General features: G+C 70.5%; 69 protein-coding genes (2 of these 69 running past the window's edge). 10 read left to right on the top strand and 59 right to left on the bottom strand.

Annotation, left to right across the window (positions count from 1 at the left end; genetic code table 11):
• The 47 genes from PD653B2_RS14320 to PD653B2_RS14125 all read right to left on the bottom strand — a co-directional run.
• On the bottom strand, nt 1-478 hold the 5' portion of the coding sequence (locus tag PD653B2_RS14320) for a hypothetical protein (protein WP_085873061.1). The gene continues 1,112 nt to the left of window position 1, outside the view; only the first 478 of its 1,590 coding nucleotides appear in the window; the start codon lies at nt 476-478; its stop codon lies off the left edge, out of view.
• On the bottom strand, nt 478-876 hold the full coding sequence (locus PD653B2_RS14315) for a hypothetical protein (protein WP_085873060.1): 399 nt from the start codon (nt 874-876) through the stop codon (nt 478-480). Before PD653B2_RS14315 ends, PD653B2_RS14320 begins: the two co-directional genes overlap by 1 nt.
• Nucleotides 877-879: 3 nt before the next feature.
• Nucleotides 880-4,536: a phage tail tape measure protein gene (locus PD653B2_RS25025; RefSeq protein ID WP_085873059.1), complete on the bottom strand. Its 3,657-nt coding sequence runs from the start codon at nt 4,534-4,536 to the stop codon at nt 880-882.
• Nucleotides 4,537-4,710: a hypothetical protein gene (locus tag PD653B2_RS25020; RefSeq protein WP_165763472.1), complete on the bottom strand. Its 174-nt coding sequence runs from the start codon at nt 4,708-4,710 to the stop codon at nt 4,537-4,539.
• A 119-nt stretch (nt 4,711-4,829) separates the two neighbouring features.
• Nucleotides 4,830-5,267, bottom strand: a complete 438-nt coding sequence (locus PD653B2_RS24445; RefSeq protein WP_123061242.1) for a DUF7426 family protein — start codon at nt 5,265-5,267, stop codon at nt 4,830-4,832.
• Between the two features lie 101 nt (nt 5,268-5,368).
• Complete coding sequence (locus PD653B2_RS14300; protein WP_085873057.1) at nt 5,369-6,124, bottom strand: phage tail tube protein; 756 nt, start codon at nt 6,122-6,124, stop codon at nt 5,369-5,371.
• Nucleotides 6,121-6,333 carry a hypothetical protein gene (locus PD653B2_RS14295; protein WP_085873056.1) on the bottom strand — a complete coding sequence of 71 codons (213 nt, stop codon included), beginning with the start codon at nt 6,331-6,333 and terminating at the stop codon, nt 6,121-6,123. Before PD653B2_RS14295 ends, PD653B2_RS14300 begins: the two co-directional genes overlap by 4 nt.
• Nucleotides 6,334-6,343: 10 nt before the next feature.
• On the bottom strand, nt 6,344-6,802 hold the full coding sequence (locus PD653B2_RS14290; protein WP_085873055.1) for a phage tail terminator protein: 459 nt from the start codon (nt 6,800-6,802) through the stop codon (nt 6,344-6,346).
• Nucleotides 6,803-6,804: 2 nt separating this feature from the next.
• Entirely contained in the window at nt 6,805-7,152 is a 348-nt protein-coding gene (locus PD653B2_RS14285; protein WP_085873054.1) for a hypothetical protein, read from the bottom strand.
• Entirely contained in the window at nt 7,149-7,505 is a 357-nt protein-coding gene (locus PD653B2_RS14280; protein ID WP_085873053.1) for a hypothetical protein, read from the bottom strand. Before PD653B2_RS14280 ends, PD653B2_RS14285 begins: the two co-directional genes overlap by 4 nt.
• Nucleotides 7,502-7,906 (bottom strand): hypothetical protein, encoded by a 405-nt coding sequence (locus PD653B2_RS14275; protein WP_207559403.1) that lies wholly within the window; start codon nt 7,904-7,906, stop codon nt 7,502-7,504. Before PD653B2_RS14275 ends, PD653B2_RS14280 begins: the two co-directional genes overlap by 4 nt.
• 3 nt (nt 7,907-7,909) lie before the next feature.
• On the bottom strand, nt 7,910-8,584 hold the full coding sequence (locus PD653B2_RS14270) for a hypothetical protein (RefSeq protein WP_085873052.1): 675 nt from the start codon (nt 8,582-8,584) through the stop codon (nt 7,910-7,912).
• 82 nt (nt 8,585-8,666) lie between these two features.
• Entirely contained in the window at nt 8,667-9,671 is a 1,005-nt protein-coding gene (locus PD653B2_RS14265) for a major capsid protein (RefSeq protein WP_085873051.1), read from the bottom strand.
• A 34-nt stretch (nt 9,672-9,705) separates the two neighbouring features.
• Nucleotides 9,706-10,488, bottom strand: a complete 783-nt coding sequence (locus PD653B2_RS14260; RefSeq protein ID WP_085873050.1) for a hypothetical protein — start codon at nt 10,486-10,488, stop codon at nt 9,706-9,708.
• 204 nt (nt 10,489-10,692) lie between these two features.
• A complete protein-coding gene (locus tag PD653B2_RS14255; protein WP_165763484.1) occupies nt 10,693-11,778 on the bottom strand; it encodes a phage minor capsid protein in 1,086 nt (361 codons plus the stop codon).
• Nucleotides 11,762-13,342, bottom strand: a complete 1,581-nt coding sequence (locus PD653B2_RS14250) for a hypothetical protein (protein ID WP_085873048.1) — start codon at nt 13,340-13,342, stop codon at nt 11,762-11,764. The genes PD653B2_RS14255 and PD653B2_RS14250 overlap by 17 nt, the downstream gene beginning before the upstream one ends.
• A 1-nt stretch (nt 13,343) precedes the next feature.
• Nucleotides 13,344-13,520 (bottom strand): hypothetical protein, encoded by a 177-nt coding sequence (locus tag PD653B2_RS25015; protein ID WP_165763483.1) that lies wholly within the window; start codon nt 13,518-13,520, stop codon nt 13,344-13,346.
• Nucleotides 13,517-14,833: a PBSX family phage terminase large subunit gene (locus PD653B2_RS14245; RefSeq protein ID WP_085873047.1), complete on the bottom strand. Its 1,317-nt coding sequence runs from the start codon at nt 14,831-14,833 to the stop codon at nt 13,517-13,519. The genes PD653B2_RS25015 and PD653B2_RS14245 overlap by 4 nt, the downstream gene beginning before the upstream one ends.
• Nucleotides 14,830-15,006 (bottom strand): hypothetical protein, encoded by a 177-nt coding sequence (locus tag PD653B2_RS25010; RefSeq protein WP_165763482.1) that lies wholly within the window; start codon nt 15,004-15,006, stop codon nt 14,830-14,832. The genes PD653B2_RS14245 and PD653B2_RS25010 overlap by 4 nt, the downstream gene beginning before the upstream one ends.
• A complete protein-coding gene (locus PD653B2_RS14240; RefSeq protein ID WP_085873046.1) occupies nt 15,003-15,518 on the bottom strand; it encodes a hypothetical protein in 516 nt (171 codons plus the stop codon). Before PD653B2_RS14240 ends, PD653B2_RS25010 begins: the two co-directional genes overlap by 4 nt.
• Nucleotides 15,519-15,677: 159 nt before the next feature.
• A complete protein-coding gene (locus tag PD653B2_RS14235) occupies nt 15,678-15,893 on the bottom strand; it encodes a hypothetical protein (RefSeq protein WP_085873045.1) in 216 nt (71 codons plus the stop codon).
• Nucleotides 15,890-16,741, bottom strand: a complete 852-nt coding sequence (locus PD653B2_RS14230) for a DUF7341 domain-containing protein (protein ID WP_085873044.1) — start codon at nt 16,739-16,741, stop codon at nt 15,890-15,892. The genes PD653B2_RS14235 and PD653B2_RS14230 overlap by 4 nt, the downstream gene beginning before the upstream one ends.
• The gene (locus PD653B2_RS14225) at nt 16,738-17,115 is read right to left on the bottom strand and encodes a hypothetical protein (RefSeq protein WP_085873043.1); all 378 of its coding nucleotides are present in this window, start codon (nt 17,113-17,115) and stop codon (nt 16,738-16,740) included. The genes PD653B2_RS14230 and PD653B2_RS14225 overlap by 4 nt, the downstream gene beginning before the upstream one ends.
• A 222-nt stretch (nt 17,116-17,337) precedes the next feature.
• On the bottom strand, nt 17,338-18,927 hold the full coding sequence (locus PD653B2_RS24440) for a DnaB-like helicase N-terminal domain-containing protein (RefSeq protein ID WP_085873042.1): 1,590 nt from the start codon (nt 18,925-18,927) through the stop codon (nt 17,338-17,340).
• A 116-nt stretch (nt 18,928-19,043) separates the two neighbouring features.
• Nucleotides 19,044-19,796 (bottom strand): hypothetical protein, encoded by a 753-nt coding sequence (locus PD653B2_RS14215; RefSeq protein ID WP_085873041.1) that lies wholly within the window; start codon nt 19,794-19,796, stop codon nt 19,044-19,046.
• Nucleotides 19,793-20,137, bottom strand: a complete 345-nt coding sequence (locus tag PD653B2_RS14210) for a MerR family transcriptional regulator (protein ID WP_085873040.1) — start codon at nt 20,135-20,137, stop codon at nt 19,793-19,795. Before PD653B2_RS14210 ends, PD653B2_RS14215 begins: the two co-directional genes overlap by 4 nt.
• Nucleotides 20,134-20,856, bottom strand: a complete 723-nt coding sequence (locus PD653B2_RS14205) for a hypothetical protein (protein WP_085873039.1) — start codon at nt 20,854-20,856, stop codon at nt 20,134-20,136. Before PD653B2_RS14205 ends, PD653B2_RS14210 begins: the two co-directional genes overlap by 4 nt.
• Nucleotides 20,856-21,359, bottom strand: coding sequence for a RusA family crossover junction endodeoxyribonuclease (locus tag PD653B2_RS14200; RefSeq protein WP_085873038.1), 504 nt, complete (start codon nt 21,357-21,359; stop codon nt 20,856-20,858). Before PD653B2_RS14200 ends, PD653B2_RS14205 begins: the two co-directional genes overlap by 1 nt.
• Entirely contained in the window at nt 21,356-21,481 is a 126-nt protein-coding gene (locus PD653B2_RS25890; RefSeq protein ID WP_278247520.1) for a hypothetical protein, read from the bottom strand. The genes PD653B2_RS14200 and PD653B2_RS25890 overlap by 4 nt, the downstream gene beginning before the upstream one ends.
• Before the next feature lie 399 nt (nt 21,482-21,880).
• Entirely contained in the window at nt 21,881-22,309 is a 429-nt protein-coding gene (locus PD653B2_RS14195; protein ID WP_085894353.1) for a hypothetical protein, read from the bottom strand.
• Nucleotides 22,302-22,862 carry a hypothetical protein gene (locus PD653B2_RS14190; protein WP_085873036.1) on the bottom strand — a complete coding sequence of 187 codons (561 nt, stop codon included), beginning with the start codon at nt 22,860-22,862 and terminating at the stop codon, nt 22,302-22,304. The genes PD653B2_RS14195 and PD653B2_RS14190 overlap by 8 nt, the downstream gene beginning before the upstream one ends.
• A gap of 146 nt (nt 22,863-23,008) precedes the next feature.
• Nucleotides 23,009-23,455 (bottom strand): hypothetical protein, encoded by a 447-nt coding sequence (locus PD653B2_RS14185; RefSeq protein ID WP_165763481.1) that lies wholly within the window; start codon nt 23,453-23,455, stop codon nt 23,009-23,011.
• 285 nt (nt 23,456-23,740) lie between these two features.
• Nucleotides 23,741-24,034, bottom strand: coding sequence for a hypothetical protein (locus PD653B2_RS14180; RefSeq protein ID WP_085873034.1), 294 nt, complete (start codon nt 24,032-24,034; stop codon nt 23,741-23,743).
• On the bottom strand, nt 24,031-24,216 hold the full coding sequence (locus tag PD653B2_RS14175; RefSeq protein WP_133059108.1) for a hypothetical protein: 186 nt from the start codon (nt 24,214-24,216) through the stop codon (nt 24,031-24,033). Before PD653B2_RS14175 ends, PD653B2_RS14180 begins: the two co-directional genes overlap by 4 nt.
• Nucleotides 24,213-24,404, bottom strand: a complete 192-nt coding sequence (locus PD653B2_RS14170) for a hypothetical protein (RefSeq protein WP_085873032.1) — start codon at nt 24,402-24,404, stop codon at nt 24,213-24,215. The genes PD653B2_RS14175 and PD653B2_RS14170 overlap by 4 nt, the downstream gene beginning before the upstream one ends.
• Nucleotides 24,401-25,165: an exonuclease domain-containing protein gene (locus tag PD653B2_RS25005; protein ID WP_165763480.1), complete on the bottom strand. Its 765-nt coding sequence runs from the start codon at nt 25,163-25,165 to the stop codon at nt 24,401-24,403. Before PD653B2_RS25005 ends, PD653B2_RS14170 begins: the two co-directional genes overlap by 4 nt.
• Entirely contained in the window at nt 25,162-25,461 is a 300-nt protein-coding gene (locus PD653B2_RS25000; RefSeq protein WP_165763479.1) for a hypothetical protein, read from the bottom strand. The genes PD653B2_RS25005 and PD653B2_RS25000 overlap by 4 nt, the downstream gene beginning before the upstream one ends.
• The gene (locus PD653B2_RS24995; protein ID WP_165763478.1) at nt 25,458-26,600 is read right to left on the bottom strand and encodes a hypothetical protein; all 1,143 of its coding nucleotides are present in this window, start codon (nt 26,598-26,600) and stop codon (nt 25,458-25,460) included. The genes PD653B2_RS25000 and PD653B2_RS24995 overlap by 4 nt, the downstream gene beginning before the upstream one ends.
• 2 nt (nt 26,601-26,602) lie before the next feature.
• The gene (locus tag PD653B2_RS14160) at nt 26,603-27,520 is read right to left on the bottom strand and encodes a hypothetical protein (RefSeq protein ID WP_085873030.1); all 918 of its coding nucleotides are present in this window, start codon (nt 27,518-27,520) and stop codon (nt 26,603-26,605) included.
• Nucleotides 27,517-27,864, bottom strand: a complete 348-nt coding sequence (locus tag PD653B2_RS14155; RefSeq protein WP_085873029.1) for a hypothetical protein — start codon at nt 27,862-27,864, stop codon at nt 27,517-27,519. The genes PD653B2_RS14160 and PD653B2_RS14155 overlap by 4 nt, the downstream gene beginning before the upstream one ends.
• On the bottom strand, nt 27,857-28,288 hold the full coding sequence (locus tag PD653B2_RS14150) for a hypothetical protein (RefSeq protein ID WP_085873028.1): 432 nt from the start codon (nt 28,286-28,288) through the stop codon (nt 27,857-27,859). The genes PD653B2_RS14155 and PD653B2_RS14150 overlap by 8 nt, the downstream gene beginning before the upstream one ends.
• On the bottom strand, nt 28,285-28,581 hold the full coding sequence (locus PD653B2_RS14145) for a hypothetical protein (protein WP_085873027.1): 297 nt from the start codon (nt 28,579-28,581) through the stop codon (nt 28,285-28,287). The genes PD653B2_RS14150 and PD653B2_RS14145 overlap by 4 nt, the downstream gene beginning before the upstream one ends.
• The gene (locus PD653B2_RS24990) at nt 28,578-28,724 is read right to left on the bottom strand and encodes a hypothetical protein (RefSeq protein ID WP_165763477.1); all 147 of its coding nucleotides are present in this window, start codon (nt 28,722-28,724) and stop codon (nt 28,578-28,580) included. The genes PD653B2_RS14145 and PD653B2_RS24990 overlap by 4 nt, the downstream gene beginning before the upstream one ends.
• On the bottom strand, nt 28,721-28,915 hold the full coding sequence (locus tag PD653B2_RS14140; RefSeq protein WP_085873026.1) for a hypothetical protein: 195 nt from the start codon (nt 28,913-28,915) through the stop codon (nt 28,721-28,723). The genes PD653B2_RS24990 and PD653B2_RS14140 overlap by 4 nt, the downstream gene beginning before the upstream one ends.
• Complete coding sequence (locus PD653B2_RS25885) at nt 28,912-29,034, bottom strand: hypothetical protein (protein WP_278247506.1); 123 nt, start codon at nt 29,032-29,034, stop codon at nt 28,912-28,914. The genes PD653B2_RS14140 and PD653B2_RS25885 overlap by 4 nt, the downstream gene beginning before the upstream one ends.
• A gap of 77 nt (nt 29,035-29,111) precedes the next feature.
• Nucleotides 29,112-29,339: a hypothetical protein gene (locus tag PD653B2_RS14135; protein ID WP_085873025.1), complete on the bottom strand. Its 228-nt coding sequence runs from the start codon at nt 29,337-29,339 to the stop codon at nt 29,112-29,114.
• Nucleotides 29,340-29,747: 408 nt separating this feature from the next.
• Nucleotides 29,748-30,599, bottom strand: a complete 852-nt coding sequence (locus PD653B2_RS14125; protein ID WP_085873023.1) for a DUF2785 domain-containing protein — start codon at nt 30,597-30,599, stop codon at nt 29,748-29,750.
• 86 nt (nt 30,600-30,685) lie between these two features.
• On the opposite strand from PD653B2_RS14125, the gene PD653B2_RS14120 reads away from it, so the two are divergent.
• Nucleotides 30,686-32,161 carry a sensor histidine kinase gene (locus PD653B2_RS14120; protein ID WP_085873103.1) on the top strand — a complete coding sequence of 492 codons (1,476 nt, stop codon included), beginning with the start codon at nt 30,686-30,688 and terminating at the stop codon, nt 32,159-32,161.
• 4 nt (nt 32,162-32,165) lie between these two features.
• Here PD653B2_RS14120 and PD653B2_RS14115 read toward each other — a convergent pair whose 3' ends face one another.
• Nucleotides 32,166-32,417: a WhiB family transcriptional regulator gene (locus PD653B2_RS14115; RefSeq protein WP_085873022.1), complete on the bottom strand. Its 252-nt coding sequence runs from the start codon at nt 32,415-32,417 to the stop codon at nt 32,166-32,168.
• A gap of 215 nt (nt 32,418-32,632) precedes the next feature.
• Here PD653B2_RS14115 and PD653B2_RS14110 point away from each other — a divergent pair, with 215 nt between their 5' ends.
• Complete coding sequence (locus PD653B2_RS14110) at nt 32,633-33,022, top strand: hypothetical protein (RefSeq protein WP_133059076.1); 390 nt, start codon at nt 32,633-32,635, stop codon at nt 33,020-33,022.
• Nucleotides 33,023-33,024: 2 nt separating this feature from the next.
• Here PD653B2_RS14110 and PD653B2_RS14105 read toward each other — a convergent pair whose 3' ends face one another.
• The 3 genes from PD653B2_RS14105 to sodN all read right to left on the bottom strand — a co-directional run bounded on the left by PD653B2_RS14105 (nt 33,025) and on the right by sodN (nt 34,975).
• Nucleotides 33,025-33,840, bottom strand: coding sequence for an RNA polymerase sigma factor SigF (locus PD653B2_RS14105; protein WP_085873020.1), 816 nt, complete (start codon nt 33,838-33,840; stop codon nt 33,025-33,027).
• 2 nt (nt 33,841-33,842) lie between these two features.
• Nucleotides 33,843-34,274 (bottom strand): anti-sigma factor, encoded by a 432-nt coding sequence (locus PD653B2_RS14100; protein ID WP_085873019.1) that lies wholly within the window; start codon nt 34,272-34,274, stop codon nt 33,843-33,845.
• 299 nt (nt 34,275-34,573) lie between these two features.
• Entirely contained in the window at nt 34,574-34,975 is a 402-nt protein-coding gene (gene sodN, locus PD653B2_RS14095) for a superoxide dismutase, Ni (protein ID WP_085873018.1), read from the bottom strand.
• A 133-nt stretch (nt 34,976-35,108) separates the two neighbouring features.
• Between sodN and PD653B2_RS14090 the strand changes: the two genes are divergently transcribed.
• From PD653B2_RS14090 to PD653B2_RS14075, 4 genes are all read left to right on the top strand, one after another.
• Entirely contained in the window at nt 35,109-35,384 is a 276-nt protein-coding gene (locus PD653B2_RS14090) for a S24/S26 family peptidase (protein ID WP_242665289.1), read from the top strand.
• 124 nt (nt 35,385-35,508) lie between these two features.
• Nucleotides 35,509-36,684: an NAD(P)-dependent malic enzyme gene (locus PD653B2_RS14085; protein ID WP_085873016.1), complete on the top strand. Its 1,176-nt coding sequence runs from the start codon at nt 35,509-35,511 to the stop codon at nt 36,682-36,684.
• A 96-nt stretch (nt 36,685-36,780) separates the two neighbouring features.
• Entirely contained in the window at nt 36,781-37,749 is a 969-nt protein-coding gene (locus tag PD653B2_RS14080; RefSeq protein ID WP_085873102.1) for a zinc-binding dehydrogenase, read from the top strand.
• Nucleotides 37,746-38,423: an SDR family oxidoreductase gene (locus PD653B2_RS14075; protein ID WP_085873015.1), complete on the top strand. Its 678-nt coding sequence runs from the start codon at nt 37,746-37,748 to the stop codon at nt 38,421-38,423. Before PD653B2_RS14080 ends, PD653B2_RS14075 begins: the two co-directional genes overlap by 4 nt.
• On the opposite strand, the gene PD653B2_RS14070 is transcribed toward PD653B2_RS14075, so the two are convergent.
• A complete protein-coding gene (locus tag PD653B2_RS14070) occupies nt 38,420-39,046 on the bottom strand; it encodes a TetR family transcriptional regulator (protein WP_242665288.1) in 627 nt (208 codons plus the stop codon). The genes PD653B2_RS14075 and PD653B2_RS14070 overlap by 4 nt on opposite strands.
• Nucleotides 39,047-39,113: 67 nt before the next feature.
• Between PD653B2_RS14070 and PD653B2_RS14065 the strand changes: the two genes are divergently transcribed.
• Complete coding sequence (locus PD653B2_RS14065; RefSeq protein ID WP_085873100.1) at nt 39,114-39,335, top strand: hypothetical protein; 222 nt, start codon at nt 39,114-39,116, stop codon at nt 39,333-39,335.
• 31 nt (nt 39,336-39,366) lie between these two features.
• On the opposite strand, the gene PD653B2_RS14060 is transcribed toward PD653B2_RS14065, so the two are convergent.
• Nucleotides 39,367-40,026, bottom strand: coding sequence for an acetoacetate decarboxylase family protein (locus PD653B2_RS14060; RefSeq protein WP_089503973.1), 660 nt, complete (start codon nt 40,024-40,026; stop codon nt 39,367-39,369).
• A gap of 64 nt (nt 40,027-40,090) precedes the next feature.
• Here PD653B2_RS14060 and PD653B2_RS14055 point away from each other — a divergent pair, with 64 nt between their 5' ends.
• The 3 genes from PD653B2_RS14055 (at nt 40,091) to PD653B2_RS14045 (ending at nt 44,180) form a co-directional block, all read left to right on the top strand.
• Nucleotides 40,091-42,364, top strand: a complete 2,274-nt coding sequence (locus PD653B2_RS14055; protein WP_242665287.1) for an arylsulfatase — start codon at nt 40,091-40,093, stop codon at nt 42,362-42,364.
• Nucleotides 42,357-42,959 (top strand): TetR family transcriptional regulator, encoded by a 603-nt coding sequence (locus PD653B2_RS14050; RefSeq protein ID WP_165763476.1) that lies wholly within the window; start codon nt 42,357-42,359, stop codon nt 42,957-42,959. Before PD653B2_RS14055 ends, PD653B2_RS14050 begins: the two co-directional genes overlap by 8 nt.
• 249 nt (nt 42,960-43,208) lie before the next feature.
• Nucleotides 43,209-44,180 (top strand): endonuclease/exonuclease/phosphatase family protein, encoded by a 972-nt coding sequence (locus PD653B2_RS14045; protein WP_085873012.1) that lies wholly within the window; start codon nt 43,209-43,211, stop codon nt 44,178-44,180.
• An 88-nt stretch (nt 44,181-44,268) separates the two neighbouring features.
• Here the strand turns inward: PD653B2_RS14045 and PD653B2_RS14040 are convergent, their stop codons facing one another.
• The 6 genes from PD653B2_RS14040 to PD653B2_RS14020 form a co-directional block, all read right to left on the bottom strand.
• Nucleotides 44,269-44,472 carry a cold-shock protein gene (locus tag PD653B2_RS14040; protein WP_085873011.1) on the bottom strand — a complete coding sequence of 68 codons (204 nt, stop codon included), beginning with the start codon at nt 44,470-44,472 and terminating at the stop codon, nt 44,269-44,271.
• 282 nt (nt 44,473-44,754) lie between these two features.
• Nucleotides 44,755-45,288 carry a glycine cleavage system protein R gene (locus PD653B2_RS14035; RefSeq protein ID WP_085873010.1) on the bottom strand — a complete coding sequence of 178 codons (534 nt, stop codon included), beginning with the start codon at nt 45,286-45,288 and terminating at the stop codon, nt 44,755-44,757.
• A gap of 35 nt (nt 45,289-45,323) precedes the next feature.
• Nucleotides 45,324-46,328 carry a nitronate monooxygenase gene (locus tag PD653B2_RS14030; protein WP_085873009.1) on the bottom strand — a complete coding sequence of 335 codons (1,005 nt, stop codon included), beginning with the start codon at nt 46,326-46,328 and terminating at the stop codon, nt 45,324-45,326.
• 11 nt (nt 46,329-46,339) lie between these two features.
• The gene (locus tag PD653B2_RS14025) at nt 46,340-48,538 is read right to left on the bottom strand and encodes a CocE/NonD family hydrolase (protein ID WP_089503972.1); all 2,199 of its coding nucleotides are present in this window, start codon (nt 48,536-48,538) and stop codon (nt 46,340-46,342) included.
• Between the two features lie 53 nt (nt 48,539-48,591).
• Nucleotides 48,592-48,768 (bottom strand): DUF6104 family protein, encoded by a 177-nt coding sequence (locus tag PD653B2_RS24985; RefSeq protein WP_089503971.1) that lies wholly within the window; start codon nt 48,766-48,768, stop codon nt 48,592-48,594.
• Nucleotides 48,769-48,924: 156 nt separating this feature from the next.
• On the bottom strand, nt 48,925-51,817 hold the 3' portion of the coding sequence (locus PD653B2_RS14020) for a multifunctional oxoglutarate decarboxylase/oxoglutarate dehydrogenase thiamine pyrophosphate-binding subunit/dihydrolipoyllysine-residue succinyltransferase subunit (protein WP_085873007.1). It continues 872 nt past the right edge of the window; only the last 2,893 of its 3,765 coding nucleotides appear in the window; its start codon lies off the right edge, out of view; its stop codon occupies nt 48,925-48,927.

Raw genomic sequence — 51,817 nt, 5'->3', positions numbered from 1 at the left:
AGGTGTCGACCTCGAAACCGGGGTTCGGCATCAGGTCGTCGCCCTCTTCGGGGAGCACGACGTAGGTGTTGCCCGGTCCGTCCTGCAGCGGCTGCAGCAGGTCGAACCCGTCGACGTCGTAGGTCACCGGCTCCTCACCGCGCTTGGTCTGCGGGGTAGTGAGGACGTACACACCGAGGTTGAATCGTGCCGACACCGCGGCGTTGGACAGCACCATGTAGGGCCGGACCCGGTCGCGGCCCCACGCCAACGCCTGCTGGATGACCAGGCTGCAGGTCCCGTGCACTGCCGACGCCCGGCCGTTGTGGGACACCGACGACCCGTCCTCGACCAACGCGTCGGAGATGTCGTCGACGAACCGGTTCTGCGTGTCGAGCAGCTCGAGGCCGGCCGAGATCTCGACGCCGTCGCCGGTGAGGAGCTTCATCACCTGGGCGCTGGTCAGACCGTCGCGCGGTGCCGCGGTCAGGGACTGCATCAGACGGCCTCGCTGCTGGTGACCTCGGAGAGGTCGAGCGTCATGTCGGCGCCCTCGACTGGCCGGTCACGGGTCAGGGTCAGGTAGATCCCGACGTACTTCATCCCGTCGGGGTCGCGGATCGTGACCAGCCGGCGGTGGTGTGCGACCAGCCACGCCCACTGCGAGTCCGTGGGGCGCCGGATCAGCGCCGAGTGGCTGCGCGCCACGCCCGCGCGCAGCACCAGTCGGAGGCGTCCGCCGGCGTTCTTGCGGATCTCGCCGTCGGCGCCGTACGTCGGCGTGAACGCCCCGATCCGGAACGACATCACGTCCGAGGGGTCCGCGACGTCGTTGAGCCACAGCCGGGTCAGAACCAGGGTGCTGCCCGGGTCGCCGGGACCAGCCACGATCGGCATCCGTCACCCCTGCCGCTCGGCGAGCTTGTACTTGCGGGGCAGGGCGTCGAGCTTGTTGTTCGTGGCCCTCTGGGCCTCCGCGAGGCGCTCCACAGCCTCGACCAAGGCGGGGTCCGTGGTCGCGCCCACCGACGACTCCCGGCGGGCCGCAGCGGCCGTCTTCGGGTCCGGCCCCGGCGTCGGGTTCTTCGGGTTCGAGGTGTGGAAGTCGCTGATGTTGATCCCCAGGTCACCGAGGCCCGACCCGAGCTCCTGACGCAGCGCCCGCAGGAACGCTCGCGCGAGCCGGCGGCCAGACTTCTCGAGCTCGGCCTTCTGGGCCTCGAGCCCGTTGACCAGCTGCTGCGCGGCCGCGATCCCGTCGCCGTACATCTGATCAGAGAGCATGCTCCCGAGGCCGGCCCCGGTGTCGACGAGCTGGCCGGTCAGCTGGTTGACCTGGTCGATCGCGGTCTGGCCGCCGGCCAGGAGCGCGGAGGCGGTCGCGAGACCACCCTCGACCCCGGCCTGGGTGAGCTGGTCGATGGTGGTCTGGTTGAGTCCCATGGTGACGAGCTGCGCCATTGCGGCCGAGTAGGACGCAGCCTGCATGACCTTCAGCTTGAGCCCAGCGACGATGCTGTCCGCCGTCACGGTCCCGGTCTGCTGGTCGACGAACGACGTCACGTTGCCGAACGACACGACCGCGTCCTGCACCGACTTCGCGTACTCGCGGGCCTCCTGGCGCAGCGACCGCAGCTTCTCCCTCGCGGCGTCGAGCTTCTTGTCGATCCGGTCGCGGGCCCGCTCGTTGGCGAGCAGCTCCTTGCGCTCGTCCTCCAAGCCCTTGATCACCGCGCGCGCGGCCGCCTGGGCGAGCTTGTCGTTCTTGAATCGCTTCGCCATCGTCTTCTCGATGAGCTTGGTGACCTCGTCCAGCGACGACTTCAGGTCACCCTCCTTGGCCCCGATCGCGTCGATCAGGCCCTGCATGATCATCTGCCCGACCCCGCGGAGCAGCCGCCTGTCCTTGGACGCCGGGCCCTTCCAGTCGGGGATCTTGTCCGTGATGCCCTGCAGCTTCCCCATCAGGTCGCCGGCTTTGTCCTCGATGCCGTCGATGAGGCCCTGGATGATCGACATGCCGGCGTTGTAGAGCAGCTGGCCGAGGTTGCCGAGCTTGTTCTTGACCCGGCCCGGCAGGCCACTGACCCAAGACAGCAGCGCCGTGGCCTTGTTCTGGGCGGCGTCGAGCATCCGGCCGAACGCCTGCGCGTTGGCCTCGAAGAGCATCCCGCCCAGTGACGCGAGCTTGCCGAGGATCTTCCCGGGCAGGTCCCCGACCCAGTTCACGATGCTGGTCGCGACCCGGACCGTGCCGTCCTTGGCCTCGTCCCAGTGCTTGATGATCAGGCCCGGCAAGGTCCAGTTCATGAAGAACGACAGCAGCTTGCCGGGGATGCCCTTGACGAAGCCGACGACCGCGTCCCAGGCGGCGCTGGTCTTCTCCTTGATCGTGTCCCAGTGCTTGATGATCAGCCCGGGCAGGGTGAAGTTCAAGAACGCCGCCACGAGCAGCCCGGGGATGGCCTTGACCTTCCCGACCACCCAGTCCCAGGCGGCGGCCGTGCCCGCCTTGATGTCGTCCCAGTGCTTGATCACGGTCATCACGACGAACCCGATGGGGCCGGTGAGGACGGTGACGATCAGGGTCGCGTGGTCCTTGATGAACCCGACGATCCAGTCCCAGACGGCCATCGTGGCGGCCTTGATCTCGTCCCAGTACTTGTAGACCAGGTAGGCGACGCCGGCGATCGCGGCGATCGCGATCGCGATCGGGCCCATGGCGATGACCCAGGCGGCGGCCATGCGAACCGCGGAGGCCATCGCGGTGGCCGCCGAGGTCAGCCACCCGGTCTTCGTGGCGGTCGCCGCGGCGGTCTCGGCGGCGGCCGCGGACCCGGCCGCCGCAGTCTGCGCGGCCCTGGCGCCGATGATCTGCGCGGTGGGACCGATGATGGACAGCGCAGCGGGCCCGAAGGCAGCGACAGCGCCGGCGAGCATCGTGGTCGGGCCGTGGGCCTCGATCACCGAGCGGCCCCACTCGATGACCTTCCGCTTCGCGGTCTCAATCGAGTTCGCCGTACCCCCGCCAGCCGTGGTGGCCATCTTGCGGGCGGACCCCTCCCACCCGTCCATCGCCTTCGAGGAGCCCTGCAGCTGCTTGAGGAACTGCGGGATCTCCGAGGCGTTGAGGTCCTCGAGCGGGGTGCCGAACAGGGCGATCGCGGCCTGCCCCTGACGGGCCGGGTCCTTGATGTCGAGCAGCCCCCGGACGATCTTCTGCGTGGCCCGCTGCGCCTTGTCGCCACCGGCCAGGATGTCGTTGGCCATCGTCCGGGCGTCCAGGCCGATCATCTTGTAGGCCTGCTTCGAGCTGGTCGACATGTCGGTCGACCGGATCGTGAACTCCTTGACCGCGTCGCCGGCCTTGTCGATGCCGTACATGCCCTTCTTGGCGCCCTCGACGAGCATCGAGAACGCCTGCTCGCCGGAGTAGCCGAGGGTGTCGAAGAACTGGGAGTACTCCTCGGCGGCGTCGAGGACGTCCTCACGCAGGTCGGCCGGCACCCGGGACGAGGCCTGGGTGATGAGGTTGAACGCCTGCATCGCGTTGTCGGCCAGCCCCGAGCGGAGAACCGTGCCGGCCACCGACACGGCGCGCTGGACGTCGATGTCGAAGACGTCGGCGAACGCCAGCGCCAGGCGGGTCGCGCGGCCGATGTCGGACTCGGAGGCGTTGCGCATCCCACGGATCGAGGAGATCACCGCGGCGACCGCGACGTTGACCTCGTCGATGCCCTCGCCGAAGTTGTGGGCGTAGACACGGCCGGCGATGCGACCGAGCCGGTCAGCCTCGGTCGCGGTCAGGCCGAGCTGGGCGGCGACCTTGAGGCGGCCGCCCTCGAGGGACAGGTTGTCGATCACGCCGACGGACAGGGCGGTGCCGACGGCGGCGCCGGTGACCTTCCCGGCGTCCTTCGCCTTGTCCGCGAACGAGGAGGCGAAGCCGTCGCCCGCGCGCGCACCGGCCGCCTCTGCCTCAGCCTTCGCGCCGGACAGTCCAGCACCGAGCTGGGTGGCGGCCTCCTGGCCAGCCTTGCGGGCCTCGGGAGGGATGCCCTGCAGCGCCGTCGCGGCGTCGGCCTTGGCCTGCAGGACCGCGACCTTCACGTCCGGCGCCAGGGCACGGAATTCGGCCGAGGTCTCCGACACCACGCCCTTGGCGTTCTTCGGCAACTCGTCCATCAGCCGGCTGATGTCGTCGACGCCGACACCGAACGCCACCGCGGTCGCGGCAGCAGTCGCCTTCGCATCGACCGGGATCTGGTCGAGCGACATCTTCACCGAGCCAGCGGCCTGGTCGGCTGCGACCTTCGCGTCGACCGGGATCTGGTCGAGCGCGGACTTCACCCCCGCGGCCGCCGTCGAAGCGTCGACGGGGATCGTGGCCAGCCCGGTGGCCATCGCCACCCCGATGCTGTTGCCGGCCGCCTTCGCAGTCGACTCACCCTCGGCCGCGAACTGGTTGAGCCGGGCGTCACCGGCGTTGACCGCCTTCACCATCGGGGTGATGTCCAGGCCGATCGAGCCGACGAGCTCACCAAGGTCGAGCGACAACTAGGTCACCTCCCTCGAGGGTGGGTCGGAGGGCGGGAACAGGGCGTGCGCGAGGCGGGTGCTGTGGATGACCCGCCCGTCGGGCATGAACGACGGCGGGACCTCGAGCAGCCCGAAGATCCGGCGCTGCAGCCAGTGCCAGGACCGGGACTTCATCAGGACCGGGTCGGACACGTCGATGCCGTACCGCTCGTGCAGGTCGGCTTCGATGCGGCCCCAGTGCTGCAGGATCTGGCGCCACCCCAGGGTGGGGCCGGTGGGTTCGTCGATGAAGCGAGGGAGCCCGGTCGGTCCTACCGGGACGCCGCGGTCTTCTTGGTGGTCTTCTTGGCCGGCCGCTGGCGGTCCTTCGTGGCCGGCCGGTGTGCTTCCGGGCGGCCACCACGCATCCAGAACTCCTCGGCGGCGTCGCGGTCGCGGATGGTCCAGGTGAACACGGTGCGGGAGGCGATCTTGACGTACTCCCACGCGACCTTGTCGGCGAGCATCTCGTCGTACGTCGTCCCGAGGAGGCGGCGGTTGAAGTCGCGTTCGGCGTCGTCGTCGAGCTTCAGACCGGCGACGTCCTTCTCGTCCAGCTCGGCGCCGGTCTGGACGGCGAGGACGGTCTCGACGATGAGCTGGCAGTAGATGCCGGTGTCGGCGTCGACGGAGTTGACGCGGTAGGTCTTGCCGTTGATGGGGAGGTCGAGCCAGGGCTCGACGTACTCCTTGAGGTCCTTGAAAGCCACGGTGGTGCTCCTGACTGGGTGTCCTGACTGGGCTGACTGGTGGAGACGGCGGGCCGGCCCAGTCAGGACACCGGCCCGCCGTCGTATCGGGTGGGGCTACCTCACGCGTAGGTGAGGTTGCTGCCCGCGGAGGCGCCGGCCGCGTTCTCGACCGTGACGGCCTTCGCGCCGGCGGCCTTGGCCGGGGCGATGAGCGCGATCCGGGTGTCGGAGATGACCTCCCAGGCGCCCGAGGCGACCGCGACGGCCGCGACCTTGACGGCGGTAGCGCCGGTGAACCCGGTGCCCTCAATGATGATCAGGTCGCCGCCGGCGGTGGCCGCGCTGTTCGGCACCAGGGCCGAGATGGTCGGCGCGACCGTCGCGCCGTCCGGGTGGGTGATCGGGTTGCGCTTGCCCTGCCCGGTCAGCGTCACCGTGGCCGTGGAGTTCGCGTCCATCGGGCCGCCGTCGGGCGTCCAGGAGACCGCGGCGCGCCCCTCGTAGGCCTCGGCGCGGGGCCCGTCGGGCGTCATCTCGTACCAGCGGACGTGGACGACGTTGTCCTCGCCCATCTCGGCGCCGGCGAGACGCAGCGCCTCCTGGCCGGGGTCGTACGCCGTGGGCGACCCCTGCGGCGTCTTCCGGGTGACCTTGGCCTCGATCGACCAGGCGAGCGCGGTGACGGTCGAGGACTTGTACCCCTCGGAGTCGAAGTCCGAGTCGTCCTGCAGGGTCGGGTCGACGTTGTCCTTGAAGTCGTTGATCCCGAAGACACCGACCCAGTCGGGCACGGACGGGGTACCAGCGTTGACGTCGAGGTACCACTTGCGGTTCAGGGTGGCCGCCCCGAGGGGGACCTTGGTCGTGGCGGTCATGACTGCTCCTCAGCAGGGTTGACGGTGTGCTGGCCCTGGCGCCCGGCGGGCGGGGGCGGGACGACGACCACAGGGTCGGCGTCGGCCTGCGGCTCGGCCACAGGAGTCTCGGGTGCGGCCTCGGTGGCGGGCTCCCACCCGCGCGCGGCCATGAAGCCCACCAGCTCGTCGGGGACGGGCTGGGTGGCCCCGTGCTTCGTCATCTGCATGACGCTCTCCTCAGGTTCGATTCACGGACGGGCGGTGGACGTCGACGTAGAAGTTCTGGGTCGTGCGCCACCGGTTGCCCTGGTCCTGGCCGATCGACGTCCAGGAGCGGCGCAGGCACTGCACGACGTGCACCCCGGTGACCAGGTCGAAGTCGTGCAGGCCGTGGAGCTTCGCGAAGCAGCGCGACGTGAGCCGGCCGACCGCGCGCGGGTCCTGGCCGCCCCACCTGGTGGTGAGCTGCAGCCCGATCGTGGAGTCCGACAGCGACGGGTCGTCCGTCACGCCGTACGCCGTCAGCGCGATCACCTGGTCAGGGGACTGCGGCAGACCGCCGAGGATGATCCCGGTCTCGCCCGCGGCGTACACCCCGGATGAATTCCACACCCCGGCCACCGGGTCCGCGGCGAGCAGCTGCGCGAAGCCCTCGAGGAACGCGGTCTCGAAGTCCTCCGCGGCGACGCTCGGCACGGTCAGGCCCCGAGCTCGCGGCGGATCGAGGTGGTGATGATCTGCGCGATGACCATGCGCTGGCTGTTGAACGCGTTCTCGAGGAACTTCGCGGTCCGGCCCGGGTCGTGGCGCAGGGTCAGGTCCTCGTGCTGCACCACGGCGTAGGGGCCATCGAAGGACACCGCGGCCTTGAGTGCGGCCTCGTCGGTGGACACCTTCCCGGTCCGGGAGAGGGTGCCTTCCTCGATGGGGGTGTGGGCGACCGCGACGTCGAGGACGTGCTCGCCGCCCAGCTTGAGGCCGCGGTTCCCGCCGTCGCGAACGCCATTGAGGACCCGGGTCAGGTCGATGGTGTTGGACCAGGTCATGCGCAGGTCACCTCCACCGAGAGCACCGAGTTGCGGATCTTGGTCTGCTTGGCCGACAGGACGCGCGACTTGCGGCCGCTGATGGTGACCGGCGACTCCGGGGTGAACACCGTCATCGGGTCGACCAGCGCGACCACCCGGCCGTCGCCGTCGACGACCTGGGTGCGGGGGTGGAGCAGCAGCGTCGACTCGGACACCGCCTCGTCACCGGACGCGTCGCGCACCAGGCGCCGGGTCTCGTCGACCAGGCAACGCACCGTCACCGGGGTGCCATCAACCGGCCCGTACGCGCCCTCGCCCGTGTGCGTGGCCACCACGACGGTGTCCTTCAGGGCGGAGCGGCGGACCTTCACGACCCGACGACCCCCGACAGCAGGCCGGCGCGGCGCAGCGCACGGGCCGCGCGCGGGGCGAGGTACATCGGGGTGGGACGGTTCTCGCCGGCACCCATCTGCAGCTGCACTCCCTGGGTCGAGACGCTCTGCAGGGGGCCGAGGATGTCGTCTTCCTCGTCGCCGGTGAGCCAGAACTCGACCTGCGCGCACGTGGCGTCGCGCAGGGCGGCGATCACCGTCCCGTCGGTGGCGTTGCCGTCGGAGTCCACGTCGTACACCGCGGTGACGATGTGGTCGGCGACGAGTTCGGACGCACGAACGAGCAGCCGGGCTGCGTCCTCGGGGATCGTCGACGGGGACTCAGACTCTCCGTCGGCGCCGAAGTACGCGCCCAGCTGCTCGGTCGTGGCGTACGGCATTGGTCAGGCCTCGCCTCGGTGCTCGGCCAGGCGGGCGCGCTTCTCGTCCGCCGAGCCGGACTTCGCCAGACCGGCCTCCTCGAGTGCGGCGTCGAGCGCCTCGCTCTTGAGGTCCGAGGCCGGGGCGACGTCGGACGGCGCGCCGACCAGGTCGGGCGCCGGATGGCCGACGTCCCCGCCGAGCTCGGCCGTGACGGTGGGGACGTCACGCTGCTCGATGAAGACCTCCTCGGCGGCGGTGGTCTCGCGCTCCTGCTGAACGTCGGTGTCGGGGATGACGACCTTCGTGCCGTCCTCGTCCTTCTCGAACCGACCAACGGGGCCGGGAACGATCGGGCCAGTCCCGACGGCGTGGATCCCGGGAGCCACGATCGGGAGGCCCTCGGTGTTGCCGGCGTTCACGGGCGGCAGGAAGTCGCCCTCCTGAGGGTCGACCGCGGCGTCGCGCAGCGGCGTGCCGAGCTGGACGTGCGGGTCGGCGTGGGGGTCGGGCTCTACCGCCTGCTCGGGCAGGGTCGGCTTCTTCGACCCGATGCCGTAACCGGCGCCCACCAGGTACTGGCGGACCGCGTGGGGCAGGTCGCCGTCGAACTCCGCGACGCCGTCCTTGAAGTCCAGCACGGTCTCGCCGTACCGGTCCTGCTTGGTGTACCCCTCGGCGGGGCTGGTGATCTTCATGCTGGGCCTCCTGGCCGTGGTTCCAGTGCGCGGGCGGGCGCGTGGGGTTGCGCCCGCCCGCGCGGGGAGTGACGGGTCGGGGTCAGGCGACCTTGATGTTGCGGAAGACGCCCGCGGACTTCGTCTTCTTCATGACCACCGCGACGGGGCCCATCTCGGCCTCACCGGTCTTCACCGCGCCGGCGGTGGAGAAGTCCGGGAGCCAGTTCCGGACGAGCGGGCCGTCGGACATGGCGACGCCGTGGACGCCGTCGAGCGCGAACCGCACGGCGTACAGGTCACCGAGGTTGGTGATGTTGCCGCCCGCGCCGCCGGCGTCCGTGTCCCGGGTGGCCAGGGCGAGGATGTCGGTGTTCGACCCGTCCTTGGTGAGCGGGTCGATCAGCGGGATGCCGTTGTACGTGTTGATCGGACGGCCGAAGGCGTCGGTGGTCTTCTCGTACTGGTCGGCCCACATGGCGAGCCGCTTGAACTTCGACAGCACCTTCTTCGGGCCGTAGATGGCGTCCGGGGGGCCGTCGAGGAGCGACAGCCAGTTGTCGATCTCCTCGATCTCCGCGATGGCCTCGGCCTTGGTGTCGACCCCGGTCCAGTCGCGGTAGCCGGCGGTGGTGCCGTTGGCCAGCGGCAGGTACTCGGTGGTCGTGCCGGTGAGGATCTTGTTCAGGCCGTCGAAGCCGTTGGCGTCGACGGCGGTGTCGCCGTTGAAGAACGAGTCGGAGAACTTCGCCGACGAGCCCTTGAGGAGCTCGCGCATCTGGAACGCGGTCTCCGCGGCCTGGGCAACGCGGTTGAGGACTCGGTCGATCTGGAACGAGCCACCGAGCGGGACGAGGTCGACCGAGGCGCGGACCTTGGTGGCCTGCGTCGGGGTGTACTCGCTGTTGATCGCGCGGAACGCGGCACCACGCTGGGTCAGCTGGCGGGTGTACGAGTAGGTGAGGGTGGCGCCGTTGCCGGCACCGGACACGACGTCGTCGAACGTGATCCGGTTGAGGATGTCGTTCGACTTCTGGAACTCGTCGATGATCTGGACGTCGACGTCGTCGGTCGCATTGAGCTTCGCCTGGGCGAGGGTCACGGTCATGGTTCTGCTCCTGGGTCAGGTAGTGGTGCCTCGCCTAGCTCATGCGGCCGGCGATGGCCTCTTCGAGGGACTTGGGCTTGCCTCCGCCACTGCCGGACCCGCCGGCGTGATCTGCGGAGCTCGAGCCGGCCGCCTGGGTCGCCGCGAGCTTGGGGTTGTCGTCGACGGCCTTCTTGACGATGGCGTCGACCTTGTCCTGGAACTTCTCGTCCGAGATGTCCAGGTCCGCGAGCTTCCCCTGGTGGGTGAGCACCGCGGCGAGGAGGTCGGGGTCAGCGTTGTTCTTGCTGGCCGACCGGTAGAGCGCGAGCTCGACCTGCGCCTGGCGGGCCTTGCTCTGGGCGGCCTCGGCCTGCTTCGCGAGCTCAGCCGGGTCGACCTTGTCCTTGTCGCCGTCCTTGATGAGCCCGAGCGCCTTGCCGAGGCGCTGGACGACGGCGTTCTCGGCCTCCTGGGCCGCCTTCTGCTTGCCCTCGGTGCGGGCCTTCGCGGCGTCTGCGCGGGTGTCGCGGATGATCCGTTGCGCCCAGTCGGGGAGGTCCTCGACCTTGCCCTCGGCGGCGTCCTTGTCGTCGGTCTTCTGGTCGCCAGCGTCCTGCTGGTCCCCCTTCTTGCCGTCGTCGGTGGCGCCGGAGTCACTCCCGTCGCCACCCTGGTCGCCGTCCCCCGAACCGTCACCCCCGTCCCCGTCGCCCTCCATGCGGAAAGCGTCGAAGCCGAAGCGGTCGATCGACCGGGAGCGGATGCTCTCGAGCACGGCACGCTGGTCGGCGGTGAGACGGTCGGTGAACGGGTTTCCCTGACTGGTGGTCTGCATGGTGGTGCCCTTCTGCGGCGCCTGGCCGCGGTGGTGGAGCTCGGCGCCTGGCCGAACTGACCCCGCCCGAACGACGGGGAGAACTTGGTGGACCGGACCGCAGCCGCGGCGCCCCCTCCCTCCCGGGGCGGTTGCGCGCGCTGAGCACCGTGGCTGCGCCGGCTGTGGCCGCTCCACGTACCCGCGGGCCCAGCGGCCGAGGATCTAGGTCGCGACGCCGATCTGCTCGCGGCGACGCAGCCGCTTCAGACCGTTCGCGTCGACGTGCTCGCGCAGCGCGCGCTGCCACTCCCTGGTCTTCGCGCGGGCCCGCGCGGCCGCCCCGTCGTCGAGGGCGACCGCCTCGCGGCGCTTCCACTCCCGCACGTGCCGCTCCAGGTCGCGCTGACGCTGCTTCGCGGCGTACCCAGCGGGATCCGCCACCGGCCGCGGCCGAGAGACACCCGGGATCAGGCCGGTGAGGCGGTGCGTGCAGTTCGGGTGGAACAGGCCCGCCGACCGGGCCCGGGACAGCGACCCCGCGACCTCGACCCGCACCGCCTGCAACCCGGTGGCCGATGGCACCAGCGTCGTCCCGACCCGCCCCGACAGGGACAGCACCTTGCCCTCCCACGGCCGGCACCCCGGACACTCCCGCGGGCTGTCCGAGACGACCACCAGGTCCATCCCAGCCGCCTCCAGGGTCTGCGTGTGTCCGTCGATGGCCGCGTGCCCAGTCGCCGTGCGGACCGCCATCTCGACGTACGACGTCAGCGCCCAGTTGCGGCCCGAGCTGTCGCGGAATCCAGTGATCCCGCGGACCAGGAGCCGGTCGAGCACATGCTGCGCGGCCTGCAGCCGGGTGACCTTCCCGCCGAGCACCTCACCGGCGCCGGCGGTGACCGCCTGCTGGTAGACCGAGGTCAGGAGCCGCGGTGTCTGCTGGAGCGTGGCCATCACCTGCGCCGCGAGCTGCTCGGCCTGGCGCACGGTGGCGCCGGCCGGGCGCGGCCGCCCCCGGCTGATCCCGGCCTCGTTGAGGTCCGCGGCTGCCGACGTCACGCCGTCATCGCGGGCGGCGAGCATGACCTCGAGGATGACCTGGAGGAGCCCCTGCTCGGCGCCGGCGACACCACGAGCCGCTGCCTGGCGCCACCGCTGCAGACCGGCCAGCGCCGTCTGCTCCCACGTCGCGTCCGACCCGGCCCGCAGTTCGGCGGCGATCGCGCGGAGCAGCTGCAGCTCCAGGTCCTCGATCAGCGCAGAGACGCGACCGGCGTAGGCCGCGCCGTCGTCAGGACTGGTCGACACCTTCGTCGCCCTGGTCGCCGGCGCCAGGTCCGGCCGGCTCAAACCCGGTCGGGTCCGGCACCGCGACCGAGAACTCCTCGAGCACCAGCGCGGACTCGGCCGCGATCTGCTTCTCGTCCCAGTCGGGGTGCATCATCGCGACCCTCGTCTTCACCGACGCCGCCTGCGCCTGGAAGAGGTAGTTCGTCGTCTGGGCGAGCTGCTCGGAGGTCGCCTGGCCGGCTTCCGGGAACTCCACGACCGGGGCGTCCGGTGAGACCCCGGTGTGGAAGATCGCGGCGTCGACCGCGAGCTTCTTGGTGAGCAGTTGGACGAGCGCCGGCTGCACCTCGCGGATCTTCCGGTTGCGGGTCAGCGTGGAGCGGCGGTCCTTCGAGGACACCTCGGTGGCCGTCATGGCCACGCCGTCCTCCTCGCCGAACAGCTGCTTGGAGTACCCCGAGCTCCGGAGGATGATCTCGATGATCTCCTGGCACGTCGCGAGGTGGTCGGCGGTTCGGATGTCGAACTGCTGCGGGGTGATCTGGGACGCGCCGTCCTCGCGCGGGGGCGCGTTCACCGGCGTGTAGACGTCCTGCTCGGTGTCGAACGACGCACCCAGTCCGGGACCGTTGTTCTCGAGCATGAACGCCGGCACGATTAGCCGGCCCTTGGCGAGCCGGATGTCGCGCATCCAGGAGCTGTAGACCATGTCGAGCTTGTCCATCGCGCCCTCGACACCGTCGAGGTCTGACCGGCCGAGGTGCGCACCGACCTCGTGCTGGCGCCACCTGCGCTGTGGGGTCTTGTTCGGCCAGTGCACGACCGCGAGTCCCTTGGACTCGGTCGAGATGAACCCGTCAGCGTTCACCGGCAGGCCCTCGGTCGAGGGGTGCTCGGTCAGCGGGACCAGGGTGCCGAGGTAGTCGGTCGTGCCCTGGTAGAGACCGTGGTAGATCACGCCGATCCCGTTGCCGTCGAGCTCGTGGCGCTCGAGGTGACGCAGCACCTGGCCGTCGGCGTCGCGGAGCTGGCGCCAGAACGTGACCGCGACGAGTCGGCCCCAGCGGAACTCGGGGATCGCGGCGTCGGCGTGCACCGCGGTGATGAACGACCGGTCCGAGATCGAGACGTCCCAGGTGACCCGGAGGTACACGTCGCCCAGCGCGGCGCCGATCTCACCGGACGTCGCGAGCTGCTTGACCAGGCCTTCCTCGACGGCCCGGTCGAGCTCGGACTGGATGCGCTTCTCACCGTGGACCAGCGACGGCGGCTGGGCGAAGAGGATGTCGGCGGAGGCCTGGCAAAGGTCGGAGGCGATCGGGACGTGGAACTTGTCCTCGTAGGGGCCCTGGCCGGTGTTCGGGACGGGCCGGCCCCACCAGAACCGGGCCAGCGCGCCGGTGACCCCGCCGCGGAACTGGCTGGGCCGGTTCAGGGCGCCGACGGTCTGGCGCTGGTAGAGCCGCTCGAGGCCGCCGACCTCGCCCACGTACCAGGCGTCCCACTCGGCGTGCTTCGCGGTGATGTCGTCGAGCTGCGCCGGGGGCCACTTGGAGCCGGGTCCACCCGTGGGGAGCGGCACGTCAGGCTCCCATCAGCTCGAGGCGGCGGTCGAGCAGCTCGTCGACCGTCTTGAGCCAGCCCTCCTTGCGCTCACCTCGCTCCGCAGCGCGGTGGATGATCCCCGCGGCCACCCGCAGCTTCCCGTCGACGTACTCGACGTCGGCGTGTGACGGCACCCTGGCGTACGGCTTGCTCATGCGGCCTCCCTCGGGGCGTCGTCGTGGGCATCGGCCCCAGGAGCGTGGTCGTCAGCGGTCGTGGTCGGGATGGACGAGCGCCACAGCACCCGCGGCGAGTGGACGCCGTACCGCAGCGCGTCGACCTCGTGGTCGGCGACCTTCAGTGGCTTGTCCTCGCCCTTCTCGGTGGCCTTCGGGTCCCAGGCGTACCCCGGGATCTGCTCGATCAGGTTCGTGCAGTCCTCGGACACCTGCAGCCGATCCGTCCCGAGCAGGCTGGCCACGGTGCGGATCCCGGCCAGCACGTCGTTGTGAGCGTTCGCGACGTTCGTCATCCCGTCGTGGAACAGCTGCATCTTGAACGACGCGGCCGCCGGGTCGACGTACACCCACTCCGGCTTGCGCCGCGGCTCCGGCTCCAGCTGGCCGAGCCAGGTGCGCATCAGCTGTGACTGCGCGCCGTCGGTCTGCCCGGTCGGCGGCGACCACTCGTCGAGGATCCACAGCTTCCGCTCGGCCAGGCCGACCAGCAGGCCCCGTGTCGGGTTGGTCGTGCCGTGGTCGACGCCCAGGCTGAGGACCCGCTCCATGGACGGGATCGCGTCGCGCCGTACGACGTGCCGGCGGGGGTCCCACATGTCGTAGACCGCGCCCTCGGCCTGGACCCACTCCCCCAAGATGAACCGGCGGTACCAGAGCCCGACGTACTCGCGCTTGATCTGCGCGACGTACTCCGGGTTGTTGACGGTGAGCCAGGCGTTGTCGTCGAGGCGGAACCGGAACACCCGGTAGCCGAGCTCGGCAGCCCGGTCGACGACCTGCCGCTTGAGCCAGTGCGCCGGCCCGTCGGGGTTGGTGGTGGCGAAGAGCTGCGCGCCCGGCACGCTCATCCGGCCGAGGAGCATCGTCCAGAACGCCTCGGCGAGCAGGGACGCCTCGTCGACGTACGCCCCGGCGACGGTGAGGCCCTGGATGACCTTGACCGCGGAGGCGTCGGAGGCGCCGATGACGTGGATCCGGCGGCCGAGGATGGTCGCGGTCGGTGCGCCGGCGGTGTACTTGATCAGCCCGGTCAGGGCGCCGAAGAGCGACGGGTCGAGGAGCGGGCCGAAGACGTTGCGGGCGATGGCCTCGCGGGTGCGGCCGATCATGACCAGCTCGCCGCCGTGCGGTGCGGTTGCGACGAACTGCAGCCACCGGACCAGGGACCCTATGGTCTTCCCGGACCGGATGGAGCCCTGCCAGAGGTTCACGCGGGCGGTCGCCCACGCGATCGACTGGACCTGCTTGGGGGAAAGGACCAGCTGCGACAGCGACGGGAGCAGGCTCATCGGTCCGGGATCTCCACCTCGAGCGGCGCCGGCGGACGGATCTCGAACCCGACCGTTGTCGACGACGTCGTCCCACCGGACAGGTCACGGGCCTTGTCGTCGGGCTGGTCGTCATCGGTGGCGACCTCGAGGTGCATCAGTTCGATGCCGAGGACTCGCAGCACGATCCTCACGACGCCGCGGCCTCGTCGTACTCGCCGGCCACGACCTGCATCTGCTCGAGCAGGCGCCCGAGCATGGACCTGGCGGCGTCGACCTCGTCGGCCTTGTCGAGCTCGCCGAGCTTCACCGCCCGGTCCAGGGCGATGCCGGCGGCCTGCATCAGCTTCAGCTTGTCGACCGGGGTCGGCTCGTCCTGGGTCCACTTCCGCAGGACGAAGTCCTTGCCGCCGTAGTCGCGGTACTCGTGCTCCTGCCACACCTGGGCGCGGAGCTTCTGGGCGTCCTCGAGGAGCTGCAGCTCGAGCTCGGATCGCAGCGCGGCGGCGTCGGCCTTCCGCGCCGCGGTCGCGGCCTTCACCCCTGGGCCGCGTTCGAACGACAGGCCGGCCTCTTGGGCCATCAGGGTGATGGTGCCGACGCCGAGGCCGAGCTCGCGGGCGATGGCGTTGCGGCCGAAGCCACGACCGTGGAGGTCGGCGAGGCGCTGGCGGTGGGTGTCGGTGACCTTGCGGGGTGCGGCCATGCCCGATCACCTCGCAGATGGGGTGAGCCGGGCGCCTGGCCTCGGCTGGACATGACGAACGGGTGTGGCCTCGTCTAGAGACACTTCACCCGTCGGAGGTACCTTGCGCCTCGCTGGCATCGTGCGTCAAGTCGGCCCCACGGGAACCACCCGAACGGACTAGGCCGGTGGGCCGGACCGTCCCTGAACCTCGGTGAGTCGCTCGAGTAGCTCGTCGACGACCTCCGACCATCGAGCACGCCGCTTCTCGTCACCCGCGTCGGCGGCCTGGTCCCGGATCCCTACAGCGACCTTGAGGCGACCCTTGATCGCCGACCGCTGCAGTTCGACGCTCTCGTAGGACGGCGCACCCGCACCGTACGCGCTGCCACTCATGATGCCTCCTGGTATCGAACCTGCTGGATCAGGCGCACCGCGGTCGCCCGGGTCAGCCCGTACCGCTCCACGAGCAGCCCGGACGTGGCGCCCTCGAGGATGTCGACCGCGACCAGCTGCAGCACGGTGGTCGCCCGGTGGCACGACGCGTTCCCGCACTTCGGGCACAGCACCGCCAGGTCGGTCCACGGCCGCGGCAGCGGGCACCCGCACGGCTCCGACCGCTGCCCGAGCTTGGCCATGGACTCGGTGCGGACGTGGTCGGCCAGCACCTGGTACGACGAGGGGTCCCAGGAGTCGCGGCACTCGACACACATCCCGCACCGCTCCTCGAGCCGGATCCGCAGGCTCCCGCGGGTGGTGCAGTTCGGGCAGGTGACGTCGGGCCGCCAGGCGGGGGTGTCCCATCCGGTGACGATCCGGGCTTGGGTCCACCAGGACCGTACGTCGTGCTCGACCATGTGCCAGGTGCAGCAGGTCCCGCGGCCGCGGGGCAGGTCGCAGCGGACCACCTGCGGCAGCAGGCTGGCCAGGAGCGTGAGGCACCGGTCGGTGTAGCCGGGGTCGTCCTGGCCGAGCATTCGCACCCACCTCGAGGCTTCGCGGTCGATGGTGACGAGCACGTCGAGCGCTTCGACCCGTGCGGCCGGCCGGGACTCGAACCCGGCGCCGCCGCGGGCGCCGCCTTCGCCGGAGGGTGAGGCGGCTTCGAGCTGGGCGAGCAGGGACGGGACGCGGGTGTTGTGGAACCTGGTCCACCGGGTGCCGTGGATGGGGTCGGTGGTGTAGACCTCGCGGTGTCGGTGGGAGCGGGTGAGCTCGCCGATCATGTCGTGCAGATCGGTCATCGGTGCACCTCAAGGTCGAACAGGCCGGCCAGGGCAGCAGCCTCGGCCCGCCGCGTGGCCGCCCTGGTCTCGGCGTGGTGACCGCGGTCGTAGTGCAGGTGGCAGCCCTGGCACATCGCCTTGAGGTTGTCGTCGGCGCAGTGCTCCGGCGTGTGGTCGAGATGCGCCGTGGTCAGGACGACCTTCGATCCGGTCCCGTACGCCGGCTGTCCGTGCACGTTTCGGCAGCGGTCGTCCACGTCGAGATGCAGCAGCGGTCGACCACACTCGCCGCGGCACTCGCACCGACCGCCGGCGCGGTCGAAGCGGATCCGCTCGGAAATGGCCGGCCAGTCGGTCGGGTAACGGTCGCGGTTCTCGGGTCGGATCGGCATCAGCGGGCCCCTACACGTGACCCAGAAGACGACCAGTCGACGGTCAGAATCGTGGGTGGTTCCCGGTCGATGTGTGGTTCCGGGGGAACCAGTCGGGGGTGGCTCGCTGAGTGGTTCCCCTCCGAAGGAGAGGGGGAACGGGGAACCACTCGACTCGCCGGTGCCCGGTGGGTGGTTTGGGAACCACTGGGGGAACCACTGAGGGAACCACTCATCGGGGTGTCAGTCGTCGGGTTGTGCATTGTCATCCTCGGCCTCTCGGTACTGGGCGATGGCGTGGTGGCGGTGGGATCGGCCGGCGCCCTTGTGGACGCTGATGAAGTCCTCGTCGAGGAGGGTCTTGAGGGCCTTGGCGACGATCTCGGGGCGGCCGCCGATGGCTTCGCGGATGTCGCGGCCGGTGCACTGGTCGTTGTCTTCGACGAACCGGCTGATGCGTTCCATGACGCGGGTGTAGCGCTTCTGGCCGCTGGGTCCGGTGGGGGCGTCGTCGCGGACGACCTTCCAGGTGGTGATGTGGGGTTGGGTGGAGTCGAGGACGAACTTGCCGAGGTACTTCCCGCCTGGGACGGCGCGGCGGAGCTCGCCGGAGGTGTCTTTCTCGATGAAGAGGTTGATCTTGCCGACCTGGCCGGGTGCGGGCTTGGTGGACTCTTCGGCGCGGATGTAGGAGCCGCGGATGGCGCGTTTCTTGGCGATGGAGCCGATGGCGAACCCGGTGGCGCGGGCTTCGGTGGACTTGGGGAGGTGGTCGATGAAGATGACGCAGGAGCCGACGTCGGCGGGTTTGGAGATGAGGCGGAGGCCGCCGGTGATCTCGTCGCCGTCGTTGGTGTTGAGGCCGAGCATGGGGAAGATTTCGCCGAGGGAGTCGATGAGGACGACGTTGGGTCGGCGGGTGGTGATCTCGGTGATGTCGTGGCGGAGCTGGTCGCCGTCTTGGGGGTCGTAGTAGCGGAACTTCTCGGGGTTGGCGAGGTGTTCGGGGCGGGCGCCGAGGAGGAGGAGGCGGGCGGCGGTGTGGTTCTCGCCGTTGTGGTCGACGTCGACCATGGCGGCGGTGCCGCCGGCGTTGAGGGCTTCGACGATGGCGCACTGGGCGAGCCAGGTCTTCGCGGTCTCGGGGTCTCCGAAGACGCCGTTGACCTTGCCGTCGTAGAAGAGGCCGTGGCCGGCTTCGTGGTGGACCCAGACGGGTGGGGGGATGACGGGGGCTTGGCCGGTGAGGATCCAGGAGAGGTCGCGGAATCCGGTGCTGCTGGTGGTGGTGGCGCCGAACCGCATGGCGGTTTCGGTGATGTGGTCGACGGCGTCGCCGAGGAACCGTTCGGCTTTGTCGAGGTCGCCGGCGTAGCCGAGTTGGACGAGCTTGGTGCCGTCGTCGACGAGGGCGCGGAGGCGGGCTTTGTCGCGGACGAGGTTGGCGTAGTGGGTGGCGTTGGCGGCGATGGGGACTTCGGCGGCGAGGGTGTGGAGGTAGGCGTGGCCTCCGACTTGCTCGAGGCGGGTGCGGCCGCGGTGGTCGGTGTGTCGGGCGAGTTCGGCGGCGACGGTGACCATGTCGACGGGGTCGCCGCGGTGGTGGAGGTCGACGATGGCGTCGTGGATCTGTTCGTGGGCGGGGCGGTAGTAGTCGGAGGGGTACAGGACGGCGGTGACCTGGTCGATGGCGTCGGTGGAGATGAGCATGGCGCCGAGGCAGGACTGTTCGGCCGCCTGGTCTTGGGGTGGTTGGCGGCCGTAGGTGTGGTCGTCGTCGTCGGGTGGTTCGACGGGTTGTAGGTGACGGGGTGGTGGTCCGTCCTGGGTCACTTGGGGGTCCCTCCCGACCGGTGGTGTGGCGTGGTGGTCTGGGGTGCGCCCGGGGAGGCGGCCCGCCGCGGCGGCATGCGACGGCGGCTCCGGTGCCGTGCTCCCCGGGCGCGGTCTCAGGCGGCGTCGTCGCCGGTGGTTGAGAAGGGGCTGCTGATGGTGCTGGCCGGTTTGGTGGTGCCCTCGGGCTGGTCGTACTCCCAGGGCTCCTCGTCGGGCGCGAGGTCGGCCTCGGCGTCATCGTCCGAGGTCTCCTGGTCGTACGCCTGGTCGATCTCGTCCGCGATGGCATCGCTGTCGACCGGCAGCTCGTCGTCGGTGGTTGAGAAGGGGCTGCTGATGGTGCTGGCCGGTTTGGTGGTGCCCTCGGGCTGGTCGTACTCCCAGGGCTCCTCGTCGGGCGCGAGGTCGGCCTCGGCGTCATCGTCCGAGGTCTCCTGGTCGTACGCCTGGTCGATCTCGTCCGCGATGGCATCGCTGTCGACCGGCAGCTCGTCGTCGGTCTGGGCGATGTGCTGCTGGCCGGCCTGGATGACCTGCTCGACGGTGGGCTCGAGGTCGTCGATGGTGTCGATCTGCAGCTGGGCGTCCTCGGACTTGAGGGTCCGGTTCTGGTGGAGCGTCTTGCAGAGGTTGAGCAGGTAGTCGTCGAGCTCGGCCGAGGTGGAGGGTTCGAGCATGTCGATGCTGAGTTCGACGGTGCGCCCGGCGTCGGCGTCGTTGATCTGGCGTTTGTGGGTGAGGCGGACGATCGCGAGCGTTGACCGCTCAAGGGTGTTGTACATCGTCCGTGCGAGGTCCTCGGTGACACCGGTGTTCTCGAGGCCCTTGCCGCGGATCTTGGCGTTGTAGGCGTTCTTCTCGGTCATGCTGCTCCTGCTTCCTGGTTGATGTGGCGTACGAGGTCGGGGAGGGGGCCGGCGGTGAGGCTGGCTTCGTGGATGGGTTGCAGGACGTACCCGCCGAGGTCGGCGCGTCCGTAGAGCAGGAGGTCGAGCGCGACCTCGTGGGCGCGTGGTTGGGGGATGCCGGCCTTGGTGAGGCGGGACATCTGGACGGCGAGGGCGATCTGGTCGTCGTCGTAGGTGCGCTGGTAGCCAGACCCGGGCTGGGGGTCGTCGATGGTGCGGAGGTAGCCGGCGCGGGTCCAGTAGTCGACCTGGCGGTAGGACAGGTCTGCGACGATGGTGAGGTCGTGGGCGGAGATCATGCTGACTCCTCCTCGAGGTGCTCGCCGGCGGCCTCAACGCGGGCGAGGATTTCTGCGGCCGAGACCACGTGACGGTTGCGGGGAGCTGTCGAGACGTTGCGCGCGGGGAGAAAGTCGTCGATGAGTGGCCAGTCGTTGGCCTCACCCTCGCGTCGGGCCCTGGCAGACGGTCCTGGTTTGATCCCGACGCGGAGCACGAGGTCGCGGACCGCCCGGGCGTTGTTCGCGCTGATGCGCTGCTCGTCCAGCTGGAGTGCGGGGGTCTTCGACGTCGAGCCGAGCTCTCGGGCGATCCATGTCCGGGTGTAGCCGGCGCGGATGAGGGCGTGGATCCGGTCCCAGGTCAGGGTGGCGTCGATGCGAGTCTCCCCGGGCGCGAGGAGCGGGTCGAAGGCGATGGCGGCGATCGCGGCCGCAGTCTCGGCGCGGATCTTGGTGAGGGGCCGGTTGCCGCGGGTGCCGTCGTGGCGGATGCCGTCGGTGATGTCGCGGATGGTCTTGCGCTGGAGGCCAGCGAGGCGTGCGATCGAGCGGTCGCCGAGGCCGAGGGCCTTGAGGTCGGCGATCCGGTGCTGGGTCTCCTCGATGGGGACGAAGGGCTGCCAGTTGCCGGACAGGATGAGCATGTTCCTGCGGTCGTCGTACTGCGCGCGGGCCCAGCTGCAGGTGTAGCAGCGGCAGCCGTCGAGTCGGTACCGGGCGTAGCCGTGGTCGCGCATCAGTCCTCCTCGGCCGGGGGCTTCAGGGGCTCGAGGATGATGTCGACGCCGGCACGGTCGAGCGCGAGCTCGTCCTCGCCGGCGTAGAACTTGCGTGCGCGGACGTCGACGACCTGGGTGTCGTCGGCCCAGACCTCGGCGTCGGTGAGGGCGTCGAAGATGGCGCGCTGCAGCTTGTCGACGTCACCGCACGATCGGCCCGGGTAGGCGGGTGCCGCGGTGGTGAGCAGGTAAGAGTTGCGGCCGCTGCGGTAGTGCGAGGGCGGCCGGGTGAAGGTGAATCGGACCCAGACGCGGACGGGGCCGGTGATGGTGTCGTGGTAGCGGCAGGCGTCGGCGGCCTGGGCCTTCACGTGCTTGCGCCAGGGGTCGAGGACGTCGTCGTTGTTGTCGAGGATGACGGCCCGCTTGCCGTGTCGGCCGATGCGCTTGGATCCCTGGGGAATGGGGGTGCCGTGGACGCGGATGGCGATGCGGCCGCCGAGGCCGGGGAGGGTGGTCATCGGTTCACCGCCGGGCAGTCGTTGGCGTAGTGGCGTACGGCGTCGCGGGGGTAGACGCGTTGGTTGCAGCCCTGGCAGGGGTCGCCGAGGAGCCGGTTGAGGAGGGTGCGGAGTCGGTTCATCGGAGGGTCCTCATGTCGCCGCAGACGGAGCAGGCGCGGACGCGGTTGGTGACGCGGACGCGGTTGTTGCACCGCAGGCCGTGGGTGAGGCGGTCGAGGAGCGGCGGCGGGGGTGGCTGGGGGACGGGTTGGAGGAGGTCGCGGAGGTTCACTGGGGGCCACCTGCCTCGGCGCCCAGACCGGGCCTACTGCGCGGCTTTTCGGCACGGCACCTGACGTGGACCGTCTTGCAGTCCGTGGTGCACCACGCATAGGCCGGTGGCCTCCACCCGCCGTACAGCGGATCGCTGCTCCAGTAGGGCACGGCGGTCACCGTGTGTCCGCAGTCGAGGAGCACGTCCATCGACGGCTTCGACTTCGGCTCGGGGAGAGGTGTCCCGTCGCATAAGCCTGCGTAACTCACGATGCACCGCCAGCGGGGGAGCAGCATGGCGCGACGTGGCTCATGGTCATGCCGATCCCAGGACGATGGCAGTCGCAGCCGCACCCGAAAGCGGTGGTCTGCGGCTCGTACTTCGCCCGGAGGCGCTCGTATTCCGCTCGCTCTGCGTCAGCTGTGCGGGCACGTTCCCGGTCCGCGCTCTCCTGCGCTCGCATCGCGTGCTCGGTGGGGCCGTCCAGCCACGGCCCCGTGAGTGTGATTACGGTCCGGTGGTGAGTCTCGCGCTCGGGACTGAACCACTCGCGGTAGTTGCTCTCCTCGATCTCGCCAGAGCCGTTGGGCTGACCGCCCTCGTCTTCCGCCTCGATCTGCCACCCGTCGGGCAGCACCGCCTCGATGGCTGAGTAGGTGAGCGGCTTCAACTCACTGTCGGCGTTCTCAGCCACGGTCGTCACCACCCTCGGCGGGCCTACTGCGCGGGTCGCCACAGGTGACGCAGCGGTCGTCCGCGCCCCAGGCGTGGAACCCGCACGACGCGGTCGCTTTGTCGGGGTCGTCCTGGTGGGTGTAGCACTCGCAGTCGTCGGGCTCGCAGGACTTGCAGCCGGGCGGGCACCAACGACACTCGGCGGGCCGATAGACCAGGGCGGCGCGGATGAGGTCCCCGCCCTCGCGGTCGCAGCCGGGGTCGTCGCAGTGCCAGTCATTGGCTACCGCCTCGACGGCCTCGACCATGACGCGGTGCTCGCTGAGCAGGTCGCCGAGCGCGGCTTGAGACGCTTCGTACCGCATCCGCAGGTTGGCGGTGACGTGCTCCACGAGGAAGTCCCACTGCTCGCGGGTGAGTCGGCCGCAGCGCTCACAGCAGCACGGCGTGCCCATCGGCCTCGCCCCGAGATACGCCCCGCCCGTGCAGACACACAGGGCGATCGAGTAGCCGTGCTGATCGTCCGGGAACCAGACCTGCGTCTGGTCACTCTCGGTGGTCGGGTCAGACATCGGTGCCTCCTCGGGCGTTGCCGCAGTCGGACTGCGCGCATCGGAAGATCAGGGCAAGTCCGCACGTCGTGCAGTGCTTCCGGGTGACCGGGTGATGGCGGTTGCAGGTCGCGCAGTCCTCGATCGGGATGCCAGTCGGAGTGGTCTCAGCCATCAGACTCACCGCCCGCCGCGCCGGGCCGATTGCGCGGCTCGGGTCGCTGATCTCCGACCCACTGACGACCCGACTCGCGGAGCCCCAGGGGGTTGCGGAACTTGTCGCCGTAGGCCGCGCTGGCCTCGGTCTGGCGCTGCACCTGGAAGTCGATCGGCAGGTCGGTCGCGGCGGCAAGGTGACGGCTCACGATGAAGCCCAGCAGTCCCCACTGAGCGTCGGTCAGCCGGTCGTACTTCTTGTCCTTGAGGATCAGCCGCACGTCCACGTCCCGGAACGTAGGTCGTTCCAGTACCGAGCCGACGAGGTACGGGCCGAACGACGGGAAGGCCGTCCGGATCGGCTTGCACGCCTCGTCCAGCGCCCACAGTTGCGGGCGGGTGATGTAGCCGTTCGGCCTCACCACATAGTCGGCGTTCTCAGCCACGGTCGTCACCACCCTCGGCGGGCCATATGACTGGTTCGGCGACGTCGCGACGGCCGTCCTTGCGGAGGGCCTGTCGCAACTGCCCAGCGGCCGACAGGAGGACGCCGTTCGTGGTCGCGTCCCAGAAGGCCAGTAGGTCCCGGACGGCGGGCATCGGTCGAGCGGCAGCGACGATGCGGCGGTGGCACGCGCGGTCGTTACGGCACACCCACCACTCCTGCTCGGCGTCCCAGTAGAAGGCTCGGTTGCCCCACCGTCCACACTTCCCGCAGCAGCGCGGAGCGTCGTGATCGGCCATCAGACCCCCACCTGCTTCCGCTCGGCGTGGCTGAGCGGGAAGAACGAGCCGCCCCAACCCTGCGGTCGGTCATCGGCACTGTTGCCGCAGCACGGGGCCTTCCAGACCGAGCAGTCGGCGTAGCGGGCCGTGACCTCGACGGCACCGCCGTCGTAGATGGAGCCGCACCACCGACACTTGCCCGGGTGGAACATCGGCCTCTCGCCAACGATCCGGGTGTGCTCTACGAACCCAGCAGCGGTCACGCGGGTGTAGTCACTTTCGGCGGACTGCTGGGCGTCGTGGGTGCTCATGGGCGACCCACCCCGCGTCCATCACGGAACCGGTCGGCGGCGTGGTGCAGTGCTCCGCGGCGCTTCTGGTCGCTAGGGGCGTCGCGGTGGATCGCGGCCTGGGCGTAGAGGAAGTCGACCGCTTCGGCACGACCTTCCTGGCGGCCGAGCTCGCGGGCTCGACGGATCGGGTTGAGCCTCATGCGCACATCACCTCGAGTTCGACGAGGACCGCCTGGCCGATGCCGGCGACCTTGGGCTTGGCTGCGAGCAGCTCGGGCAGGCTGGCCGCTGAGGAGGTGCCGTTGCACTGGTGGTCGGCGCCGGTGTCGTCGACGTAGGTGTGGGGGCGGTGGCTGTAGGTGCGGTCGCACCGGTCCGGCGTGGTCATGCCGCACCTCGCGCGGGTGAGAGCACGTCGACGGCCCTGCGTTGGATGGGCCACCCGGGGTCGCACCCGTCGTGCTCGATCTTCTTGCCGTCGAAGTACTTCCGCAGGTTGTCCATCTGCTCGGTGCGCCACTCGATCTGCGCCTGGTGCAGGATCACCGGCGAGTAGTGCTGGACCTTCGCCTTCTTGGCGCCCTCGGAGGCCATGATCCGGGGGATGAGCCGGCCGGTGGCGATCGCGTCGCCGGCGGCGTCGTGCGCACCGGTGTGGACCACGCCGTAGAACGCGCAGACGTCGACGAGCTTGCGCGAGCCCTTGCGGCGGCTGAACTTCTTGTCGAGGACGTGGGGGTCGACGACGGGGCAGATCGACCCGCGGCGCATCCTCGAGCGGACGGTGTCGATGCCGTGGCGGACGTTCTCGCACTCGAGGAGGGTGAGGTCGTAGGCGGCGTTGAACGCGGCGAGCGGGATGTCCTTGGTGAGGCCGTAGGCGATGAGGCCGGTGAGCTCGAAGAGCATCTGGTCGGGCGTGTGCGTGGCGTGCTCGCGGACGTGCGCGGTGGTCAGCCCGTGGATGTTCGCGGCGCCGTCGGGGATCTCGATGCCGGGGTCGACGAGCCAGGTGCGGGCGACGGGGCGTCGGCCGGGGCGGAACTCGACGAGGGCGGCTTGTACGGCGCGGTCGTTGAGGGCGTCGACGCCGGTGGACTCGAAGTCGAGGACGTTGAGGGGCATCGCGTCCCAGGTCGGGGCGCTCATGCCTTGCTCACGTCCAGCTGCTCGACCGCGCCGCAGCCGGGGATCACGCACACCCGGCGGCTGGTGGTCCGGTCCTGGGGCATGAACGGGCCCCAGACGTGGTCGGTCGTGACGCCGTCGATGGTGACCGGGCCGTGCGTCGTCGTACTCACGCCGCACCATCCGCGACGATGGTGAGTCCGCAGACGGTGCAGATGGGTGTGGTCGCCGTCGTCGTTCCAGACGTGCCCTCCGCTGGCGGCGCACCCGGCCGGCGTCAGCCAGTAGCCGACGCGCGGCTGCTGTCGGGCGCTCATGCGACACGCTCCGCGGTGAGCAGACCGAGGTAGTGCTGCAGCTCGGCCGCGGACGCGTCGTCCGGGAGCAGCCCGCCCATCTGGGCCTTGAAGTCGTCGGAGACCGCGTCGAGCGTGTCGAGGCCCTTCGCGGCGCCGGCGGCGAGGATCTGGGTCCAGATGACGTCGGGGTCCTCGACGAGTACGGCGTCGACGACACCATCCCCGTCCGGTTCAGCGGCCGCCGGCTGCTGTGCGGCCTTCTCGGCCTCGCGCAGCTGGTGCGCCCGCGCCTTCCACACGCCGACGAACTCCCGCGCCTGCTCGGTGTCGGCCGCGGTCGTACCGACCAGACCCGCGGCCTTCGCGGCGTCCCACACACCAGCGAGGTCGTCGAGCGCCCTGGTGGCCGCGACCTTCTCGAGGAACGGGGCGAACGGATTCGCCGCGGCGGCCGGCGCGCCTGACTGCAGCGCCGGATGCTCCTGGCCAGCCCCGGCCTCGAGCTCGGCCGGAGCCATGCCCGACTTCTGCGCGACGATCTCCTTGAGCCGCGCCACCCCGATCCGCAGGTCGAGCACCGGCACCACGAACCGCGACGTCTTCCCGTCACGCACCGACCGGCGCTCCACCATGTGCAGGACCGCCGGGACCAGGTCACCGACGAACAGTGCGAGCTCGGCTACCGCGGGGATCTCGGCGGCGGCGTTCCAACCGTGGGACTCCATCCGCCACACGCCCATCGCCTCGAGCTCGGGCAGCATCAGCGAGAGACGGGTGGTCGGCTTCGCGTTCTTGTGGGCCGGGTCGTTCGGGTTGCACGCCTGGTTGGTCAGCGTGTTGACCTCGCCGTCGCAGCGGTGGACGCAGCCGCCGCCGGACCAGGTTTCCATCCACTGGGAGAGGCCGCCCTTGACCGCGATGACGTCGATGGTGGAGGCCTCGGTGAAGACCTCGAACTCGGGCTTGCCGCCGTTGTCCCAGGGGCGGGCCTCGCCGCCGTAGAGCTCGGCGAGGTCCTTGATGTACTGCTCGGAGGGGCTGGTGAATCGGAACGATGCGAGCTTCATCGGTGCGCCGGAGCCGTCGCGCTTCGCGCCGAGGCGGATGCGTCCGAGCTCGGCGTGGCGGCGCTGCAGGACGATGGGCTTGATGGGCATGGTCAGGAGGCCTTTCGAGTGGGCTCGGGCAGTGCCGGCGCGTCGAGCGGGACCCAGGCCTTGATGTCCTGGGAGTGGAAGTGGCGCTGCAGCGTGGCGGCGCCGAGGAACGCCTTGTGGGTGTCGCGGTCCGTGGGGATCGGCACCAGGGCGTGCGAGGTCGGGCGGAGGTTGAGGATCGCGGTGCCGTGGAACTCCGGGACGTCGATCTCGGTGTCGTCGTTCAGCAGCGCCTTCGGGGCGTAGCGCAGTGCCGCGAGCTGCAGCGGCTGGTCGGCGTAGACGGTGTCGGCCGGCTTGTCGACGCTGGTCTTGATGTCGATCAGCACGAGCTTGCGGCGACCGCCTGGGCCGATCGGGAGGTGCAGCCAGATGTCGCCGGTGCCGGCGTACTCGTTGTCCCAGTCGACGATGGTGGTCTCGGCGGCCTCGACGTCACGGTCGAGGTCGACGCGCCAGACGTCTAGGAACAGCAGGTACTGCTTGAGGAACGGCTCGATCTCGGGGTCGTACGCGACCGGCTCGCCGAGGACGTGCCCGTGGGCGGCGTTGTGGATCCGGGTGCCGAGGTCGCGCTTGGTCTCCCACTGCTGCTTGTACTCGGCCTTGATGGCGGAGGTCACGCAGAACCGGCAGGAGCCGCACCGGTCGGCGACGCGCCGCTTCTCGCAGGGCTTGCCGCCGTCGGCGGGCTTGCCGTCTACGGGCTGGCGGCTGGTGGCGACCATCTGCGGGAGCCGGTCCCAGGCGGCGGCCGCGGTGATCTTCGCGGCCGATGGGGGGAGGGCGGGCTTGTTGACGACGTCTTGGGCGTTGGTGATGGAGATGAAGAGGCGGTCGCCGAAGGGGCAGTCGTCGGAGCAGGAGCCGTAGTAGCGGCCCTTGCCCTTGATGTCGCGGGCGTGCTTCGGGGCGGTCATGACGGCTCACCCGCTGACGTGGATCCGGGCCTAGAGACTGGCTCTTCGTCATCCTCGAACCAGTCGGACAGCGGCAATGTGGCGGCGATCAAGAGGGCGTCCCGGAGGTTGTGTGCCCGGACCGTCACTGGCCGCTGGTCGCTCCACCAGTCGGCGTCGGTGTGCTTGTCGGGTCCGCTGACGTGCAGCGACGAGCGGATGGTGATCTCGAAGCGGTGGCCGCATTCGTGGCCGTGGGTGGAGAGCTCGGCCTTCTGTGCCTTGCCGATGAACTGGCGGCAGACGTTCTCGAAGGCGTTCCCGAGGTTGTGCCACCACGTGGCAGCCTCGATCGCCCTACGCATCCGACTCACCCCCGGCGGGCCTAGAGAGCGGCTCGAAGGACGAACCCGGATAGCCGTTGCCGTGACGCAGAACCGTGGTCCAGACGCAGAGAGAGGTCCCTCGGGCGTCGGGAGCCTCGTAGACCTTGCCCGTCAGCGTGTCGGTGCTGTTCAGGTACACGGTCACGATGTCGCCGGGACTGACGGTGGCAAGCCACGCGTGGAGACGTTCGTCCCTCTCAGCCGGGGTCTCGACTCGATCGACCCACGGTTCGGGCGTCAGGCCGTTCGTGCTGAGGTCGCACATGCCCCGAATTGCGGCCAGGCGGTCGTCGTAGCCACGGTCCCAGTACGACGCCTCAGCGATGCAGGCGAGGCGGCTCCGGAGGTCGTCCTCGACGGTCCCGTTCTTCGGCTGGTACTCGGCGGAGCGTTCGGTGCTCATGCCGCACCCCGATCGGACGGGCAGCGGTGGCACGGCCGGTAGCCCGTGACGCCGTCCTCGTCGGTGACGACCAGCCCGGTGTCGTCGCAGTGGCCGCACACCGTGCGGGCCGCACGCTCGACGACCCGGGCCGGGAACGCCGGGTCCGACGCAGGCAGACCCCACGCGGGGTCCACGGCGTCGAGCGGGTTCAGGGCGTCGGCATCTGCCGGGTCCAGCAGCGGGTCGGTCAGCGGCTCACCCAGGACCCGGGCCTGAAACTCAGCCAGCCGGTAGAACAGCGGGGCGGTCACGACGCACGCTCACTCGGGTGCGACGACAGCCGCGCGACCGTGCGCCGCAGACGCCGGTTCTCCGCCGCGGGCTGGGCGTTGCCGCCGATCGCGACCGTGAGGAGCGCGCCGGTGGCGAGGGCGATGATGGTCATGGCGATCACGACGACGCCCCGAGTCGGCCGCGGTACTCCACGCCCTCGGCGGTGACGACGGCGGCGTACTCGCCCTTGTCGTCGATGCCGGCCTCGATCTCGGCGCCGGTGTCGAAGGCGAGCTGCTCGACGGCGTCGATCGTGGTCCAGTGCACGCGGCGGCGTCGGGCCGGCAGCTGGGGCAGGGACCGGGCGCTCATGCCGATGCCGACTTGGACTCGTCGACGGTGAGGTACTCGCCGGTGTCGATGAAGTGCCGGCGAGAGACCGACGAGGCGGTGTCGATCTCGGCGGCGCTGGTGGTGCTGGTGTCGTTCATGGGATGCTGTCTCCTAGTTCGTGCGCCCTGGTCTGCTGCCAAGCTGTGGCCGGGGCGCCGGCTATTTCGGGTCGGGGTTAGGCGCTCTTCGCGGCGGGCTCGGGGTCGAGCTCCTTGTCCATGTCGAAGAACCAGAGGCGGAGCGTCTCGCTGGTCACGGCAACCTGGGTCCGCTCGTGCAGCTCGCGGGCGATCGCGTTCCACGACCGCTTGGGGGTCTGCCTGCGACCTGCAAGGACGTAGCGGCTCAGGTTCTTGCCCAGGCGCTCCTCCACGAGGAGGTAGGTGCTGGTCTTGTTGGCCATGCCCAGAACCTTGGCATAACAAAGAAACTGGCGCAAGGGGTTTGGCAAAAGACACGCCTGTTTTTCTGCCATAGTCTTTGGCAGACCCACAGGACTTGCGGCATGCTGGGGGGATGACCACACAGCCGCAGAGCGAGAGGCGCGTACCCGCCGACACGTTCGAGATCAGGCTCGCAATCGCGCGAGCTCACGCCGGGGGCATCTCGGCTAAGGAAGCAGCGCTCCGCGTCGGCGTCTCAGGGCAGACGTGGCGCAACTGGGAGGCCGGCGCGAGCGCGAGCGCGCAAAAGCCCGCGATGCTCCGCTACATCGCCGAGCAGCTCGACGTTGACGAAGCGTGGCTCCGCGACGGGGGGCCACTCCTGGGCGGTGGCCCCCCTGACGGAGGGCCCGTTGCGGTGGGGGCTGTTACTGGCCCGTAGCCTGCAGGTAGGCCGGGTTGGTGGCCCGGAGGGCCTCCACCACGACGAGGAGCAGGTCGGAGCGCACCTGCGGCGGGCGGGTGCCCAGCGACAGTTGGAGGTAGAGCGCGCGGAGGAACGCCTCGGCGTTGCCGCCGACCAGGTGCGGGTCGCGGTCGCTGTACGACGACCGGGTCGACGCGGCGGCGGCGAGCCGGGCGATCCACGGCTCGACCACCCGTAGTGGGACGACGTTGCGGCGCAGCACGTTCATCGTGGCCAGCGCGAGCCGATCGGGCTCCCCGTTGGTGAAGAGCCGGTCGACCGGGAGCAGCAGCCGGTCGGCGATCACGTCCAGCAGCACGGTCAGCTCGGGGGTCGCCAGGTGCGGCGAGCCGGCGAGGGTTGCCAGGGAGTCGGCGCCGTGGGCGACGGCGTGCGCCCAGCCCTTGCCGGGCACGTAGCCGCGCAGGTCGCGCTCGCGCAGCAGCCAGGTCGCGAGCCGGTCACCCCACTCGAGGATCTTGCCGCCGGGCAGCAGCGGCCGGAGGTTGTCGCGGGCGATGCACTCGCCGAGCACCAGGGCGGAGAGGCTGCGCCGGAAGACGGTGTCGGTGCCCTGCTCGCCGAGTCCGACCAGGAGCCCCATCGCCATGCCGTCGCCGAGGCCCGCCAGCAGGTCGTCGTACACGCCGCGGTCGATCCAGGTCGACAGCGTCGGGTAGGCCGTGCCGTCGCGCAGCGCCGGGTCGGGGTCCCCGAGCATCCGGGTCAGCTCGGCGGTGAGGTCGTCCAGCGGGCGGTCCGCAGGCACCGCGAGACCGTCCGCGTGCACCTGACTCCAGTACGACCCCGACATGGCGGCCATCCTCTCAAAACCGGTCCAGACGTCCACCCCGGGGTCGAGCGCCCTGCACGTGCCGGCCACGCTCTACTGTGGCCACCGTGCCGTCCCTGACCGACCTCGTGCGCAGCCACACGGACCTCGACGACGACGACGTCGCCTGGGTCCAGCTGCTGCAGGCGGACTGGCAGATCATCGCCGACCTCTCCTTCGCCGACCTGGTGCTGTGGCTCCCCGACCGGGAGGGCAAGGGCTACTGGGCGGCCGGCCAGATGCGACCGACGACCGGACCGACCGCGTACGTCGACGACGTGATCGGCACGTTCGTCCCGGTCGGTCGTCGGCCGCTGATCGACGCGGCGTACACGCAGGGTCGCCTGGTCCGTGAGGGCGACCCGGAGTGGCGCGACGACGTGCCGGTGCGGGTCGAGACGATCCCGGTGCGTCGCGCCGGCCGGGTGATCGCCGTGGTCGCCCGCAACACCAACCTGCTCGGCGTCCGCACACCGAGCCGGCTCGAGCTGTCCTACCTCCAGACGGCCGCCGACCTGACCCAGATGATCGCCAACGGCTACTTCCCGGCGGTCGGCCAGCGCAGCGACCACGCCGACTCACCACGCGTCGGCGACGGCTTCCTCCGGGTCGACGCGAGCGGCCGGGTCGTCTACGCCAGCCCCAACGCCTTGTCGGTCTACCGCCGGCTCGGCCTGTCCGGCGACCTCACCGGGCTGTCGCTGGCCGAGCTGACCCGCGACCTGGTGCCGCCGCGGCGGCGTCCCGACGAGGAGACGCTGAGCGCGGTCCTGGGCGGCCGCGCGAACCTCGACACCGAGATCGGCACGGACGGTGTCTCCCTGATCGTGCGGGCGATCCCGCTGCGCCCGCTGGGCGATCACATCGGGGCGCTGATCCTGGTCCGCGACGTCACCGACCTGCGCCGACGCGACCGGGAGCTGGTCACCAAGGACGCGACGATCCGGGAGATCCACCACCGGGTGAAGAACAACCTCCAGACCGTGGCCGCGCTGCTGCGGCTCCAGGCCCGCCGGATGGACAACGAGTCGGCGCGGCTCGCGCTCGAGGAGGCCGTCCGCCGGGTCGGCTCGATCGCGATCGTGCACGAGACGCTCAGTCAGGCGGTCGAGGAGCGGGTCGACTTCGACACGATCATGGACCCGCTCGGCCGGATGGTCACCGAGGTCAGTGCACTCGGGAGCCGGGTGCGGGTGCGCCGCGTGGGCACGTTCGGCGTGCTGCCGTCCGAGACCGCGACCGCGCTGGCGATGGTGCTCACCGAGGTGCTGCAGAACGCGGTCGAGCACGGGTACGACGCCGACCAGGCGGACGTGACCGGTGAGATCACGCTGACCGTGCAGCGGCTGGTGGGACGACTGCACGTCAGCGTCGACGACGACGGCCGCGGGCTGCCCGAAGGCTTCGACCTGGACACGTCGACCAGCCTGGGCCTGTCGATCGTGCGGACCCTGGTCGAGTCGGAGCTCGGCGGTCAGCTCGAGCTGGGACCGAGGCCGTCGGGTCCGGGGACCCGCGCGGCACTCGACATCCCGTTGGAGTAGAAGGTCAGGCGGTGCGGACGCGGGAGCGGGCGTTGCGTCGCTTGAGAGCGCGGCGCTCGTCCTCGCTGAGGCCGCCCCACACGCCGTGGTCCTGGCCAGCCTCGAGCGCCCACGCGAGACACTGCTCGCGCACCTCGCAGCGTCGGCACACCTGCTTGGCCTCCTCGATCTGGAGGATGGCCGGACCGGTGTTGCCGATCGGGAAGAACAGCTCCGGGTCCTCGTCGAGGCAGGCAGAGCGGTGGCGCCAATCCATGGCTGGGGTGTCCCTCTTTCTTCGAAAACAGGTGGTGGCGGGTCATGCAGACGGGACCCGCGGGTGCTCAGAGGCACCACGAAGTGAACGCGTTCACGAGCGCACCCCCAGCGTGGCAACTATTGGACCGTTAAACAACCCCTCGCCGAGGTCTTATTCGTCACAGCAGTCACGCCGGTTTCGCGCACCCGCAGGTCGCTCTCTACGCTTCCCTCGTGACGCTACGCCGCCCCTCCAACCCGCCGCCGCTCGTGGTGGCCGCCTCGATCGTGGCTGTCGAGGGGCTCCTGCTCCTGGCGTACGCCGTGCTGGAGCTGGCCAGCATCGGCACGGGCCGGGTGACGATGGGGCTCACGACCTCCGTCTTCTTCGCGATCTACGGTGCCGGCCTGGTGGCGTGCGCCCGGGCGGTCGACCGCCGGCGCTCCTGGGCGCGCAGCCCGATCGTGCTCGCGCAGCTGATCCAGCTGGGCGTGGCCTGGAGCTTCCGCGGCGGTGACACGACGCTGGTCGCGGTGGCGATCGCGGTGGTCGCCGTCGTGGTACTGGCGGGGCTCTTCCACCCGGCGAGCCTCGAGGCGCTCGCCGACGACTCCGAGGACTGACCTCAGCGGGAGGACTCCTCCAGGGAGGTCCGCAGCTGCTCGAGGGTGCGGTTGAGCAGCCGCGAGACGTGCATCTGGGAGACGCCGATCTCCTCGGCGATCTGGGACTGCGTCATGTTCTTGAAGAAGCGCAGCAGCAGGATCTTCTTCTCGCGCGGCTCGAGCCGGTCGAGCAGGGGCTTGATCGACTCGCGGATCTCGACGTGCTCGAGGCCCTCGTCGTCGATGCCGATGGCGTCGAGCATGGTCGCCGTGTTGTCGTCGCTGTCGTCCGTCGCGTCGAGGGAGAGCGTGGAGTAGGCGTTGCTCGACTCGATCCCCTCGACGATGTCCTCGACCGTGCAGCCGATCACCTCGGCGAGCTCACGCGGGGTGGGGGAGCGGCCGAGCTTCTGGGTGAGCTCGGCGCTGGCCGTGCCGATCTGCATCCGCAGCTCCTGGAGCCGCCGAGGCACCCGGATCGCCCAGCCCTTGTCGCGGAAGTAGCGCTTGATCTCGCCGATGATCGTGGGAGTCGCGTACGTCGAGAACTCCACGCCACGATCGGAGTCGAACCGGTCGATCGACTTGATCAGGCCGATGGTCCCGACCTGGACCAGGTCCTCGAGCGGCTCGCCGCGGTTGCGGAAGCGCCGCGCGCAGTGCTCGACGAGCGGCAGGTGCAGGTGGACCAACGAGTCGCGCGCCATGTCGCGACTGGCCTGGGAGGCACCCTCGTCGTGGAGGACGAGGAAGAAGTCGGCGCTGCGATGGCGGGTGAGCTCGACGCCGGTGAGACCGCTCGGGTCCAGGTCGTCGTCCCGGGAGGAGGCGAACATGGTCAGATTCCGACGCCGGGATTGCCGGGCTCCATGGACAGGCTGATCGTGAACGTCCCGTCCGCGTTGTCGGCGGTGGCGCTCGTGGCGAGGGTCGTCAGGACCTGCCACGCGAAGCTGTCGTAGTCGGGCTCGACCGCGCTCTCGACCGTGACACCCACGGCGACCGTCAGCTCGCCCGGCTTCATGTAGAAGCGACAGTTCAGGTCCGAGCCCGAGACAGCCTCGGGCAGCACCATCGCGCTGGCCTCGCCGACGGCGATCCGGAGGTCCTCGATGTCGTCGATCGGGAAGTCGAGACGAGCGGCCAGGCCGGCGGTGGTCGTGCGGAGGACGGATACGAAGGCACTGTCGGCGGGGAGCCGGAGCTCCACATCGGCCCGCTGGCCCTCGTGGCCGGTGGTCTGGCCGGTCGGTGCTCCGATCGATGACATGGTCGCCGTCCTTGGGGCTGCTGGGGGGCTGGTGAGTCGTTCGCCGAGGCCGTGCCCCGAACACTAGCCGGGACGGGCTCTCGCGTGGTCTACCCGGTGACCAATCCCGTCAACCTTCATGCGGGAAAGCCCTCTAGACCGACGCACTCGTTGCTGCGGGGGTGGTGAAGACGACATCGACCCGCCCGGAGGATCCGGGCGGGTCGACGTGGTGGTGCACGGGAGATCAGGCCTTCTCGGATCGGTCACGCCCTCGCAAGCTCAGGCGTGCTCGAGACGCAAGAAGGCCTTCGCTGCGCTCAAGCCTTCTTGGTCTCCCAGAAGATCTCGGCGATCTCGTCGATCTTCGCGAGCAGCTCGTCGGCCTTGCCGGCGTCGAGCTCACCCTTGGTGCCGGAGGCGCCGGCCAGCTTGGTCGCCTCGTTGACGAGGGTGTGCAGCTGCGGGTACTTCTCGAAGTGCGGCGGCTTGAAGTAGTCGGTCCACAGCACCCACAGGTGGTGCTTGACCAGCTCGGAGCGCTGCTCCTTGATGAGGATCGCCCGGGTGCGGAAGTCGGCGTCGTCGTTGTCAGCGACCTTCGCGATGATGGCCTTGATCGACTCTGCCTCGATGCGGGCCTGTGCGGGGTCGTAGACGCCGCACGGGAGGTCGCAGTGGGCGGAAACCTCGAGGGTGGGGGCGAACAGTCGCGCGAACATGCGGGTCCTCTCGTCTTCGGTTGTCCTTCGTTTGACTGCGAGACTACTCCGCGTGTCAGGCGATGCACGAGGCGTGTCTCCCGGTGAGAAACGGGTACCGGCACTGGGGTTTGCCCGCGTGCGGGGGCGATCGATGGCGCCGACGCTCGCCGATGGTGACCGGCTCCTCGTCTCCTACCGACGCCCGGTCGCGCCCGGTGACCTCGTGGTCGCGCGGCTCGCCGACGGGACGGTCGCGGTGAAGCGCGCGACCGAGCGTCGTACGACGAGCGACGGCTCGCCGGCGTGGTGGCTGCTCAGCGACAACGCCGACGAGGGCGTCGACTCGCGGCACCGCGGGCCGGTCCCGGACGTCGACGTGATCGCAGTCACCCTGGCCAGGATCTGGCCCCGGCCTCGACGGCTCTGACGCTGTGCCAGACTGAATGTCGGGGAGACCCCCCGAGGCCCGACGAGTTCCGCGCACCACCCTGCGCGTCGAGCTGGGCCTACCTCCCCCGCCGTACGTTCCCGTCTGGAAAGCTGATCTGGTCATGGCTGCAGAACATCCCTTCGCCGGGGACCCGGTGTTCGACCTGCACGTCGGCGGCAAGATGGAGCTGCGCTCGACGGTGGCCCTCGACGGCCGCGACGACCTCTCCCTCGCCTACACCCCCGGCGTCGCCCGCGTCTGCGAGGCGATCGCCGCCGACCCGTCGATGACCCAGCACTACACGTGGGTGCCGAACGTCGTCGCCGTCGTCTCCGACGGCACCGCCGTGCTCGGGCTGGGCGACATCGGGCCGGCCGCCGCCATGCCGGTGATGGAGGGCAAGGCCGTGCTGTTCAAGCAGTTCGGGGGCGTCGACGCCGTGCCGATCTGCCTGGACACCACCGACGTCGAGGAGATCATCGAGACGGTGGCGCGGCTCGCCCCGAGCTTCGGCGGCATCAACCTCGAGGACATCTCCGCGCCGCGCTGCTTCGAGATCGAGGACCGGCTCAAGGCGATGCTCGACATCCCGGTCTTCCACGACGACCAGCACGGCACCGCCGTGGTGGCGCTCGCGGCACTGAAGAACGCGCTCGTGCTGACGGGACGAGACGCCGCCACGACCCGGGTCGTGATCTCGGGCGCAGGTGCGGCCGGTGTCGCGATCGCCAAGATCCTGCTCGAGGCCGGGATCGCGGACCTCGCGGTCACCGACCGCAAGGGCATCGTGCACTCGGGCCGCACCGACCTGACCCCGGTCAAGCGGGAGCTGGCCGAGCTGACGGCGGACAAGACCGGGCGCACCGGGACCCTGGGCGAGGCGCTCGACGGCGCCGACGTCTACCTCGGTGTCTCGGGTGGCACGGTGCCGGAGGAGGACGTTGCGCGGATGGCTCCCGACGCGATCATCTTCGCCATGGCCAACCCCCACCCCGAGGTGCACCCGGACGTCGCCCACCGGCACGCTCGCGTGGTCGCCACGGGCCGCTCGGACTTCCCGAACCAGATCAACAACGTGCTGGCGTTCCCCGGCATCTTCCGCGGTGCGTTCGACGCCCACGCCACGTCGATCACCGAGGGCATGAAGCTCGCGGCCGCCGAGGCCATCGCCGGCCTGGTCGGCGACTCGCTCTCGGAGGACTACGTCATCCCGTCGCCGTTCGACCCGCGGGTCGGCCCGGCCGTCTCGACAGCGGTCGCCGCGGCCGCCCGCAGGGACGGTGTGGCGCGCCGGTGACGGTGGTCGAGGAAGGCGCTCCGCGCCTGTCCTTCGAGACGGTTGCAGAGCAACCTCCTCAGGAACCATCTCGAGGCCACCGGTAGGTTCGAGGACATGTTCGCCGTCTACGCCGACCAGTTCTCGAAGTCCGACCCGCTCTCCGCCCTCCAGGTGGGGGAGCGGCTCGACCCGGAGGTCCCCGACGGCTGGACCACGGTCACCGTGAAGGCCGCGTCGCTCAACCACCACGACCTGTTCTCGCTGCGCGGCGTCGGCCTGCGCGAGGAGGCGCTGCCGATGATCCTGGGCTGCGACGCGGCGGGGTACGACGAGGACGGCAACGAGGTCGTCGTGCACGCGGTGATCAGCGACCCGTCGTGGAGCGGTGACGAGACCTTCGACCCGAAGCGGTCGCTGCTGTCCGAGCGCTACCAGGGCACGTTCGCCGACAAGGTCGCCGTACCGCGTCGCAACGTCGTGCCGAAGCCCGCCTCGCTGTCGTTCGAGGAGGCGGCCTGCCTGCCGACCGCCTGGCTGACCGCGTACCGGATGCTCTTCACCCGCGGCGAGCTCAAAGCCGGCGAGACCGTGCTGGTGCAGGGCGCGGGCGGCGGGGTCGCGACGGCCGTGATCATGCTGGCCCGCGCGGCCGGGTTGCGGGTGCTCGCGACCAGCCGCGACGAGGCGAAGCGGGCACGCGCGCTGGAGATCGGCGCGCACGACGTCTTCGAGTCCGGCGCCCGGCTGCCGATGAAGGTCGACGCGGTCATGGAGACCGTCGGCAAGGCCACCTGGTCGCACTCGATCCGGGCGCTGCGCCCGGGCGGCCGCATCGTCACCTCGGGTACGACGTCGGGCCCCGACCTCGACGACGCCGAGCTGACCCGGATCTTCTTCCTCCAGCTGAGCGTCATCGGTTCGACCATGGGCACCCGCGACGAGCTGGCCTCGCTGGTGTCGCTGCTCGACGCCTCCGGAGCCCGGCCGCTGATCGACCGGAGCATCCCGATGACCGACGCCCGGGAGGGCTTCGCGGCGATGCTGGGTGGCGAGCAGTTCGGCAAGATCGTGTTCACCCGGTGACGACGCACCTGGTCACCGGTGCGGGGTCCGGCATCGGGTTCGCGCTCGCCGAGCGGCTGCTCGAGCGCGGTGACGACCTGGTCCTGCTCGCCCGCTCCACCGAGCGGGCCCACGAGCTGCGCGAGGACCTGCCGGGCGCGACCGTGCTGGTCGCCGACCTGGCCGATCCCGACTCGATCGAGGGGCTCGATCTCCCGGACCGGCTCGACTCGGTCGTGCACGCCGCCGGCGTCGTCGACCTCGGGCCCGTGGCCGACCTCTCCACCTCGGCCTGGGCCGAGCAGCTCACGGTGAACCTGGTCGCGCCGGCCGCGCTGACGCGGGCCGCGCTGCCCGCAGTGCGCCTGGCTCGCGGGACGGTCGTCTTCGTCAACTCCGGCGCCGGCCTGGTCGCCCACCCGGGCTGGTCGGCGTACGCCGCCTCCAAGCACGGCCTGCGTGCACTCGCCGACGCGCTGCGCGGCGAGGAGTCCGGCACCGGGGTGCGGGTCAGCACGGTCTACCCCGGTCGGACCGCCACGCCGATGCAGGAGAAGGTGCGCCGGCAGGAGGGCAAGGGCTACGACGCGAGCGACTGGATCCGCCCCGAGACCATCGCCGACGCGATCCTGCACGTCCTCGACCTGCCGCCGGACGCCACCATCCCCGATCTGACGGTGCGTCCCGCCGGCTAGGGCTTCGACGTCCAGTTCAGCGCGCCGACGAGCACCATCCGGAGCTGGGTCTGGGCACGCACGACGAGCTCCTTCTCGGCGTCGGGGCGGCCGGCGACCTGGAGGATCGCCTCGGCGGTCGCCACCATCGCGGTGACGATCAGGTTCGACAGCACCCGCAGGTCCTCGCGGGACCACGTGTCGGTGCCGGGCAGCCGGGTGAGGTCGGTGGCCAGCTCGCGCTCGAACAGCTCGATCTGGTGCCGGATGGCCTCGCGTACGGCGGGCGGGCCGGCCGCGCGCTCGCGGGCGATGAAGAGGAAGTGCGCCCGCTGCTGGTGCACGTGGTCGACCAGGATCGCGATCGACGAGTCCACGATGTCGGCGAAGGCCGGGTCACCGCGACGGATCTCGCGCAGCATCGTGCGCAGCGACACGAACGACTCGTCGACGAGTGCCAGCCCGAGCGCCTCGATGGAGTCGAAGTGACGGTAGAACGCGGTCGGCACGATGCCGACCTCCTTGGCCACCTGGCGCAGCGAGAGGGCGGCCAGGGTGCTCTCGTCGGAGAGCTCGAGGGCGGCGTCGAGGATGGCGCGGCGGGTCCGCTCCTTGCGCTCCACGCGCGACGTCGGCTCCGCCATGCTTTCAGGTTAGTGCCGTGGGTGGGAACACGTTGTGGTCGGTGCGGTCCGCGACGACACTGGTGGCATGAGCGACCACCTGAGCAAGTCGGAGATCCGCAAGGACGCCGTCCAGGGCACGGTCGAGGCGGCCACGTCGACGGTCGGACAGGTCACCACGATCATCACGGGCGCGGTGAGGGACGTCGCGTCGGCGATCGGTGGCTTCGCGACCGAGGTCTACGAGATCCGTGACTCGGCCCGCAAGGCGGCGGCCGAGCACCCGCCCGAGCGCCCCGGGCTCGGCTAGTCCTGCGGCACGAGTCCGGTCGACCACCGGCTCAGCCGAAGGACATCCGGAAGTCGGCCTGGCGCAACGACGCGAGCTGGCGGGCGCCGCGCATCCAGCCGAGGGGGCCGTCGGACGCGAAGTCCCACCGGCCGCGGCAGGGGAGCGCCTTCGAGGAGCCCCGGAGGGTCGCGGTGCGCTCCTCGCCGTTCGTGTCCTCGATGCCGGGCTGCCAGGTGCCGCCCGTGAAGGGGATCCGCAGCATCGCGGCCGAGAGGTCGGTGAAGTGGGCGCTCGCGATCGGGCGGCGCCCGAAGCTCGCCGACCAGTCGGTCGTGGCGAGCGGGCCGCGGTGGCTGGTGTCGAGCTCGAAGTCGCAGAGGCCCTTGGGGATCGCCCAGAGCTCGCGGCCGCCGGCCACGGACGCGGGGGAGTCGACCCAGATGTCGGTGATGCTGACCCGGCGGCCGTGCTCGTCGGTGTCGGCGAGGCGGGCCACCAGCAGCTCGGAGTAGGTCAGCGGGCTGCCGGGCTCGTAGCTCACGAACGCCGCGCCGTAGATGCCGGCGGGCCGCAGCTCGTCGACCGGCTCACGGAGCTTGAAGAGGGAGAGCCACAGCTGCCCGACCATCGCCCACGGGGCCGGCGGGTAGGCGGTCGGCTCCGCGGGCGCGTTGGACTCGGGGCTCCGGCGGGTGCTGGGGTCGGCCATGCGGGCCATCCTGCCTCACGGCCGGCCTTCCGGAAAGTGGCAGTTGACTGCCAGAATCGACGTCGTGCAGACCCAGCAGATCACCAGTCGCGTGGCCGGCTCCGAGCCCCGCTTCGTCGGCTACCCGCAGGCGGACCCCGACGCCCCGAACGTCGTCATGGTGGTGCTCGACGACGTCGGGTTCGCCCAGCTCGGCTGCTTCGGCGCCGGCATCGACACCCCGAACATCGACCGCATGGCCGCCGCCGGGCTGCGCTACAACCGCTTCCACGTCACGTCGGTCTGCTCCTCGACCCGGGCGGCACTGCTCACGGGGCGCAACCACCACGCGGTCGGGATGGGCGTCACCCAGGAGGCCGCGCTCGGGTTCCCCGGCTACCACGGCCGGATCCCGGCCTCGGCCGCGACGCTGGCGCAGGTGCTGCGCGACCACGGCTACAACACGATGGCCGTGGGCAAGTGGCACCTGACCCCGAAGACCGAGTACTCCGCCGCCGGGCCGTTCGACCGCTGGCCGCTGGGCAAGGGCTTCGAGCGCTACTACGGCTTCCTCGGCGCCGAGACCAGTCAGTGGGCTCCCGAGCTGGTGCGCGACAACACCCACATCGAGCCGCCGCGCACGCCCGAGCAGGGCTACCACCTGACCGAGGACCTGGTCGACCAGGCGATCCGGATGATCCAGGACCAGCAGCAGGCGGAGTCGCGCAAGCCGTTCTTCTGCTACCTCGCCACCGGCGCCGCGCACGCCCCGCACCAGGTCACCGATGAGTGGGTCGCGCCCTACCGCGGCCGGTTCGACGACGGCTGGGAGGCGTGGCGGCAGCGCGCCTTCGACCGGCAGGTGGCCGAGGGCATCGTCCCGCCGGACACCGCGCTGACCGAGCGGCCGCCGTGGGTGCCGGAGTGGGACACGCTGTCGGCCGACGAGCGGCGCCTCTTCGCCCGCTACATGGAGGTGTTCGCGGGGTTCGTCACCCACACCGACCACCACCTCGGCCGGCTCTTCGAGCACCTCGATGCGCTGGGTGTCGCCGACGACACGCTCCTGATGATCCTGTCCGACAACGGCGCCAGCGCCGAGGGCGGGCCGACCGGCACGCTCAACGAGGCCGCCGGCTGGCTCGGCTTCACCGAGACGCCCGAGGACGCCCTCCAGCACATCGACGAGATCGGTGGACCGGAGGCCAACAACCACTACCCGTACGGCTGGGCCTGGGCGGGCAACGCGCCACTGCGGCTCTGGAAGAGGTACGCCTGGCTCGGCGGGGTGCGGACGCCGCTGATCGTCCGGTGGCCGCAGCGGCTGGCCGAGCCCGGCGCCGTACGACCCCAGTTCTGCCACGCGACCGACCTCTACACGACGGTGCTCGACGCCGCCGGCATCGAGCTGCCGGAGACGGTGGGCGGCGTGCCGCAGCAGCCCGTGGACGGCGCGTCGATGCTCGCCGGCTTCGCGGACCCCGCGGCCGCCGAGCACCGGACGCTGCAGTACTTCGAGATGATGGGCTCGCGCGGCATCTACCACGACGGCTGGAAGGCGGTCACCGACCACGTGGCCAACCAGTTCGACGAGCGGGCCAACCTGGTCGGCAGCGTCGACTTCGACACGGACCGCTGGTCGCTCTTCCGGCTCACCGACGACTTCTCGGAGCACGACGACGTCGCCGACGCCCACCCGGACGTCGTGCGCCGCATGGAGGCGCTCTGGTGGGCCGAGGCCGGCCGCAACAACGTGCTGCCGCTCTTCGAGTTCCCGGAGTCGATGGCCCACCTGCACCCCGGCGAGTTCCCCCCGCCGACGAGCGCGACCTACCGCCCCGGCGGCGGCCCGGTTCAGGACAGCCAGCTCCCGACCCAGATGGGTGGCTTCGTGCTGACCGCCCGGGTCTCGGTGCCCGAGGGCGGCGCGTCCGGGATCGTCGCGGCGCTGGGCGACCGGCACGGCGGCTGGGCGTGCTACCTGCTCGAGGGGCGGCCGGTGGCGACGTTCGCGCTGCTCGACCACCCGGTGCGGGTCGCGGGCGAGTCCGTCGTACCCCCCGGTGAGCATGTGCTCGAGCTGCGCTACGAGCCGGGCCGGGCGGCGCGGGTCGTGCTCGGTGTCGACGGAGCGGACGTCGCCGAGGCCCCGCTGCCGGGCCTGATGTTCTTCCCGAACCTCTCCACCGCGGGTGCGGGCCTGCTCGTCGGCCGGGACCGGGGGATCGCCGTCAGCCATGACTACCGCCCGCCGTTCGCGTTCACCGGCACCCTGCACGAGGTCGAGCTCCGCAGCGGCCGGCCAGGTGCCAGGCCGGAGGCGGCCACGGAGCTGTCGGCGGCCGTCAACAGTGACTGAGGGCATCGTGGGGGTCGGGCTGCGCGAGCAGCACAAGCAGACGACGCGGCAGGCCCTCGAGGACGCCGCGCTGAAGCGGTTCGCCCGCGACGGCTTCGACCAGACGTCGGTCGACGCGATCGCCGCGGATGCCGGAGTGTCGCCGCGCACGTTCTTCCGCTACTTCGCGACCAAGGACGAGGTCCTCGACATGGGACGCGCGGCGCGGCAGGCGATGCTGCGTGACACGGTCCGCGACCTCGACCTCGACCCCGACCTCTCCGTGCAGGACGTCGTACGGCAAGCCGTGGTGGCGCTGGCCGTCGGCTTCCAGGACGACCGGGCGCGCGTCGAGCTCCGTCAGCGCGCCGCCGAGTCGTCCCCGGTCCTCCGCGGCCGGCTCTTCGACACCTTCGTCTCGTGGGAGCGCACCCTGGCGGCCGCGCTCGCCGACCGCCCCGGGGTCGACCGCGACACGGCCGAGACCCTGGCGGCGGTCGGCATCGCCATGTTCCGAACGGCGATCGCGCGCTGGGTGCGGGGGCCGGGTTCGGAGCTCCCGGCACTCGTCGCCAGTGCGTTCGGCACGCTGTCGTCGTCGCCGTGTCCCTCGTAGCCACGTCGTCAAGGTCGTCTTGGCATGGTCTTCGCCGACGCTTGCGGCTACCGTCGGAAGCTCGTGCGCGTTGGGAGCCGCCGATCGCGCGACGCGATCTCGGGAGCCACGTTGAGTCGTCGTAGAGCTGTCACAGCCACGTTGGGTGCCGCCGCCCTCCTCGCCGCCATCGGTGCCGCAACGGCACCTCCTGTCCAGTCGGCTGTCGCCGGCACCCCACCACTCGATACCTCGCCGGACGACCAGGTCATGATCGTCTCGATCAACCTGGCAGAGACATTCAACGCCGGGGACAACGCCGAGCAGCGGGAGATCGGGAACTTCGCCCGGCGCCTCGAGGCGCAGCTGGCCGCCGGGGGTCAGTACATGCCCGACGTCATCCTGCTCCAGGAGGTGAACGCGGAGTCCGCCGACACCGCGGCCGACCTGATCAGCGAGTACCTCTACGGAGACGCCGGCTCGACAGCGTTCCGGGTCGCGGTGGCGCCCGCAGCGGGGGAGAGCTCGGTCTTCGGGCATGGCAGCTCCGGAGTGCGCCTGCGGCGCGAGAGTGCGGTGCTGATCAACACGACGACCATGAAGGACGGGACCGGACTCTCGGACGAGCGCATGTACCTCGCGCTGCGAGACGACCAGGCAGACATGCGCCACCCGGAGAAGTGGGCGTGGAACCACGCCGCCACCCACCGGCTGGTCGAGGAGGACGACACCGGCCGGGTCGTGGTCACCAGCGTCCACATGGTGAAGAGCAAGACGTTCAAGAAGTTCAGCCGGGGCACCTACAAGAAGGGGCAGTGGGGCAAGGCGATCGCCGACCTCCAGGCGGAGATGCCCACTCCCACGCACGTCATCGCCGGCGACTTCAACGAAGACAGCACCTGCGAGCCTCAAGACGAGGACGCCGGTCTCAGCGCCTGCCCGATGAGCCCGCTGTGGAACCAGCTGACCGTCCAGCGCTCATACCAGCCTGCGATCACCCCGGCGAGGAAGATCGACCAGGTGTTCGTCGAGAGCGACCACCTGGTCGCGGCCGACTGGGACCGCTCCTACAAGGACGAGGTCATGGCTGGGGCGGCCGCCAAGAAGACCTTTGCGGACTGCGACGACCTCTGGGTCGCGGGCAACGGGCGGGAGAAGGCCAGCACGGTGAGCCCCGGATGCGCCTCGCAGTACTACTCCGACCACGCCTACACCTGGGCTCTGGTCGCGGTCGCCCCCTGATCGGTGGCGTGCAGCCAGCGTGGACGCGCCGGGACCGGAAGCACGAAGGGCCCCGACCGCGGGTGCGGTCGGGGCCCTCCGTGGTGAATCAGGAGACGCGGACGTTCTCCGCCTGCGGACCCTTGGGGCCCTGGGCGAGGTCGAACTCGACCTTCTGGTTCTCCTCGAGCGACTTGTAGCCGCCCGACTGGATGGCGGAGAAGTGGACGAACACGTCCTCGCCGCCACCATCTTGCGCGATGAAGCCGAAGCCCTTTTCGGCGTTGAACCACTTGACGGTTCCCTGAGCCATGATCTTGTCCCTTGTTTCGTGCCGAGAGCGTTGTGCCCTCGAGCTGCTGAAGACATCCACCTGTGCTGATGTCCAGCGAACCGAAAACCAGGAGTACGAGATACAAGCCGCGACATGGTGTGCGGCCAGGACGACTTGCAGAGCCGTCCCTTCAACAGGATCCACGATAGTGCATCGGTGGTGTGTTCGGGACTTCGGCGCCACAACCGGGGCGCACGGCGTGCCGCCGCGCCTCGCCACGGGGGGTCATCCGGCCGCGTCGGGGGCGGCGGCCGGCGCCCGTCACGGGGCGGTGGGATGCTCGGCGTCCGACAGCCTGATCTCCACCATCAGCTCGTCGGCGATCGCTTCGAGCATCGACCGCAGGTCGTCCATGCTGGTCGACGGCGGCGCCTCGAGCACCGCCTGCGCCTCGAACAGCTGGCCCCCGGACATCGGCGCCGCCCGGACGTCGGTGCTCAGCTCCTCGATGCCCACGCGCTGGGCGGCGAGCGCGGCGGATATCTCGGCCACGATGCCGGGGCGATCTGCTCCGAGCAGCTCCAGGTTCAGGCGCAGCGACCGGTGCTCGGCCGGCACGTCGGTCCGCTCGAGCGTCACGACCAGGCCGGCGTCCTTCAGTGCCGTCAGGTCGACGACGAGGGGGTCGGCCCGGTCGTCGGGCACGTCGAGCAGCAGGATCCCGGCGAACTTGCCCCCCAACCGCGCCATCTGACTGCGCTTCCAGCTCGCGCCGTGGGCGTTGATCGGTGCCGAGAGATCGGACACGAGGCCCGGCCGGTCGTCGCCGATGCAGGTGAGCGTGAAGGTGGCCATGGGCGCAGGCTATGAGATCCGCGCGGCCGTGTCGCCTAGGGGACCAGTGCGGCGATCAGGCCGGCGGCGGGGCCGGGGCGTGCGTGCCGGTGTCCGGTGCCGGACCACAGGTGGAGGTGCTGGGGGTCGTCGTGCTCGGCGGCCCAGCGCCGCAGCGGCGCGGTCAGGTGGTGCACCGCCGGGTAGCCGACCGGGGCGCCGGCGTCGTACGCGTCGCTGAAGGAGTTGCGGATCCCGCGTGCGACCCGACCGGTGAACGCGCGCATGGTGACGGTCGTGGAGGCCGGGTCGGCCACGGCGCGGCGGTGGGTCGGGCGGGTGCCGGCCTCGTCGGCCAGGAGCAGCGCGGTGCCGACCTGCTCGGCCCCGGCCGCCAGCGCCTCGGCGACGTCGGCCGCCGTCGCGAGGCCGCCGGCGCCCACGACCGGCAGGTCCGTGGCCGCGCGTACGCCGGCGATCAGGCTGGTCAGCGGGTCGGCGCCGGGATCGCGGAGCTGGTCGAAGGTCCCCCGGTGCCCACCCGCGGCGGCCGCCTGGACGACGAGGCCGTCGGGGTCCAGGCGCGCGGCCGCGCGCGCCTCCTGCACGTCGGTGACGGTCACGAGCAGCCGGGACCCGGCGCGCCGGAGCCGCTCCAGGTCGGCCGCGTCCGGCAGCCCGAAGGTGAAGGTCACCCACGGAGCCGGGTCCCGGGCCAGGAGGTCGACCTTGGCGGCCCAGTCGTCGTCGTCCTCCCACCGGGGCTCGCCCAGCTCGACGCCGAGCCGCGCGGCCTCCGGCGCGATGCGGTCGCGGTAGGCGAGCACGGCCTGGTGGTCGACCGGAGACCGGTCCGGGACGAACAGGTTCACCCCGAACACGGCGGTCTCCCGCCGCACGGCGGCGATGTCTGCGGCCAGCTGCTCCGCGGTGCGGTAGCCGGCCGCCACGAAGCCCAGCGAGCCGGCGCCGGCCGCCGCGGCCACGAGCGCGGTCGTGGTCGGGCCGCCGGCCATCGGTGCGGCGAGGACGGGGACGGGTGCGATGCTCAGGCGGGCCATGACGTCGGTGTCTATCCCGGGTAGGTCCGGCAGGGCTGGCTGCGCAGCGAGGCGCACGGGGGCGCCGTGGCGGGCACCGTCACCCCCGGCACCACCGGCAGCACCAGCCGCGAGCGGTGCGTCCGGTCCGTGGCGATGTGGACGCGTTCGCCCCCGTCGAGGGTGTCGAAGGCCCACAGGGGGCGGGCCCCGCCGGGGGCGTCGACGGTGATCCGGAGCCGCGAGCCCTGGCGGAAGGGGTGCGCGAACGGGAACAGCGCGAGGCGGACCTTGGTGAGCACACCGGCCGGGAGCGGACGGGCGTCCGACTCGAGGTCGGTGTGCGCCGGGTAGATCGGCGTCGACTGCGCGGCGTCGAGCTTGCGGTGGCTGGCCCGGAGCCAGCCGGACTGCACGTAGACCTCCGTGCCGTTCGGCCGCACCTCGGAGACGGTGACCTCGAGGTCCGTGTCCTCGGCCGGGGTGCGCACCCAGAGGTCCACCGACCCGGTGCCGACGGTCACGACGTCGTGCCTCAGCGGCGCGGTGATCCAGCCCAGGCCGGTGCCGGCCGGGATCTGCCGCCAGTCGTACGTCGGGTGGGCCTGCCAGATGCCCGAGCTCGAGCCGGTGTAGTCGGTCGCGGGGAGCGCGTCCGGGTCGGCCCGGTAGCTGCGCTGCCGGGCTTGGCCCGGGCTCACCGTGGACGGCTTGCCGTGCAGCTTGCCTCCGGACGTGAGGTACCACGCCCTCGGCTCGGCGCTCGGTATCGGCCAGGACCTGAAGGACTTCTCGAAGCGGGGCAGCGGCGCTCCGGACGGCTGGCCCTTCGCCGCGCCCTCCTCGAAGAGGATCCGGATCGGGGGCGCGGACTCATAGGTGTCGAGGGCCTTCCGGTAGCCCATCCCGGAGTAGTCGGTGCCCGGCGGCAGGCTGAGCCCACCCACGCCGGTGAGTGCCTGCGCGAGGATCGGGGCGACGAAGGCCTTGCGTCCGGTCGGCACCCGGCGGCCGACGTAGAGGTCCAGGAAGTCGGCGTACTTGTCGAAGACGCCGAGGCTCAGCGACTCGGTGTGCGAGCCGTTGACCATCGTCGCGTAGAGGTGCGGCGAGGACGTGAAGTCGTCGAGCATGGCGGGGAAGTGCCCGCCGGTCTGCTCGTCCTGCCAGGCGCCGGCGATGAAGACCGGCACGTCGATCTTGTTCACGAACAGGCTCGGCGTGATCGGGTCACCGATCTCGGCGGAGTAGTAGGGGTTGTCCTCGATCAGGGCGAGCTGGTCCGGGTTCTGCAGCCGCAGGTCCTGGTTGGCCGCACAGACCGTGTCGCCGGCGTTGACCCGCGGCTGCTCCCAGCCCTGGCCGTACGGCTTCGCCTGGTCGTCGCGCTCGTTGGCCCACGAGACGGCGAACCCGGTGTTGAGGATGCCGCCCGGGAAGAGGGTGCCGCGGTAGGTGTCGTCGATGACCGACAGCGGGGTGATCGCGGCGAGGCTCGGAGGCCGGGTCTGCGCGACGTACAGCTGCTCGATGCCGGGGTAGGAGATGCCGACCATGCCGGCCCGGTGGAACTTCGCCCACGGCTGTGCGGCGATGGTCTCGATGGCGTCGTAGCCGTCGAGGCTCTGGATCGGCTCGAAGGCCCGGAACGAGCCGCCCGAGCAACCGGTGCCACGGACGTTGACGCCGACATAGGCGAAGCCGAGGCTCGTGAAGAGCTGTGCCATCGTCGTGTTGCCGGGGTTGCTGGGGTCGTAGCCGGAGTACTCGACCACGGTGGGGAAGGGGCCGTCACCCGAGGGGAAGACGACGTTCGTCGACAGCGTGGTGCCGTCGCGGGTCTCGAGGTAGCCGAACCCCTCGTCCAGGGTCTGCTCGTCGTAGAACGACGGGGCGGGCGCCGGGTCGTCGAAGGCGGTCACCACCTGGGGGTCGGACGCCGTCACGGGATCGCCGGTCGTCCGCACGGTGTAGGTGCCAGCGTCCAGCTCGCGCCAGGCGAAGCTGCCGGCCGCGTCGACCGTGCCGCTGCCGACGACCGCGTCGGCCGCGTCGACCAGCTCCAGCCCCTGCCCCGGGGTCGCGTCCAGCACGTAGAGCTGGTTGACGCTCGGGCGCACCGTGAACGTGGCCGGGTCGGCGGCGGTGGCCGCATCGGTCGCCGTCAGGAGGCCGGCGAGGAGCGCGAACAGAGCCACGACGGCGAGTGACGCGCGTCTCGGAGATCCCATGTCCGGATCGTCGCACGACCCGGGCGCACTACGTCCGAAAAGCCCGGCGTCGGTCAGTCGTCGGGGTCGTCGAGGCGGGCCAGCCAGGTCGCGAACCGCTCGACGGCGGTCTCGAACTCCGGGTGGGTGTCGGTGAACTCCTGGAGACGCTCGGCGATCCACGCCAGGGTGACCTCTTCGTCACCCCGGCGCTTGTCGAGCTCCTCGATCCCGCGGTCGGTGAAGTACATCGGTCCTCCTTGCTCGTTGGTCGAGTAGCGAGCGCTAGCGAGCGTATCGAGACCCTTCACTCACGGGTCTCGATACGGCGGTCGCGACCTCGTCCCTCGGTCGCGCGCCTACTCGACCTGCCTGAGTGCTCGTTGGCGCGCTCCGCGCGACAACGGTCAGGCAAACGCCCGCGCGATCAGGTCCTTCTGCTCCTCGGTGTGGCGCTTGACCGTGCCGACCGAGGGCGAGGAGGACTCCTGGCGGGTGACCGGCTCGACCGTGGCGTCGACGTGCGGCCAGAGGTTGAGCTGGTAGTGCGGCCACGGGCCCATGTTGACCGGCTCGTCCTGGACCCAACGCACGGCCTTCAGCTTCGGGTACTTGGCGATCTCCTCGCGGATCTCGGCCTCCGGGCGCGGGTAGAGCTGCTCGACGCGGGCGATCGCGAACCGGCCGGCGTCCTCGCGCTTCGCGCGTTCCACCATCAGGTCCCAGGTCACCCGGCCCGAGCAGAGCAGGAGCGTGTCGACCTGCTCCGGGTCGGCGTTGCCGTCGGAGATGAACGGCCGGAACGTGCCGGACGTGAAGTCGTCGGGCTGCGAGGCCGCTTCCTTGCGCTTGAGCATCGACTTCGGCGTGAAGACGATCAGCGGGCGGTGCGACTCACCCAGCGAGTGCTGGCGCAGCAGGTGGAAGTACGACGCGGGGGTCGAGGGCTGCGCAACCACGAACGCCTCGTCGGCCGCCATCAGCATGAAGCGCTCGATGCGTGCCGAGGAGTGGTCGGGCCCCTGGCCCTCGTAGCCGTGGGGGAGCAGCAGCACGACGCCGGACTGCTGGCGCCACTTGTTCTCGCCCGCGGTGATGAACTCGTCGATGATCGTCTGGGCGCCGTTGACGAAGTCGCCGAACTGCGCCTCCCACAGGACCAGCGCCTCGGGACGGGCCACCGAGTAGCCGTACTCGAATCCGAGCGCGGCGTACTCCGAGAGCAGCGAGTCGTAGATGTAGAACTTCGCCTGGTCCTCGGTGAGCGAGGTCAGCGGCGTCCACTCGTCGGCGTTCTTGCGGTCGATGATCGTGCCGAAGCGCGACACGAAGGTGCCGCGGCGCGAGTCCTGGCCGGCCAGGCGGACCGGGCGGCCCTCCATGAGCAGCGAACCGAACGCGAGGATCTCGCCGGTGCCCCAGTCGATCGGGCCGTCGGCGATCGCCGCGGCACGACGCTGCAGCTGCGGCATCACCTTCGGGTGGACGGTGAAGCCCTCCGGCGGCGTGACGTAGGCGTCCGCGATCCGCTTCATGACGTCGTTGGAGACGGCGGTCTTGGTCTCGCCGGTCGGCTTGTCCGGGTAGTCGGGCACCGTCGTCCACTCGGACGGCTGCGTGCTGGCCTCGCGCACCTCGGTGAAAACCCGCTCCAGCTGCTGCTGGTAGTCGCGCAGGACCTGCTCGGCCTCCTCGATCGTGATGTCGCCACGACCGATGAGGGACTCGGTGTAGAGCTTGCGGACCGAGCGCTTCTGCTCGATGAGGTCGTACATCAGCGGCTGGGTGTACGACGGGTCGTCACCCTCGTTGTGACCGCGACGGCGGTAGCAGACGAGGTCGATGACGACGTCCTTCTTGAACGCCTGGCGGTACTCGAACGCGAGCCGGGCGACGCGGATGCACGCCTCCGGGTCGTCGCCGTTGACGTGGAAGATCGGCGCCTGGACCATCCGCGCGACGTCGGTGCAGTAGAGCGAGGAGCGCGACGAGCCCGGCGACGTCGTGAAGCCGACCTGGTTGTTGACGACCAGGTGGATGGTGCCGCCGGTGCGGTAGCCGCGCAGCTGGGAGAGGTTCAGCGTCTCCGCCACCACGCCCTGGCCGGCGAACGCCGCGTCGCCGTGCACCAGCAGCGGCAGCACGGGGTACTCGTTGCCACGGTTGAGCACGTCCTGCTTGGCCCGGGCGATGCCCTCGAGGACCGGGTCGACGGCCTCGAGGTGCGACGGGTTCGCGGCGACCGAGACCTTGATCCGGTCCTTCGAACCCGCCTCGAACTCGCCCTCGGCGCCGAGGTGGTACTTCACGTCGCCGGAGCCCTGCACGGTGCGCGGGTCGATGTTGCCCTCGAACTCGCGGAAGATCTGGGAGTACTTCTTGCCGACGATGTTGGCCAGCACGTTGAGCCGGCCGCGGTGGGCCATGCCGATGGTGACCTCGTCGAGGTTGGCCTCCGCGGCCGCCTCGCAGATCTCGTCGAGGACGGGGACCGTGGTCTCGCCACCCTCGAGCGAGAAGCGCTTCTGGCCGACGAACTTGGTCTGCAGGAAGGTCTCGAAGGCCTCGGCCTGGTTGAGCTTCAGCAGGATCCGCAGCTGCTCCTCGCGGGGCGGCTTCGTGTGCGGCTGCTCGACGCGCTCCTGGATCCAGCGGCGCTGCTCGGGATCCATGATGTGCATGTACTCGATGCCGGTGGTGCGGCAGTAGGAGTCGCGCAGGATGCCCAGGATCGAGCGCAGCTTCATGAACCGGCGGCCCTCGCCACCGAAGGAGCCGGTGGCGAACTCGCGGTCGAGGTCCCACAGGGTCAGGCCGTGCGACTCCACCTCGAGGTCGGGGTGGCTGCGCTGGCGGTACTCCAGCGGGTCGGTGTCGGCCATCATGTGGCCGCGCACCCGGTAGGCGTGGATCAGCTCGAGGATCCGGGCCTGCTTGGAGATCTCGTCGTCGTGGGACGTCGAGATGTCGGCGTTCCAGCGGATCGGCTCGTAGGGGATGCGCAGCGAGCGGAAGATCTCGTCGTAGAAGCCTTCCTGGCCCAGCAGCAGCTGGTGGACCCGCTTGAGGAACTCACCCGACTGCGCGCCCTGGATCACGCGGTGGTCGTAGGTCGACGTCAGCGTCATGACCTTGCTGATGCCGTTGCGGGCGATCGCGTCGGCGGACGCGCCCTGCCACTCGGCGGGGTACTCCATCGCGCCGACGCCGATGATCGCACCCTGCCCCTTCATCAGGCGGGGGATCGAGTGGCTGGTGCCGATGCCACCGGGGTTCGTCAGCGAGATCGAGGTGCCCTGG

The sequence above is a fragment of the Nocardioides sp. PD653-B2 genome (genome assembly GCF_002117935.1).
In the GTDB taxonomy this organism is placed as follows: domain Bacteria; phylum Actinomycetota; class Actinomycetes; order Propionibacteriales; family Nocardioidaceae; genus Nocardioides.
This window is presented reverse-complemented; position numbering and strand designations above follow the sequence as displayed.

Excerpts from the sequence above, each read along its gene's own strand:
- PD653B2_RS14315 (WP_085873060.1), bottom strand. The coding sequence starts at position 876 with ATGCCGATCGTGGCTGGTCCCGGCGACCCGGGCAGCACCCTGGTTCTG.
- PD653B2_RS14300 (WP_085873057.1), bottom strand. The coding sequence starts at position 6,124 with ATGACCGCCACGACCAAGGTCCCCCTCGGGGCGGCCACCCTGAACCGC.
- PD653B2_RS14295 (WP_085873056.1), bottom strand. The coding sequence starts at position 6,333 with ATGCAGATGACGAAGCACGGGGCCACCCAGCCCGTCCCCGACGAGCTG.
- PD653B2_RS14285 (WP_085873054.1), bottom strand. The coding sequence starts at position 7,152 with ATGACCTGGTCCAACACCATCGACCTGACCCGGGTCCTCAATGGCGTT.
- PD653B2_RS14275 (WP_207559403.1), bottom strand. The coding sequence starts at position 7,906 with ATGCCGTACGCCACGACCGAGCAGCTGGGCGCGTACTTCGGCGCCGAC.
- PD653B2_RS14270 (WP_085873052.1), bottom strand. The coding sequence starts at position 8,584 with ATGAAGATCACCAGCCCCGCCGAGGGGTACACCAAGCAGGACCGGTAC.
- PD653B2_RS14265 (WP_085873051.1), bottom strand. The coding sequence starts at position 9,671 with ATGACCGTGACCCTCGCCCAGGCGAAGCTCAATGCGACCGACGACGTC.
- PD653B2_RS14260 (WP_085873050.1), bottom strand. The coding sequence starts at position 10,488 with ATGCAGACCACCAGTCAGGGAAACCCGTTCACCGACCGTCTCACCGCC.
- PD653B2_RS25015 (WP_165763483.1), bottom strand. The coding sequence starts at position 13,520 with ATGAGCAAGCCGTACGCCAGGGTGCCGTCACACGCCGACGTCGAGTAC.
- PD653B2_RS14245 (WP_085873047.1), bottom strand. The coding sequence starts at position 14,833 with ATGAGCCTGCTCCCGTCGCTGTCGCAGCTGGTCCTTTCCCCCAAGCAG.
- PD653B2_RS14240 (WP_085873046.1), bottom strand. The coding sequence starts at position 15,518 with ATGGCCGCACCCCGCAAGGTCACCGACACCCACCGCCAGCGCCTCGCC.
- PD653B2_RS14235 (WP_085873045.1), bottom strand. The coding sequence starts at position 15,893 with ATGAGTGGCAGCGCGTACGGTGCGGGTGCGCCGTCCTACGAGAGCGTC.
- PD653B2_RS14230 (WP_085873044.1), bottom strand. The coding sequence starts at position 16,741 with ATGACCGATCTGCACGACATGATCGGCGAGCTCACCCGCTCCCACCGA.
- PD653B2_RS14225 (WP_085873043.1), bottom strand. The coding sequence starts at position 17,115 with ATGCCGATCCGACCCGAGAACCGCGACCGTTACCCGACCGACTGGCCG.
- PD653B2_RS14215 (WP_085873041.1), bottom strand. The coding sequence starts at position 19,796 with ATGACCGAGAAGAACGCCTACAACGCCAAGATCCGCGGCAAGGGCCTC.
- PD653B2_RS14210 (WP_085873040.1), bottom strand. The coding sequence starts at position 20,137 with ATGATCTCCGCCCACGACCTCACCATCGTCGCAGACCTGTCCTACCGC.
- PD653B2_RS14205 (WP_085873039.1), bottom strand. The coding sequence starts at position 20,856 with ATGCGCGACCACGGCTACGCCCGGTACCGACTCGACGGCTGCCGCTGC.
- PD653B2_RS14200 (WP_085873038.1), bottom strand. The coding sequence starts at position 21,359 with ATGACCACCCTCCCCGGCCTCGGCGGCCGCATCGCCATCCGCGTCCAC.
- PD653B2_RS25890 (WP_278247520.1), bottom strand. The coding sequence starts at position 21,481 with ATGAACCGACTCCGCACCCTCCTCAACCGGCTCCTCGGCGACCCCTGC.
- PD653B2_RS14190 (WP_085873036.1), bottom strand. The coding sequence starts at position 22,862 with ATGTCTGACCCGACCACCGAGAGTGACCAGACGCAGGTCTGGTTCCCG.
- PD653B2_RS14180 (WP_085873034.1), bottom strand. The coding sequence starts at position 24,034 with ATGAGCACCCACGACGCCCAGCAGTCCGCCGAAAGTGACTACACCCGC.
- PD653B2_RS14175 (WP_133059108.1), bottom strand. The coding sequence starts at position 24,216 with ATGAGGCTCAACCCGATCCGTCGAGCCCGCGAGCTCGGCCGCCAGGAA.
- PD653B2_RS14170 (WP_085873032.1), bottom strand. The coding sequence starts at position 24,404 with ATGACCACGCCGGACCGGTGCGACCGCACCTACAGCCACCGCCCCCAC.
- PD653B2_RS25005 (WP_165763480.1), bottom strand. The coding sequence starts at position 25,165 with ATGAGCGCCCCGACCTGGGACGCGATGCCCCTCAACGTCCTCGACTTC.
- PD653B2_RS25000 (WP_165763479.1), bottom strand. The coding sequence starts at position 25,461 with ATGAGCGCCCGACAGCAGCCGCGCGTCGGCTACTGGCTGACGCCGGCC.
- PD653B2_RS24995 (WP_165763478.1), bottom strand. The coding sequence starts at position 26,600 with ATGCCCATCAAGCCCATCGTCCTGCAGCGCCGCCACGCCGAGCTCGGA.
- PD653B2_RS14160 (WP_085873030.1), bottom strand. The coding sequence starts at position 27,520 with ATGACCGCCCCGAAGCACGCCCGCGACATCAAGGGCAAGGGCCGCTAC.
- PD653B2_RS14155 (WP_085873029.1), bottom strand. The coding sequence starts at position 27,864 with ATGCGTAGGGCGATCGAGGCTGCCACGTGGTGGCACAACCTCGGGAAC.
- PD653B2_RS14150 (WP_085873028.1), bottom strand. The coding sequence starts at position 28,288 with ATGAGCACCGAACGCTCCGCCGAGTACCAGCCGAAGAACGGGACCGTC.
- PD653B2_RS14140 (WP_085873026.1), bottom strand. The coding sequence starts at position 28,915 with ATGAGCGCCCGGTCCCTGCCCCAGCTGCCGGCCCGACGCCGCCGCGTG.
- PD653B2_RS25885 (WP_278247506.1), bottom strand. The coding sequence starts at position 29,034 with ATGAACGACACCAGCACCACCAGCGCCGCCGAGATCGACACCGCCTCG.
- PD653B2_RS14135 (WP_085873025.1), bottom strand. The coding sequence starts at position 29,339 with ATGGCCAACAAGACCAGCACCTACCTCCTCGTGGAGGAGCGCCTGGGC.
- PD653B2_RS14125 (WP_085873023.1), bottom strand. The coding sequence starts at position 30,599 with ATGTCGGGGTCGTACTGGAGTCAGGTGCACGCGGACGGTCTCGCGGTG.
- PD653B2_RS14115 (WP_085873022.1), bottom strand. The coding sequence starts at position 32,417 with ATGGATTGGCGCCACCGCTCTGCCTGCCTCGACGAGGACCCGGAGCTG.
- PD653B2_RS14105 (WP_085873020.1), bottom strand. The coding sequence starts at position 33,840 with ATGTTCGCCTCCTCCCGGGACGACGACCTGGACCCGAGCGGTCTCACC.
- PD653B2_RS14100 (WP_085873019.1), bottom strand. The coding sequence starts at position 34,274 with ATGTCATCGATCGGAGCACCGACCGGCCAGACCACCGGCCACGAGGGC.
- sodN (WP_085873018.1), bottom strand. The coding sequence starts at position 34,975 with ATGTTCGCGCGACTGTTCGCCCCCACCCTCGAGGTTTCCGCCCACTGC.
- PD653B2_RS14090 (WP_242665289.1), top strand. The coding sequence starts at position 35,109 with ATGGCGCCGACGCTCGCCGATGGTGACCGGCTCCTCGTCTCCTACCGA.
- PD653B2_RS14085 (WP_085873016.1), top strand. The coding sequence starts at position 35,509 with ATGGCTGCAGAACATCCCTTCGCCGGGGACCCGGTGTTCGACCTGCAC.
- PD653B2_RS14080 (WP_085873102.1), top strand. The coding sequence starts at position 36,781 with ATGTTCGCCGTCTACGCCGACCAGTTCTCGAAGTCCGACCCGCTCTCC.
- PD653B2_RS14070 (WP_242665288.1), bottom strand. The coding sequence starts at position 39,046 with ATGGCGGAGCCGACGTCGCGCGTGGAGCGCAAGGAGCGGACCCGCCGC.
- PD653B2_RS14065 (WP_085873100.1), top strand. The coding sequence starts at position 39,114 with ATGAGCGACCACCTGAGCAAGTCGGAGATCCGCAAGGACGCCGTCCAG.
- PD653B2_RS14060 (WP_089503973.1), bottom strand. The coding sequence starts at position 40,026 with ATGGCCGACCCCAGCACCCGCCGGAGCCCCGAGTCCAACGCGCCCGCG.
- PD653B2_RS14045 (WP_085873012.1), top strand. The coding sequence starts at position 43,209 with ATGATCGTCTCGATCAACCTGGCAGAGACATTCAACGCCGGGGACAAC.
- PD653B2_RS14040 (WP_085873011.1), bottom strand. The coding sequence starts at position 44,472 with ATGGCTCAGGGAACCGTCAAGTGGTTCAACGCCGAAAAGGGCTTCGGC.
- PD653B2_RS14035 (WP_085873010.1), bottom strand. The coding sequence starts at position 45,288 with ATGGCCACCTTCACGCTCACCTGCATCGGCGACGACCGGCCGGGCCTC.
- PD653B2_RS14030 (WP_085873009.1), bottom strand. The coding sequence starts at position 46,328 with ATGGCCCGCCTGAGCATCGCACCCGTCCCCGTCCTCGCCGCACCGATG.
- PD653B2_RS14025 (WP_089503972.1), bottom strand. The coding sequence starts at position 48,538 with ATGGGATCTCCGAGACGCGCGTCACTCGCCGTCGTGGCTCTGTTCGCG.
- PD653B2_RS24985 (WP_089503971.1), bottom strand. The coding sequence starts at position 48,768 with ATGTACTTCACCGACCGCGGGATCGAGGAGCTCGACAAGCGCCGGGGT.